General features: G+C 72.3%; 48 protein-coding genes and 4 pseudogenes (2 of these 52 only partly in view). 32 read left to right on the top strand and 20 right to left on the bottom strand.

All coding sequences use genetic code 11. The features are described from left to right. Nucleotides 1–1091, top strand: partial view of an alpha/beta hydrolase family esterase gene (locus tag ACP4J0_RS15755; RefSeq protein WP_426599287.1) — the 3' portion only. The gene continues 7 nt to the left of window position 1, outside the view; only the last 1091 of its 1098 coding nucleotides appear in the window; the start codon falls outside the window, past its left edge; it ends in the stop codon at nucleotides 1089–1091. A gap of 73 nt (nucleotides 1092–1164) precedes the next feature. On the opposite strand, the gene ACP4J0_RS15750 is transcribed toward ACP4J0_RS15755, so the two are convergent. Next, nucleotides 1165–1431, bottom strand: coding sequence for a twin-arginine translocase TatA/TatE family subunit (locus ACP4J0_RS15750; protein WP_426599286.1), 267 nt, complete (start codon nucleotides 1429–1431; stop codon nucleotides 1165–1167). A 129-nt stretch (nucleotides 1432–1560) separates the two neighbouring features. Continuing rightward, nucleotides 1561–2016 carry a tellurite resistance TerB family protein gene (locus ACP4J0_RS15745; RefSeq protein WP_426599285.1) on the bottom strand — a complete coding sequence of 152 codons (456 nt, stop codon included), beginning with the start codon at nucleotides 2014–2016 and terminating at the stop codon, nucleotides 1561–1563. A 368-nt stretch (nucleotides 2017–2384) separates the two neighbouring features. On the opposite strand from ACP4J0_RS15745, the gene ACP4J0_RS15740 reads away from it, so the two are divergent. The 4 genes from ACP4J0_RS15740 (at nucleotide 2385) to ACP4J0_RS15725 (ending at nucleotide 6098) form a co-directional block, all read left to right on the top strand. Then, a complete protein-coding gene (locus ACP4J0_RS15740; protein WP_426599284.1) occupies nucleotides 2385–3725 on the top strand; it encodes a hemolysin family protein in 1341 nt (446 codons plus the stop codon). Next, nucleotides 3722–4744 carry a hemolysin family protein gene (locus tag ACP4J0_RS15735; protein ID WP_426599283.1) on the top strand — a complete coding sequence of 341 codons (1023 nt, stop codon included), beginning with the start codon at nucleotides 3722–3724 and terminating at the stop codon, nucleotides 4742–4744. The genes ACP4J0_RS15740 and ACP4J0_RS15735 overlap by 4 nt, the downstream gene beginning before the upstream one ends. Nucleotides 4745–4780: 36 nt before the next feature. Further along, on the top strand, nucleotides 4781–5359 hold the full coding sequence (locus ACP4J0_RS15730) for a hypothetical protein (protein ID WP_426599282.1): 579 nt from the start codon (nucleotides 4781–4783) through the stop codon (nucleotides 5357–5359). Nucleotides 5360–5477: 118 nt separating this feature from the next. Next, the gene (locus ACP4J0_RS15725; protein WP_426599281.1) at nucleotides 5478–6098 is read left to right on the top strand and encodes a hypothetical protein; all 621 of its coding nucleotides are present in this window, start codon (nucleotides 5478–5480) and stop codon (nucleotides 6096–6098) included. A 51-nt stretch (nucleotides 6099–6149) separates the two neighbouring features. On the opposite strand, the gene ACP4J0_RS15720 is transcribed toward ACP4J0_RS15725, so the two are convergent. The 4 genes from ACP4J0_RS15720 to ACP4J0_RS15705 all read right to left on the bottom strand — a co-directional run bounded on the left by ACP4J0_RS15720 (nucleotide 6150) and on the right by ACP4J0_RS15705 (nucleotide 11518). Continuing rightward, the gene (locus ACP4J0_RS15720) at nucleotides 6150–7634 is read right to left on the bottom strand and encodes an alpha/beta hydrolase (protein ID WP_426599280.1); all 1485 of its coding nucleotides are present in this window, start codon (nucleotides 7632–7634) and stop codon (nucleotides 6150–6152) included. 348 nt (nucleotides 7635–7982) lie between these two features. Beyond that, a complete protein-coding gene (locus ACP4J0_RS15715; RefSeq protein WP_426599279.1) occupies nucleotides 7983–10517 on the bottom strand; it encodes an FtsX-like permease family protein in 2535 nt (844 codons plus the stop codon). Nucleotides 10518–10520: 3 nt separating this feature from the next. Beyond that, nucleotides 10521–11273 (bottom strand): ABC transporter ATP-binding protein, encoded by a 753-nt coding sequence (locus ACP4J0_RS15710; RefSeq protein ID WP_426599278.1) that lies wholly within the window; start codon nucleotides 11271–11273, stop codon nucleotides 10521–10523. Continuing rightward, nucleotides 11270–11518 (bottom strand): hypothetical protein, encoded by a 249-nt coding sequence (locus tag ACP4J0_RS15705; RefSeq protein WP_426599277.1) that lies wholly within the window; start codon nucleotides 11516–11518, stop codon nucleotides 11270–11272. The genes ACP4J0_RS15710 and ACP4J0_RS15705 overlap by 4 nt, the downstream gene beginning before the upstream one ends. A 198-nt stretch (nucleotides 11519–11716) precedes the next feature. Between ACP4J0_RS15705 and ACP4J0_RS15700 the strand changes: the two genes are divergently transcribed. The 7 genes from ACP4J0_RS15700 (at nucleotide 11717) to ACP4J0_RS15670 (ending at nucleotide 16530) form a co-directional block, all read left to right on the top strand. Continuing rightward, entirely contained in the window at nucleotides 11717–12967 is a 1251-nt protein-coding gene (locus ACP4J0_RS15700) for a sensor histidine kinase (protein ID WP_426599276.1), read from the top strand. Nucleotides 12968–13433: 466 nt separating this feature from the next. Beyond that, nucleotides 13434–13808 (top strand): MerR family transcriptional regulator, encoded by a 375-nt coding sequence (locus tag ACP4J0_RS15695; RefSeq protein ID WP_426599275.1) that lies wholly within the window; start codon nucleotides 13434–13436, stop codon nucleotides 13806–13808. Nucleotides 13809–14046: 238 nt separating this feature from the next. Next, the gene (locus ACP4J0_RS15690; protein ID WP_003975194.1) at nucleotides 14047–14250 is read left to right on the top strand and encodes a cold-shock protein; all 204 of its coding nucleotides are present in this window, start codon (nucleotides 14047–14049) and stop codon (nucleotides 14248–14250) included. A 178-nt stretch (nucleotides 14251–14428) separates the two neighbouring features. Next, entirely contained in the window at nucleotides 14429–14824 is a 396-nt protein-coding gene (locus tag ACP4J0_RS15685; protein WP_426599274.1) for a sortase-dependent protein, read from the top strand. After that, nucleotides 14821–15489: a class F sortase gene (locus tag ACP4J0_RS15680; protein WP_426599273.1), complete on the top strand. Its 669-nt coding sequence runs from the start codon at nucleotides 14821–14823 to the stop codon at nucleotides 15487–15489. The genes ACP4J0_RS15685 and ACP4J0_RS15680 overlap by 4 nt, the downstream gene beginning before the upstream one ends. A 47-nt stretch (nucleotides 15490–15536) precedes the next feature. Then, the gene (locus tag ACP4J0_RS15675) at nucleotides 15537–16028 is read left to right on the top strand and encodes an RNA polymerase sigma factor (RefSeq protein ID WP_003975205.1); all 492 of its coding nucleotides are present in this window, start codon (nucleotides 15537–15539) and stop codon (nucleotides 16026–16028) included. After that, complete coding sequence (locus tag ACP4J0_RS15670; protein ID WP_426599272.1) at nucleotides 16012–16530, top strand: hypothetical protein; 519 nt, start codon at nucleotides 16012–16014, stop codon at nucleotides 16528–16530. Before ACP4J0_RS15675 ends, ACP4J0_RS15670 begins: the two co-directional genes overlap by 17 nt. A 141-nt stretch (nucleotides 16531–16671) precedes the next feature. Here the strand turns inward: ACP4J0_RS15670 and ACP4J0_RS15665 are convergent, their stop codons facing one another. The 4 genes from ACP4J0_RS15665 to ACP4J0_RS15650 all read right to left on the bottom strand — a co-directional run bounded on the left by ACP4J0_RS15665 (nucleotide 16672) and on the right by ACP4J0_RS15650 (nucleotide 19753). Next, a complete protein-coding gene (locus ACP4J0_RS15665) occupies nucleotides 16672–16992 on the bottom strand; it encodes an SCO5918 family protein (protein ID WP_426520978.1) in 321 nt (106 codons plus the stop codon). 68 nt (nucleotides 16993–17060) lie between these two features. Beyond that, on the bottom strand, nucleotides 17061–18593 hold the full coding sequence (locus tag ACP4J0_RS15660; RefSeq protein ID WP_426599271.1) for a DEAD/DEAH box helicase: 1533 nt from the start codon (nucleotides 18591–18593) through the stop codon (nucleotides 17061–17063). Between the two features lie 256 nt (nucleotides 18594–18849). Then, on the bottom strand, nucleotides 18850–19053 hold the full coding sequence (locus tag ACP4J0_RS15655; RefSeq protein WP_055418803.1) for a cold-shock protein: 204 nt from the start codon (nucleotides 19051–19053) through the stop codon (nucleotides 18850–18852). Between the two features lie 475 nt (nucleotides 19054–19528). Further along, complete coding sequence (locus ACP4J0_RS15650; protein WP_426599270.1) at nucleotides 19529–19753, bottom strand: hypothetical protein; 225 nt, start codon at nucleotides 19751–19753, stop codon at nucleotides 19529–19531. 310 nt (nucleotides 19754–20063) lie between these two features. Here ACP4J0_RS15650 and ACP4J0_RS15645 point away from each other — a divergent pair, with 310 nt between their 5' ends. After that, the gene (locus ACP4J0_RS15645) at nucleotides 20064–21353 is read left to right on the top strand and encodes a phosphatase PAP2 family protein (RefSeq protein ID WP_426599269.1); all 1290 of its coding nucleotides are present in this window, start codon (nucleotides 20064–20066) and stop codon (nucleotides 21351–21353) included. A 103-nt stretch (nucleotides 21354–21456) separates the two neighbouring features. On the opposite strand, the gene ACP4J0_RS15640 is transcribed toward ACP4J0_RS15645, so the two are convergent. After that, nucleotides 21457–23805 (bottom strand): esterase-like activity of phytase family protein, encoded by a 2349-nt coding sequence (locus ACP4J0_RS15640; protein WP_426599268.1) that lies wholly within the window; start codon nucleotides 23803–23805, stop codon nucleotides 21457–21459. 166 nt (nucleotides 23806–23971) lie between these two features. On the opposite strand from ACP4J0_RS15640, the gene ACP4J0_RS15635 reads away from it, so the two are divergent. From ACP4J0_RS15635 to ACP4J0_RS15620, 4 genes are all read left to right on the top strand, one after another. After that, complete coding sequence (locus tag ACP4J0_RS15635; protein WP_426599267.1) at nucleotides 23972–24604, top strand: glyoxalase; 633 nt, start codon at nucleotides 23972–23974, stop codon at nucleotides 24602–24604. 474 nt (nucleotides 24605–25078) lie between these two features. Continuing rightward, nucleotides 25079–27118 carry a flavin monoamine oxidase family protein gene (locus tag ACP4J0_RS15630; RefSeq protein WP_426599266.1) on the top strand — a complete coding sequence of 680 codons (2040 nt, stop codon included), beginning with the start codon at nucleotides 25079–25081 and terminating at the stop codon, nucleotides 27116–27118. Then, nucleotides 27115–28989: an alpha-keto acid decarboxylase family protein gene (locus tag ACP4J0_RS15625; protein WP_426599265.1), complete on the top strand. Its 1875-nt coding sequence runs from the start codon at nucleotides 27115–27117 to the stop codon at nucleotides 28987–28989. The genes ACP4J0_RS15630 and ACP4J0_RS15625 overlap by 4 nt, the downstream gene beginning before the upstream one ends. Before the next feature lie 59 nt (nucleotides 28990–29048). Beyond that, nucleotides 29049–29558 (top strand): inclusion body family protein, encoded by a 510-nt coding sequence (locus tag ACP4J0_RS15620; protein WP_426599264.1) that lies wholly within the window; start codon nucleotides 29049–29051, stop codon nucleotides 29556–29558. A 58-nt stretch (nucleotides 29559–29616) separates the two neighbouring features. Here ACP4J0_RS15620 and ACP4J0_RS15615 read toward each other — a convergent pair whose 3' ends face one another. Next, nucleotides 29617–30390: a polysaccharide deacetylase family protein gene (locus ACP4J0_RS15615; protein ID WP_426599263.1), complete on the bottom strand. Its 774-nt coding sequence runs from the start codon at nucleotides 30388–30390 to the stop codon at nucleotides 29617–29619. 374 nt (nucleotides 30391–30764) lie between these two features. Between ACP4J0_RS15615 and abc-f the strand changes: the two genes are divergently transcribed. Next, complete coding sequence (gene abc-f / locus ACP4J0_RS15610) at nucleotides 30765–32396, top strand: ribosomal protection-like ABC-F family protein (protein ID WP_426599262.1); 1632 nt, start codon at nucleotides 30765–30767, stop codon at nucleotides 32394–32396. 64 nt (nucleotides 32397–32460) lie between these two features. Further along, nucleotides 32461–32598: a hypothetical protein gene (locus ACP4J0_RS15605; protein WP_426599261.1), complete on the top strand. Its 138-nt coding sequence runs from the start codon at nucleotides 32461–32463 to the stop codon at nucleotides 32596–32598. Nucleotides 32599–32733: 135 nt separating this feature from the next. Here ACP4J0_RS15605 and ACP4J0_RS15600 read toward each other — a convergent pair whose 3' ends face one another. Further along, on the bottom strand, nucleotides 32734–33147 hold the full coding sequence (locus tag ACP4J0_RS15600) for an arsenate reductase ArsC (protein WP_426599260.1): 414 nt from the start codon (nucleotides 33145–33147) through the stop codon (nucleotides 32734–32736). 92 nt (nucleotides 33148–33239) lie between these two features. Between ACP4J0_RS15600 and ACP4J0_RS15595 the strand changes: the two genes are divergently transcribed. From ACP4J0_RS15595 to ACP4J0_RS15580, 4 genes are read left to right on the top strand one after another with little or no spacing between them, the layout of a single operon-like run. Then, nucleotides 33240–33548 carry an ArsR/SmtB family transcription factor gene (locus ACP4J0_RS15595; RefSeq protein WP_426599259.1) on the top strand — a complete coding sequence of 103 codons (309 nt, stop codon included), beginning with the start codon at nucleotides 33240–33242 and terminating at the stop codon, nucleotides 33546–33548. Beyond that, on the top strand, nucleotides 33545–34654 hold the full coding sequence (gene arsB / locus ACP4J0_RS15590; RefSeq protein WP_426599258.1) for an ACR3 family arsenite efflux transporter: 1110 nt from the start codon (nucleotides 33545–33547) through the stop codon (nucleotides 34652–34654). Before ACP4J0_RS15595 ends, arsB begins: the two co-directional genes overlap by 4 nt. Beyond that, entirely contained in the window at nucleotides 34654–34845 is a 192-nt protein-coding gene (locus tag ACP4J0_RS15585) for a hypothetical protein (RefSeq protein WP_426599257.1), read from the top strand. Before arsB ends, ACP4J0_RS15585 begins: the two co-directional genes overlap by 1 nt. Continuing rightward, nucleotides 34842–35906 (top strand): ArsO family NAD(P)H-dependent flavin-containing monooxygenase, encoded by a 1065-nt coding sequence (locus ACP4J0_RS15580; RefSeq protein WP_426599256.1) that lies wholly within the window; start codon nucleotides 34842–34844, stop codon nucleotides 35904–35906. The genes ACP4J0_RS15585 and ACP4J0_RS15580 overlap by 4 nt, the downstream gene beginning before the upstream one ends. Before the next feature lie 59 nt (nucleotides 35907–35965). Here ACP4J0_RS15580 and ACP4J0_RS15575 read toward each other — a convergent pair whose 3' ends face one another. Further along, nucleotides 35966–36259, bottom strand: a complete 294-nt coding sequence (locus ACP4J0_RS15575) for an ArsR/SmtB family transcription factor (protein ID WP_426599308.1) — start codon at nucleotides 36257–36259, stop codon at nucleotides 35966–35968. A 1-nt stretch (nucleotide 36260) separates the two neighbouring features. On the opposite strand from ACP4J0_RS15575, the pseudogene ACP4J0_RS15570 reads away from it, so the two are divergent. Further along, nucleotides 36261–36371, top strand: a pseudogene (locus ACP4J0_RS15570) (glyoxalase/bleomycin resistance/dioxygenase family protein); the annotation flags it as partial. 13 nt (nucleotides 36372–36384) lie between these two features. Next, a pseudogene (locus tag ACP4J0_RS15565) lies at nucleotides 36385–36686 on the top strand (MFS transporter); the annotation flags it as partial. A gap of 99 nt (nucleotides 36687–36785) precedes the next feature. Here ACP4J0_RS15565 and ACP4J0_RS15560 read toward each other — a convergent pair. Beyond that, a complete protein-coding gene (locus ACP4J0_RS15560; protein ID WP_426599255.1) occupies nucleotides 36786–37352 on the bottom strand; it encodes a Uma2 family endonuclease in 567 nt (188 codons plus the stop codon). An 80-nt stretch (nucleotides 37353–37432) separates the two neighbouring features. On the opposite strand from ACP4J0_RS15560, the pseudogene ACP4J0_RS15555 reads away from it, so the two are divergent. Beyond that, a pseudogene (locus tag ACP4J0_RS15555) lies at nucleotides 37433–37934 on the top strand (tyrosine-type recombinase/integrase); the annotation flags it as partial. Nucleotides 37935–37947: 13 nt separating this feature from the next. Here ACP4J0_RS15555 and ACP4J0_RS15550 read toward each other — a convergent pair. Further along, entirely contained in the window at nucleotides 37948–38739 is a 792-nt protein-coding gene (locus tag ACP4J0_RS15550) for a hypothetical protein (RefSeq protein WP_426599254.1), read from the bottom strand. Nucleotides 38740–38956: 217 nt separating this feature from the next. Between ACP4J0_RS15550 and ACP4J0_RS15545 the strand changes: the two are divergent. From ACP4J0_RS15545 to ACP4J0_RS15535, 3 genes and pseudogenes are all read left to right on the top strand, one after another. After that, nucleotides 38957–39094, top strand: a pseudogene (locus tag ACP4J0_RS15545) (tyrosine-type recombinase/integrase); the annotation flags it as partial. Nucleotides 39095–39530: 436 nt separating this feature from the next. Continuing rightward, nucleotides 39531–39980 (top strand): hypothetical protein, encoded by a 450-nt coding sequence (locus ACP4J0_RS15540; RefSeq protein ID WP_426599253.1) that lies wholly within the window; start codon nucleotides 39531–39533, stop codon nucleotides 39978–39980. Beyond that, nucleotides 39977–42796 (top strand): tetratricopeptide repeat protein, encoded by a 2820-nt coding sequence (locus ACP4J0_RS15535; protein WP_426599252.1) that lies wholly within the window; start codon nucleotides 39977–39979, stop codon nucleotides 42794–42796. Before ACP4J0_RS15540 ends, ACP4J0_RS15535 begins: the two co-directional genes overlap by 4 nt. Nucleotides 42797–43349: 553 nt before the next feature. On the opposite strand, the gene ACP4J0_RS15530 is transcribed toward ACP4J0_RS15535, so the two are convergent. The 4 genes from ACP4J0_RS15530 to ACP4J0_RS15515 all read right to left on the bottom strand — a co-directional run bounded on the left by ACP4J0_RS15530 (nucleotide 43350) and on the right by ACP4J0_RS15515 (nucleotide 47576). After that, on the bottom strand, nucleotides 43350–44378 hold the full coding sequence (locus ACP4J0_RS15530) for a hemolysin family protein (RefSeq protein ID WP_426599251.1): 1029 nt from the start codon (nucleotides 44376–44378) through the stop codon (nucleotides 43350–43352). Then, nucleotides 44375–45712: a hemolysin family protein gene (locus ACP4J0_RS15525; protein ID WP_426599250.1), complete on the bottom strand. Its 1338-nt coding sequence runs from the start codon at nucleotides 45710–45712 to the stop codon at nucleotides 44375–44377. Before ACP4J0_RS15525 ends, ACP4J0_RS15530 begins: the two co-directional genes overlap by 4 nt. Before the next feature lie 446 nt (nucleotides 45713–46158). Beyond that, nucleotides 46159–46992 (bottom strand): PIG-L family deacetylase, encoded by an 834-nt coding sequence (locus tag ACP4J0_RS15520; RefSeq protein WP_426599249.1) that lies wholly within the window; start codon nucleotides 46990–46992, stop codon nucleotides 46159–46161. 308 nt (nucleotides 46993–47300) lie between these two features. Beyond that, nucleotides 47301–47576 carry a DnaB-like helicase C-terminal domain-containing protein gene (locus tag ACP4J0_RS15515; RefSeq protein ID WP_426599307.1) on the bottom strand — a complete coding sequence of 92 codons (276 nt, stop codon included), beginning with the start codon at nucleotides 47574–47576 and terminating at the stop codon, nucleotides 47301–47303. Between the two features lie 1322 nt (nucleotides 47577–48898). Here ACP4J0_RS15515 and ACP4J0_RS15510 point away from each other — a divergent pair. The 3 genes in view from ACP4J0_RS15510 to ACP4J0_RS15500 are tightly spaced (at most 8 nt apart) and all read left to right on the top strand, a layout consistent with a single transcriptional unit that may run on beyond the window. Continuing rightward, nucleotides 48899–51346: a DUF6603 domain-containing protein gene (locus ACP4J0_RS15510; RefSeq protein ID WP_426599248.1), complete on the top strand. Its 2448-nt coding sequence runs from the start codon at nucleotides 48899–48901 to the stop codon at nucleotides 51344–51346. Between the two features lie 8 nt (nucleotides 51347–51354). Then, nucleotides 51355–53535, top strand: coding sequence for a hypothetical protein (locus ACP4J0_RS15505; protein ID WP_426599247.1), 2181 nt, complete (start codon nucleotides 51355–51357; stop codon nucleotides 53533–53535). Then, nucleotides 53532–56622: the 5' portion of a hypothetical protein gene (locus tag ACP4J0_RS15500; protein ID WP_426599246.1), read on the top strand. 389 nt of this gene lie beyond the right edge of the window; only the first 3091 of its 3480 coding nucleotides appear in the window; it begins with the start codon at nucleotides 53532–53534; the stop codon falls past the right edge of the window. The genes ACP4J0_RS15505 and ACP4J0_RS15500 overlap by 4 nt, the downstream gene beginning before the upstream one ends.

Genomic DNA, 56622 nt, shown 5'->3' with positions numbered 1-56622 from the left:
CCTTCCGTGACCTCTCGCACCGCACCCGCCGGTGGCCCGGCGTGCTGGCCCTCGCCCTCGCTCTTCCGCTGGCCGGCTGCGCCACCGAGTCCGGGCGTCCGGACGCGACGCCGTCGGCGAGCGGCGGCCCGTCCCGGACCTCCGGCAGCACGGCCTCCGCGGCACCGGACGCCCGCGCACAGTTGCGCGTGGACGGCCGCACCCGCCAGTACCTCCTGCACCGGCCCGCCGGCTCCGCCGCCGACGGTCCGAGGCCCCTCGTCATCGCCTTCCACGGCCGTGGCGCCGACGCGGCCGAGATGCGCGAGAAGAGCCGGCTGGAGCGGGCCGCCGGCGAGCGCGGCATGCTGGTCGCCTACCCGGAGGGCCTCGACAACGGCTGGGGTGCGGGCACGCAGGCGACCGAGCGGCGGCCGGACCCCGACCTCGACGTCCGCTTCACCGAGGCGCTGATCAAGTACCTGGTGCGGACCGAACGGGCCGACCCCGAGCGGGTGTACGTCGCCGGTTTCTCCAACGGAGGCTCGATGGCGCTGCGCTTCGCCGCCCAGCGCCCCGGCCTGCTGGCGGGCGCCGCCTCGGTCTCCGGCCAACTGCCCGCGGGCGCCGCCGCGGTCGAGCCCACCGGGCCCGTCCCCGTCATGGTCGTCTACGGCGCCGACGACCCCGTACGCCCCCTCGAGGGCTGGCCCTCCCCGCCGCCGAACCCCGAGGAGCCGATCCTTCCGAGCCTGTCGGCCCGGGACAGCGCGGAGGCGTTCGCCGAAGCGGGCGGCGCGGGCGAGCCGGTCACGGAGGACGAGAAGGGCTACGACCGCACCGTCTGGCACCTGAAGGACGCGAAGGGCCCCAGCCCGAAGAGCCCGAAGAGCCCGAAGAGCCCGAAGAGCCCGAAGGACGCGAAGGGCGCAGCGGCGGCCGATGGAGGGGCCGCTGGAGGGGCCGCCACCGTCCAGCTCCTGGTCGTCGAGGACGCCGGTCACACCTGGCCGGGTTCGTCGGTCGCCCCGCCCGAGGGGTTCGGCCCCACCAGCAAGGCCCTGGACGCCACCGACACGATCCTCGACTTCTTCACGGGCGCCGGTCGCTGAGTGACGTGACACCTCCCGGGCGCCGGGAGGTGTCACCGGCCCCGGGAGGTGTCACCGGCCCCGGGACGTGCCGTCAGCCCTGGGAGGTGTCCCGCCCGCCGGGCGCCGTACCGGGATTCCCGCCTCCGGTGTCATCACGGCGGATCGCCTCGCCCTGGATGACCCGGGGCGCCTCCCGGTCCTCGGGCGGCGTCCGCTCCTCGTCCTTCATCGCGCGGGCCTCGGCCTTGAGGATGCGGGCCGACTTGCCCGCCGAGCGGGTCAGCTCGGGGAGCTTCTTGGCGGCGAGAACGGCTATGACGACGATGAGAATGATCGCGAGTTCGCTCAGTCCGAACACGGCGCTCCCCTGGTGAACGTACGGTGCGAGCCCGCGGCACGGGCCCGCACGGAATCTACGGCATGGCCGGTGGCGTCGAAGGGACCAGAGGCCTCAGGGACCCCAAGGACCCCAGAAGCCTCAGACATCTCAGAGGTCGAACTCGTGCGGCGGCAGGTCCAGGGCGAAGCACGCCTCGCGGACGACGGCCCGCTCGTCCTTGTCGAAGTCCCCGTCGGCCCCGCCGATCACGATGCCGATCTGCACCACGGCCCGGGCCTCGGCGGGCTTCTTCTTCGCCTTGGCGATCTCCTGGAGGACGCTGACCTTGCCGAAGGCGAAGTCGGCGGTCAGCTTGTCCAAGTTGGCCTCGAAGCGGCGGCGCAGGTCGTCGGCGGGGAAGTTCTGCAGCACCTCGTTGGTGGCGATGAGCTGTGCCACCCGCTGGCGCTCCGACGCGTCGACCGTCCCGTCGGCAGCGGCGACCAGCGCGCACATCGCCATGCTCGCGTCGCGGAAGGCGCCGCTCTTGAGGTCGTTCTTCTTCGCCACGAGCTGCGTCTGCATCTGCGACGCGGACTCCTTGAAGCGGTCCCACAGGGCCATGAGAACTCCGTACGGGTCGGGAGAGCGGGCGAGTTTCTACACCCGTGTAGAAGTTACCAGGCTTCCCCGCCGCCCTCGAAGCCGTCCCCGCCCCCGGAATCGCCGTCGGAGCCGAGGGGAACAAGCGGAGCCGTCCCGCCGTTCTCTACAGTCGAGTAGAAGCGTAGGGATCCGGGGGTATGTGGGGACTCCCCATGCTTTTGCCCGTCCTTTACCATGAGAGGGAAAACCTCGGGCGACCGGCTGGTACCGGCGCCCGCCGACCCCGTTAAGGAGTCCCGTTCCGTAATGGAGCCTCCCAGTACCGGCCGTGCCATGGCCGGCCCGCAGTCCCCCCTGTATGCGCGTGAGGGAAGCGGGGTGGCACGGTGACCGAGGTCCTGCTGCTCCTGCTGGCCCTCCTCCTCACCCTGGCCTGCGCGGTCTTCGTCGCGGCCGAGTTCTCCCTCACCACCGTCGAGCGCGGTGACCTGGAACGTGCCGCCGAGTCCGGCGAGCGCGGTGCCGACGGCGCCCTGAAGGCCGTACGGTCCCTCACCCTCCAGCTCTCCGGCGCCCAGCTCGGCATCACCGTGACCTCGCTGGTCATCGGCATGCTCGCCGAGCCGTCCCTCGCGGTGCTGCTGCGCGGCCCGCTGCGGGCGATCGGCCTCGGCGGCGCCGCCCCGACGGTGGCGACCGTGCTCGGCGTGGTCGTCTCCACCGTCGTCCTGATGGTCGTCGGCGAGCTGGTCCCCAAGAACTGGGCGATCTCCCGCCCGCTGGCCGTCGCGAAGGTCGTCGCGGGCCCGCAGCGCGGCTTCACCACCGCGTTCGGCCCCTTCATCCGGCACCTGAACGACAGCGCGAACCGTTTCGTACGCCGCTTCGGCCTGGAACCGGCCGAGGAGCTGGCGTCCGCCCGCAGCGCCGAGGAACTGGTCGCCCTGGCCCAGCACTCCGCCGCCGAGGGCGCCCTGGAGGCCGACTCGGCCGAGCTCTTCGTGCGCACCCTGCACCTGAGCGAGCTGACCGCGGAGAACGTCATGACCCCGCGCGTGGACGTCAAGGCCCTGGAGGCCCACGCCACCGCGGCCGACGCCGCGAACCTCTCGCACGCCACCGGCCTGTCCCGCTTCCCGGTCTACCAGGAGAGCCTGGACGAGGTCATCGGCACCGTGCACATCCGCGACGTCCTGGCCCTGGAGCCGGACCGGCGCAGGTCCACCCCCGTCACCGAGCTGGCCACCGCGCCGCTCCTGGTGCCGGACAGCCTGCCCGCCGACCGGCTCCTGGAGCGCATGCGCGCCACCCGCACCATGGCCGTCGTCATCGACGAGTACGGCGGTACGGCGGGCGTGGCGACCGTCGAGGACATCGTGGAGGAGGTCGTCGGCGAAGTGCGCGACGAGCACGACCCGGTCGAGATACCGGACCTGCTGCCCGCCCCCGCCGAAGCGGACGGCCGCGCGGCCTGGGAGGCCGACGGTTCGCTCCGTCTGGACCACCTGGAGCGCATCGGCCTGACCGCGCCGGACGGACCGTACGAGACACTGGCCGGCCTGGTCGCCACCCACCTGGCACGCATCCCCGCCAAGGGCGACGTCGTCGACCTGGGCGGCTGGCGCCTGGACGTCCTCGACGTCGACCACCACCGCGCCGACCGCCTGCGGGTCACCGCGCCCGCGCCGGCCCCGTCGGCCGACCGCGAGCCGGAGGTGGCCCGATGACCGCCGTACAGCTCCTCATCGGCGCCCTGACGCTGCTGACCAACGCGTTCTTCGTCGGCGCCGAGTTCGCCATGATCTCCGTGCGCCGCAGCCAGATCGAGCCGCGCGCGAAGACGGGCGACAAGCGCGCCCGGATGACCCTGTGGGGCCTGGAACACATCTCCGCGATGATGGCCACGGCCCAGCTCGGCATCACCGTCTCCTCGCTGGTGCTCGGCGCGGTCGCGGAACCGGCCATCGCGCACCTGATGGAGCCCGTGTTCGAGGCGGTCCACATGCCGCACGCGCTGGTCCACCCGGTCGCCTTCGCGATCGCCCTGGCCCTCGCCACGTATCTGCACATGCTGATCGGCGAGATGATCCCGAAGAACATCGCGCTGGCCGCCCCGGCGACCACCGCGCTGGTCCTCGGCCCGCCGCTGGTCGCCCTCACCCGGGCCCTGAAGCCGTTCGTCTTCGGCATCAACGCCTTCGCCAACACGCTGCTCAAGCTGCTGCGGGTGGAGCCGAAGGACGAGGTGGAGGCCGTCTTCACCGACGACCAGCTGGCCCGCATGGTCGTCGACGCCAGCGAGGCCGGACTGCTCACCCCGGCCGACGGCGAACGGCTGCGCGACGCGCTGGAACTGGGCACCCGCCCGGTCGGCGAGATCCTGGTCCCGGCCCAGAAGATGCGCACGGTCGGCCACACCGTCACCCCGGCGGAACTGGAGCGCATGGCCGCGGACGCGGGCTACTCCCGCTTCCCGGTCACCGGCCCCGGCGGCACCGTGCTGGGCTACCTGCACATCAAGGACACGCTGGGCCTGACCGACCGCGACCGGCCCTTCCCGCGCACGGCCCTGCACCGGGTCACCCGGGTCCGCATCGACACCCCGCTCGACGACACCCTCACCGCCCTGCGCACCGAGGACAGCCACCTGGCCGCCGTCACCGGCGAGACGGGCGCGGTCCTGGGCTTCGTGACGATGGAGGACGTCCTGACGGAACTGGTGGGCCCGACGACACCGGTGGCCTGACCCCGGGAACTCCCGCACGACCAGGGGAACTCCCGCATGACCAGGGGCGTCTCCCACAGCGAAACGGCGTCGGCACCGGCGCCGACACCGCTGTGGGAGGCGCTCATGGCCATGGTCGGCCTGTTCTGGATCACCGAGGACGCCGTGTACGTGGGCGCCGAGCCCATCGGCACGGCGTCCGGAGTGCGCCTGACCAAGGACGGGGTCGAGATCCTCGGGCTCGGCCAGGGCCGCTTCTGGGCCTGGGACGACGTCCGCGGGCTCGACGTCCAGGACGTCGCCGTGCGGTCCACCGCCCGGCGGCTGGCCTCGATGGCGTTCGACTCGGTCTACGCCATGCTGACCGGCGACGGCGAACTCCCCCCGGCCTTCACCGTACGGGTGGAGACCGAGGGCGACGGCACGGTCGAGGCGACCGCCCTGGCCGCCGTCCCCAGCGGCATCCACACCCCCGACGAGTACGGCCTCTCCCGTACCCTCCTCACCCGCCTCGCCACCGGCGCCACCCCCGTCGACGACCTGCTCACCTGGCGCCGCGACGAGCCCGAGGACGTCGCCCCGACCAGGGACCAGCAACTGGCACTGCTCCGCCAGTGGACGACGGCCTCCGCCTGACCCGGGGCGCAGCGCACGGCGCGCCCGCATGTACGATCACGCGTCATTCACGTGAGGGTGCCCTGCCTGCGGTGACGCCCGTCGGCAAGCCCTCCGGCACTCGACGGAGATGGTGTACGTGGGCAGCAGGAGGAAGAACGGGTCGACCCTCGTGTGCGGCGTCGTCATGGTGAGCGCGCTCGTCGCGATGCTGGGCGGGTGCGGTGACGACTCCCCCGACTCCCCTTCTCCGGACGCCGCTTCGACGGCCGGCCCCGGCGCGACCGCGTCCGCCCCGGCCGGCTCACCGGAACCCGCCACGCAGGAGGAGCCGGAGCGGACGGCCGGCCCCGAGCCGCGCAAGGTCACCCTGTCGCTCGCGGAGATCGCCGACACCCCCGGCACCTTCGAGCAGTTCAAGGAGTACGTCACCGAGCACGGGACCACCGAGCAGAAGAACGCCGTCCGCCACCTCAAGGGGTGGCGCGGCTACGAGCGCAAACTGGCCTACCCGGCCCTGGAGGCCGCCTCCGACCATCCGACCGTCGACTACGAGGCCATCGACAGCGGTGACGTGGCGGAGCGGAAGAAGATGACGGCTCTGGAGAAGCAGAGCCAGTACGTCGCCGAGGCGCTCGCGGGCTGGTGGGAGATCGACGAGACGGCGGTCCTCCAGGTCTACGACCGCAGCGGCGAGTACGCCGCCGGGACGTCCTGCATCCGGCCCGACACCGTGGAGAAGGAAGGGTCCTGCATCTGACGTCTCCCCGGCCGCCGACCGGGGAGACGCGGGGAGGCCGGCTGGGCCCGCTCAGGACGGCAGGGCCGGACACCTGGTGCCGCGCGGGGGCACCGTCAGGCCGGTCAGGTACGCGTCGACCGCGCGCTCCATGCAGGGGCCGCGGGTGACACTGCCGTGGCCTCGGCCCTCGTAGGTGAGGAGCGCGCCACTGCGGCCGAGCTGCCGGGCCACCGAGACCGCCCAGGGGTAGCCGGTGACGGGGTCGTGGAGGGCGTTGGACACCAGGATCGGCGGGGCGCCGCGGACCGAGAGGCGGTGCTGCGGGTTGGCGGCCGGCCCGCCCAGGCATGCCACTGTCATCTGGATCGACAACAGGTGGGGCAGGTCGGGTGCGGTCCGCTTCATCATTCTGACGAGTGACGCGTACTCCTGGTGATCGCGTACCGGAAGGTGCCAGTCCGCGCAGAAGACGGGGACCGCCGGCGGGAGCGGCGATACCGAGGTGGGTGAAGCGGACAGCGGGGCGCTTGCCGCCATATCCGCGACGGCCGTCGCCAGTTCCGCGTAGTCCGCGTTGTAGAACTTCCGCAAGGCGATCTTGTTGACCAGGTCCGCCGACGAGAGGGCGGTTCCCGGCTCGGCGGGGTCTTCCAGCTCGCCGCGTTCAGCCCGGTTCAGCACCTCCTGCCAGACCGCGCGGACGTCGTGGCCGTGCAGCGCGCAGGCCGGGTTGCCGGTGCACCACTTGCCGAACTCGTTGAAGGAGTCCTGCGCCGAAGCCGCCCCGGACCGCAGGAACCCGCGGGTGCTGGAAACGCTGTGGTCCAGCACGCTCTCCAGCACCATCGCACGGACCCTGAGCGGGTACGTCTCGGCGTACTGGGCCCCGAGCACCGTGCCGTACGAGCTGCCGTGGAAGGTGAGTTCGTCCTCACCGAGGGCGGCCCGCAGAGCGTCCAGGTCCTGGACCGTCTGGGCGGTGTCGAGGTGGTCGAAGACCGGGCCGGTGCGTGCCCGGCAGTCGGCGCGCAGCCGCTTGTTGTAGGCCAGGGTGGCGTCGAAGTCCGCCTGGCTCGCGAGTACCGGTGACGGACGCCGGGCGAGCAGGTCGCTGGAGCAGGTCACCGGGCTGCTGCCGCCCACGCCACGCGGATCGAAGCTGACGATGTCGAACCTGCGGCGGGTCTCGGGACTGAACCGGCTGATGCCGCCCACCACCCGCTCCACGCCGGAGTCGCCCGGCCCGCCGGGGCCGAACACCAGTGAGCCGACCCGGGCGTCGGGGTCGGTGGCCTGACGGCGGGCCACGGCCAGGTCGAACGTCGGCCCGTGCGGGCGGGACCAGTCGACCGGGACCTCCAACGTGGCGCACTCGGCGCCCGGGTGGTCCGGGTCGTCGCACGGAGCCCAGTGCAGGGCTCCGGCGGTCGGCGGTGCCGCGTTCACGGCGGGCGCGGCGACGAAACCGACGGTGGCGGCGACGGCGGTCCCCGCGATGACGGCTGTGCTCCGCACCATGGCGCGCCGTAACGCGGATGTGCCCCTGAAGAGCATGAATCGTCCTCCTGTCGAGACCGGGCATGGCAGGTCTGCTCAGGCAGGGAGCAGACTCGGCGGTCCTTCCGGGCACGCTAGGCGTGCCACCGTCCGTCAGGTGCCGTGTCAGGGTCGATTCCGGGGGTCGGTCAGGGACGAACCAGGGGAACCCCGAGGCGGCGCTGCCGCATGCCGTTCCGGAATCGACCCGGGTGAGCGCGCCGGCCGGCGCGCCGATGCCGCCTTCTCGGCCGGCGGGAGTCGCTCCACGAGCGAGCGGCCCGGCCCGCGGGTGAACCACAACCGCCGCACGCCCAGCCCGTCAGGGCCGGGGGTGCGGCGGCGTCACCGGCCGTTCCGCCTCCCTCAATCCGCCCGCAGCGCGTCCGCCGGAGGTGTCCGCAGGGCGTGCCGGGTGGGCAGTTCGATGGTGAGGAAGGACGTCAGCGCGACCGTGGCCGCCACCGCCGGGAGGAGCCAGGCGGGGCCCGCCGGCCAGGGACGGCCGAGGAAGCCCTGGCCCAGCAGGGCGAGCGGGAGGGCGGACAGGAGCAGGCCGCAGACGAGCGCCGCGGCGGCGATGACGGCGGCCTCGCGGCGCATCATCGCGCGGACCTGCCGGGGCGTCGTGCCGACCAGGCGCAGGGCGGCGATCTCGGCGCGGCGCTGGGCGGTGGCGGCGACCAGCTTGTTGGCGATGCTCAGCAGCAGATAGCCGAGCAGCACCACGATGGTGGCCAGGTTGACCCACACCTCGGGCGGCGTGTCCGCGCCGGCGGGGTCCGGGTCCGTGCCCGACACGGCCAGGCCGGTACGGCCGGCGGCCAGCGCGGCCAGGCCCTGCCCGGCCGCGGGGGTGCCGTCGGTGCGGACCAGGACGCTCTGGTCGAGGCCGGTCGTGGTGTGCCCGGCGGCCAGGTCACGGGAGAGGACGACCGGGCCGAAGCCCAGGCCCCGGTCGTACACGGCGACGACCTCGGCGTCGGCCCGCGTCCCGTCGCCGAGCACCAGCCGGAGCCGCTCCCCGAGTCCCGTGCCCCGGGTGCGCGCCGCCTCGCCGCTCACGGCGACCGTGGCACCGGTGAGCCGGGCCAGGCCGCCGTCCGTGACGCCGAGGTCGACGACGTCCCGGGCGTCCGGGGTGAGGACCATCGCCGGGGCGGACTCGGCCACGGGTTCGCCGAACTGCTCGTACTCCCACACCACCGTGGTCGTCCCGACGGGCGCCGCCGCCCGCACGCCCGGCACGTCCCGCACGGCGGGCAGCGTGTCCGCGGGCAGCCCGCCCAGGCCCGGCGCGCTCACCTCGTACTGGGCGAGCGTGCCGGTGCGGGTGTCGTCCGAGGTGGCGGCCAGCACCGTCGTCTGCGCGAAGGTGTACGTCAGGACGAACACGACCGCCATGGCCAGCGGGCTGACCACGCCCGACAGGCGCTGCGCGTAGGCGCGTACGTTGGCCAGCGCCAGCCAGGTCGGGGCCGTGACCCCGGGGCGCAGGCGCCGTACGGCCGCCTCGCCCGCGCGCTTCACCAGGGCCGGGCCGGACAGGGCCAGGCCGATCGCGGCGAGGATGCCCGCGATGGACGTGGCCGAGGCCCCGATGACGGTCCGGGACAGCAGCGGCGCCGCCGACATCACGCCCGCGCCGAGGATCAGCAGCAGACCGGCCTGCGTACGCGCCCGTGACGGGGTGCGCGGTTCGCTGCGCGACTCGGCGACCGCCTCGGTGGCCGGCATGCGGGAGGTGCGCCAGGCCGCGCACCGGGCCGCGAGCTGCACGGCCCCGGCCATCAGGAGCAGCGTGGCGAGCGCGGGCAACGGGCCGACCGTGAGGGGGAGTTCCTCCGGCAGCACCCCGCGGTCCGCCAGCATCCGCCGGAACCGGTGCGCCAGCAGGTAGCCGACCGCGACGCCCGGCACCAGGGCCACCGCCGCGACGACCGTCGACTGCGCGGCGGCCAGGCGGCGGATCTGCTTCGGGGTCGCCCCGACGGCCCGCATCAGCGCCAGGTCGCGGCGCTGCCCGGCGATCGTCACGCCCAGCGCGCCCGCGACGACGAACCCGGTGATCAGCAGCACGATCCCGGCGAGCGAACCGGCGAGCAGGATCAGCAGCGAGCGCGCCGAACCCACGCCGGGCGCCACGGCCTCCCCCCGGTCCGCACCGGTGACGACCTCCAGCCCCGTGCCCGCGACCTGCTCGCGGACCGCCGAGGCGACCCGCTCCGCGGCACCGTCGTCGACGCGCAGGCCGATCAGGTCGACGGTCCCGGCGCGCGGCCCGTCGCCGGCACCGTCCCGTCCCGCCAGGCGCGCGGCCGTCCCGTCCGCGAAGTAGACGCCCGCGCCCGGGGCGTCGACCACCGCGGAGACCCGGTAGGAGGCGGCGGGGCGGCCGTTCGCCACGACCCGGACCCGCTCGCCCACCGCGACGCCCGCCGCCGCGTCCACGGCGACCTCGCCCGCACCCGAGGGGGCCCGGCCCTCCACGCGGGGTTCCGCCAGCAGCTTCGCCGACGACCAGCCGTGACCCGCCGTCCCCGGGTCCTCGGCGGACGGCACGACCCGTCCGCGCGCGTCGACCAGCGCCGCCGGGAAGCCGATGTCACCGACGGCCTCGGTGACGTGGGGCAGGGCGGCCAGCCGGCCGACGAGCCGGTCCGGGACCGTGGCGCGCTCGGGCAGCGCGACCGGCAGGTCCCCGCTCGGGTGGAACTCCTGGTCGGCCGCGACCACGACGTCCGCGCCGCCGAGCCGCCCGGGCGGCAGCTGGGAGCGGAGGCCGGACTCGGCCAGTACACCGGTGGTGGTGATCAGCGCGGCGCCGCCCAGCACCGCGCACGCCACGGCGAGCAAGGCGGTGATCCGGTGGGCGGCCATCCGCCAGGCAAGGTGCAGCACGGTCTACCGCTCCCCCAACGCGACGAGGCGCTCGGCCAGCCGGGGTGCGGTCGGGTGCTCCAGCGCCTCCACCACCCGGCCGTCGGCCATCACGAGGGCCCGGTGCGCGCGGGCCGCGGCGGCCGGGTCGTGGGTGACCATCACCACCGTCTGGCCCAGGTCGTCGACGAGTGCGCGCAGCAGGTCCAGCACCTGGTGGGCGCTGCGCAGGTCCAGCGCGCCGGTCGGCTCGTCCGCGAACACGACGGCGGGCTTCGCCGCCAGCGCCCGTACGACGGCGGCCCGCTGCTGCTGCCCGCCGGACAGCTCCGCCGGCCGGTGCGACAGCCGGTCCGCGAGTCCGACCCGCTCGGTCAGCGTGCGCAGCCAGTCCCGGTCCGGGCGCCGGCCGGCCAGCCGCAGCGGCAGCGTGATGTTGTCCTCGACGCTGAGCGAGGGGATCAGGTTGTACGCCTGGAAGACGAAGCCGACGCGTTCGCGGCGCAGTTCGGTGCGGCGGGTCTCGTTCAGCCCCGAGATCTCCCGGCCGTCGATGCGGACACTGCCCGACGTGGGGGAGTCCAGGCCGGCGGCGCAGTGCATCAGGGTGCTCTTGCCGGACCCCGAGGGCCCCATCACGGCGAGGAACGTGCCGTGCTCCACGGTGAGCGACACGTCGTCGAGGGCCCGCACGCCACCCGGGTACGTCCTGGCGACGTTCGCCAGCGCGATGGCGGGCGCCCTGCGCGCGGTGACCGCCGCGACCGCGGTGCTCATCGACGCCCCCGCAGACCGCGCACGACGAGCGTTCCGGCGGCGAGGACGGTGACCACGCCGCTGGCCAGGTGAACCACGGTGGGGGCGCCGGCGAGGGAGGCGGCCATGTTGGCGACCGCGCTGACCACGACGACGGCCCACAGCAGCGTACGGAGGACGTCCCCGCGGGAGACGGCGTCCGGGCCGTCCTGCCCGGTGGTGCGGGGCGGGGGTGTGCTCAGGCGGTAGGGGTCCTGGTGCGTCATGGCGGCGTCCTCCGTGGCTTCGCTCTCGGTCCGTCACCGACGCTATGGACCCGGACCCCCTCGGGCCGATCCCGTCAGCCGCCCGGTCCGAGGTACAGCAGGCTGTACTTTCCGGCTCCGCGCCCGCCGCCGGGGCGCCGGGCGGCATAGGGTCGGGCACGCCGGAGTGCGGCGAGCGGCTCTCAGGGAGGCGGGCGGATGACGGTGCCGATCACGTCCGTGCGGCAGAGCGCCCTGCGGACCCTGAGCGCCGCCGGCGCGGCGACCGGGCAGCTCGTCGGCGGGCTCGGCACGGCCACCCTGGCGCTGGGCGTGCTCGTGCTGCTGGCCGTGGCCGCGGTGACCGCGCCGGCCGGCGTCGGGCTCCTGCTCGCCCCCGCCGTGCTGCGCGCCCTGCACGCCCTGGCCCGCAGGGAACGCGAACGCCTCTCCCACCGGGGCCCCGAGATCATCCCGCCCGATCCCCCGCCCACCCGGCTGCGGCCCGCCCTGGCCGACGCCACCACCCGGCGCGAGCTGCGCTGGCTGGCCCGGCACGCCACCCTGGGGTTCCTCCTGGGCCTGCTCGGTCTCCTGCTCCCGGTCAGCGCGGTCCGGGACACCACCTTCCCCCTGTGGTGGCGCCTCGTGCCCGAGGGCGTCACCAGTACGTCGATCGGGATCGGGACCGCCGAGACCTGGCCGGACGCCGTCGCCGTGGGCCTGCTGGGCCTCGGCTGGGTCGCGATCCTGCTCGGGCTGGGGCCGGGCATGGCGCGGCTGCAGGCCGGCCCGGCGCGGCGGTTGCTGGCGGCGGGCCCGGAGACGGACCTGTCGCTGCGGGTGGCGGAGCTGACGGCGACCCGGGCGGCGGCGCTGGACGCGCACGCGACGGAGCTGCGGCGGATCGAGCGGTCGCTGCACGACGGTGCGCAGAACCGGCTGGTGTCGGTGACGGTGCTGCTGGGAGCGGCCCGGCGGATGGCGGCGCGTGATCCCGCGGGTGCCGACGAGCTGCTGGAGCGGGCGCAGTCGGCGGCGGAGCAGGCGCTGGCGGAGCTGCGCGCGGTCGCGCGGGGGATCCTGCCGCCGGTGCTGGCGGACCGTGGGCTGGCGGGGGCGTTGTCGGGGCTGGCGGCGGACTGCGGGGTGCCGTGCCGGGTGACGGCGGACGTGCCCGAGCGGTGTGCGGCGTCGGTCGAGGCGACGGCGTACTTCGTGGTGGCGGAGGCGCTGACGAACATCGCGAAGCACAGCGGGGCGGGGCGGGCCACCGTCACCGTCCGGGCGCGTGGCGGCCGGCTGCGGCTGGTGATCGAGGACGACGGCCGGGGCGGTGCGGACGAGGGCGGCGGTTCGGGCCTGACCGGTATCCGGCGCCGGGTCGCGGCCCACGACGGCACCCTGCGCCTGGCCAGCCCGCCCGGCGGACCGACGACCCTGGAAGTGGACCTCCCCTGCGGAAGATGACCGGAGCGGACCCCGCGAGGGTGACCTGCGAGGGTGACCTGCGAGGCGGTGCCCCCCGGGGTGGCGGGGCCGGCCCGGGTGGACCGGACCGGTGCAGAGGCCGGCGCCCGACACCCGACGCCGAGGCCGACGTCCCCCGGGCGTCCCCGCCTGGCGCGTACGGCGTCCCGGTCCCCGGCCTCTGCCCCCACCCTCGCCCCGCCCCACCCTCGCCCCGCCCCACCCTCGCCCCGCCCCACCCTGGCCCCGCCCCACCCTGGCCCCGCCCCACCCTCGCCTCGCCTCACCCCGTCCCTTCCGTCCCGCCGCCTTCCGACCCGGCACGACCGGACCGGCACGCCCGCCGCGCCCTGCGGATATGTGTTCGCCGCGGGAGGTATCCGACGGGCGCGACTAGAGTTCAGGTGCAGGGAAACCGGATTCCCTGCGGCGGGCCGTGTCCCCAGCGGTCCGCGGGAAGGTATGCATGTCCCCGGAGAGCAGGCTGACCGCCGAAGACCGGCCGCAGGCCGCCGACCGGCTCGACGACGATCAGTACCCGGCCTACACCATGGGCAGGGCGGCCGAGCTGATCGGTGCCACACCCGGTTTCCTCCGTGCCCTCGGCGAGGCGGAGCTGATCAGCCCGACCCGTTCGGACGGCGGGCACCGCCGCTACTCGCGCCAGCAACTGCGCCGCGCCGCCCGCGCCCGCGAGCTGGTCGACCAGGGAACGCCCATCGAGGCCGCCTGCCGGATCGTCCGCCTGGAGGACGATCTGGACGCGGCGCTGCGCATGAACGAGGAGCTCCGGCGCGAGGCCGGGCGGCCCGGCGGGAACGGAGAGCGGCGCGGCGAGTGAAAACCTGACCTCTGCGAAACAGATATTCGGCGGACGCCGGAAAAACTATCCTCCGCTAAATCGAGAGCATCTTTCCTGGCGATTCATTTCTGTGCGGCCGATTCAATTCGTGCTAGGCTGGACATCAGTTGCAGTTGTGGTTGCCATTTGTGTTACCGGTTTTCCGGGCAGGTGATCATCGCAGCGATGTGAAGGCCCGCACGGTGCGGGCCTCCAGCACTGCCTAGGAGTAAAAGACATGGCTTCCGGTACCGTGAAGTGGTTCAACGCCGAAAAGGGCTTCGGTTTCATCGCGCAGGACGGCGGCGGCGCCGACGTCTTCGCCCACTACTCGAACATCGCCACCCAGGGCTTCCGTGAGCTCCAGGAGGGCCAGCGGGTCAACTTCGACGTCACGCAGGGCCAGAAGGGCCCGCAGGCGGAGAACATCGTTCCCGCCTAAGACGCGCGAACAGCACTGAAGGCCCGCACCGCAAGGTGCGGGCCTTCTGCATGGCCCGGGACTTTGCCATCTCTTTACAACCCGTCCCGTCGTCGCCTCGTCTCTCCGTCCGATCCGCGTTCGCGACCGCACCCCGAGCGGCACGCACCCGCGCCGACCCATGAGAGAGAGCGACCCGATGCGCCGAACCATCCTCAGCGCCGTGGCACTGGCCTGCACCGTCGTCCTGGCGGGCACCGCGCCCGCGTTCGCCGACGACCCCACCCCGGTCCCCTCCAAGCCTCCGGCCACCGACGCCCCGAGCTCCGGCACCGAACCGAGCGAGGCAGGGGTGCCGGTACCGTCCGTCAGTGCCCCGGCTCCGGTGGCCGAACCGTCCCAGGCACCCGCCCCGGCACCGGCCGAGGGCCAGGTCTCCGCCGTGCCCGAGGGCGCGCCCAACACCGGAGTGACGGCAACGGAGTCCTCCGGGACCGACGAAGGACTCATCGGCGCGGGCGCCGGCGCGGTACTCGTCGCGGGCGGCGCGGTCCTCTTCGTCGTACGTCGCCGGCGGGCGGCGACCGGGGCATGACCCCGCGCTCCGGGCGCGCCCTCGCCGCCGCCGCGCTGGCCGTACTCCTCGTGGGATGCGGCGCCGGCCGAGAGGCCGGGCGCGACACGCCCGCAGGCTCCACGCCCACCGCCACCACCGCGCCGCCCGCGCACGCCGCCGCCAAGCCGCCCCGGCCCCTGGGCCGTTCGGTCCCGGCCGGCCTGCGCATCCCGGCCATCGGGGTCGACACCCCGGTGATGCGGCTGGGACTGGCGTCGGACGGCACGGTGGAGGTCCCGCCCGCCACGGACGACGACCGCGCGGGCTGGTACCGGCACTCGCCGACGCCGGGCCAGGTGGGGCCGTCGGTCCTCCTCGGCCATGTCACGGTCGGCACCCACGGGGACGGCGTCTTCCGGCACCTGGCGCGGCTGCACCGAGGCGACCGGATCGAGGCGCAACTGGAGAACGGCACGACGGCGGAGTTCACGGTCACCTCCGTACGGACGGTGGCGCGGGCCGACTTCCCGACGGACGACGTCTACGGGGACGTGGACCGCCCGGAGTTGCGGCTCATCACCTGCGGCGGCCCGCGGATCGGCGAGGAGTACCGGGACAACGTCATCGTCTTCGCGGAACTGACCGCGACCACGACCGCGACCATGCAGGCGACCACGAACGCGACGCGTCCCGCGGCCTCCTGACCGGCCGTCCGTACCGTGCGGCCCCTACCCCACGACCATGGAGAGTGTTGAAACGGTCCCGTGACAGGGCGGCGTCCGAACTGTTCGCCGCCCTGTATCCGCGCCTCGCCGGCTGGTGCCGCCGGCTCGTCGACGACGACGAGACGGCCCACGAGATCGCCTCGGAGGCGTTCACCCGGCTCTGGGCCCGCTGGACGTCCGTGGAGGAGCCCCGCGGCTTCCTCTACGTCACCGCCGCCAACCTCGTCCGCGACCACTGGCGCAAACTGGAGCGCGAGCGCCGGGCGGTGCGCCGGGTCACCGCGGAGGTCGCCGTCCGCCCGCATCCCGAGCAGGCCGACCCCTCGGTACGGCTGCTCGTGCAGTCCCTGCCGGAGCGACTGCGCGTGCCGATCCTCCTGCACTACTACGCTGACATGCCGATCCGGGAGGTGTCCGTGCTGACCGGGCGCAAGGAAGGAACCGTCAAGGCCGACCTCCACGCGGCCCGCGAACTGCTCCGCGTCCATCTGAGGAGAAGCCTTGACCACACGCCTTGAGGACGGCCAGGACGGCCAGGACGACCCGGGGTCCGCGTGGGACGACGACGATCCGCTGCTGGTCGTGCTGCGGCCGGGCGGCGACTACCTGGGACCGCCCCCCGGCCGCTACGAGGCGGTCCGCCGGGCGGCGTCCCGGCGGCGCCTGCTGCGCGCCGCGGCCGGCGCCGCCGCGACCGCTGCCGCCGCCGCCCTGGTCGCGCTGCCGCTGCACTGGGCGGCCCCCGCGTCGCCCGCACGCCCGACGGCTCCGCTGGCCCCGGCCCCCGCCGGGCCCACGCCGACGACCGCGCCGACGACCGCACCGAGTCCCGCCCCGCCCCGCGAACCCTCGCAGAGGCCCGCTCCCGAGGAGCCCCCGCCCACCGCGTCGGCCTCCCTGCCCGGCTCCGCACCGTCGGCGGTGCCGAGCACCCCGCCCGCCGCCGAGCCGTCGGCCCGCCCGAGCACGGCGCCGACGCCGTCGGAGCCCCACGACGCGGCTGCTACGGGACCCTCCTGACGCAGAAGCACACAGAAGGGACGTAGAAGACAGGTGGGAGATAGGTAGGAGATAGGTAGGAGAACCCGGCAGGAGAGACAGAGAGAGGGCGGGACCGAGGCTTCCGCCTCCGTCCCGCCCTCTGCTCAGACGTCCCCGCGGCTACGCGTCCAGCGGTGCCGTACCGCCGAGCAGCGCCGACGCGGTCTCGACCGGCGTGGCGGCGGGCGCCGGAGCCGGTGCGGCCGCGGGGTCGGCGTGGCAGGTGAAACCGAGGCGGGTCATGGCCCGGGTGACCTCGCCGCTGGAGAAGTCGCGGCGGTCCTGCCGGGTGACGACCTCGCCGACCTGCTTGACGGGGTAGCGGCGGCGGCCGATGGTCACGGACTCACCCGTGATGGGCTCGGGAGTGACGCCCTTCATCGAATCCAGCACCCCGCCCTTGGTGAGGTCGAACGGGTACCGGGCGATGACACAGCGCATGATGCCTCCACAAGGGGGAGATGGGACGGGTGGGTTGCCGTTCGCGGTGGGTCTGGAGCAGGTCGTCCCTAGGCCGCCGAGCCACCGGCGGACTGGCGCCGCGGCCTGCGGCGCGGGGCTTCGCCGGCGGGCCGGCCCTGGGTGCCGCGGCCCTGGCCGGCGCGGTTCTGCTGGGTGGAGGTCCCCTGGCCGGCGCGGCCCTGCGCGGAGCGGCTGCGGCGGCCGCGGGACGAGGAACCCCCGCCGGACGCGGCGCGGCGCGGGCGCTCCACGACCGGTACGGCGATGACGACCGGGACACCGGACGGAGCCTGCGCCCCGGTGATGCGGGACAGCTCCGCCTCGCCCGAACGGACCGGCGTGACCTGAGGGGTGATACCGGCCGAGGCCATCAGCCGGGTCATGTCGCGCCGCTGGCTCGGGGTCACCAGGGTGACGACGCTGCCGGACTCGCCGGCGCGGGCCGTACGGCCGCCGCGGTGCAGGTAGTCCTTGTGGTCGCTGGGCGGGTCGACGTTGACGACCAGGTCGAGGTTGTCGACGTGGATGCCGCGGGCCGCGACGTTGGTCGCCACCAGCGCCGTCACGTGCCCGTCCTTGAACTGGGCGAGGGTCCGCGTGCGCTGCGGCTGGGACTTGCCACCGTGCAGGCCCGCGGCGCGGACACCGCTGCTCAGCAGGTGCTTCACCAGCCGGTCCACGGCGTGCTTGGTGTCGAGGAACATGATCACCCGGCCGTCCCGCGCCGCGATCTCGGTGGTCGTGCGGTGCTTGTCGGTGTCGTGCACGTGCAGCACGTGGTGCTCCATCGTGGTGACGGCACCGGCCGACGGGTCGACGGAGTGCACCACCGGGTCCGTCAGGTAGCGGCGGACGAGCCGGTCGACGTTGCGGTCCAGGGTGGCCGAGAACAGCATCCGCTGGCCATCGGGGCGCACCTGGTCGAGCAGGGCGGTGACCTGGGGCATGAAGCCCATGTCGGTCATCTGGTCGGCCTCGTCCAGGACGGTGATGCCGACGTCGCCGAGGTGGCAGTCGCCCCGGTCGATGAGGTCCTTGAGCCGTCCGGGCGTCGCGACGACGATCTCCGCGCCGCCCCGCAGCGCGGAGGCCTGCCGGCCGATCGACATGCCGCCGACCACGGTGGCCGACCGCAGGCCCAGCGAGCGGGCGTACGGGGCGAGCGCGTCGGTGACCTGCTGGGCCAGCTCACGGGTGGGTACGAGGACGAGGCCGAGCGGACGTCGCGGTTCGGCGCGCTGCCCGGCCGTACGGGCCAGCAGGGCGAGGCCGAAGGCGAGCGTCTTGCCCGAGCCGGTGCGGCCGCGGCCGAGTACGTCGCGGCCGGCCAGGGAGTTGGGCAGGGTCGCCGCCTGGATCGGGAACGGCGTGGTCACGCCCTCGGCCGTGAGCGCGGCCAGCAGGCGGGCCGGCATGTCGAGTTCGGCGAACGACTCGACGGCGGGCAGCGCCGGCGTGATCGTCTTCGGCAGCGCGAACTCGCCGCCCTGGGGGGCGGACGGCCGGCGGCCGGAGGTCTGCGAGCGGCGGGGGCCGCCGCCACCGGAGCGTCGGCGGTCGTTGGTGCGTACGCGGTTCATGGGGAACCTTCCTTGATATGGCACGTATCAAGGGAGACCCGCAGCAAAAGAGCGGCGCAGGGAATCGCAAGAACGAGCCGGCCCCGGTCGGTCTCGGCGTATGAAGCCGAGTGGACCGAGAGAATTGATGAAAGCGAGGGAATTGAATGCGCGGGGAGAGAAGCGGAACCCCGCAGGGCGCGCTGCGCCCGGAAACGCGGCGAGCTGGGGCCCGCACCCCTAGGCGCGGGCCCCAGCTGCGAAGTATGCGTGAGCGTCAGGCGGGAACGATGTTCTCGGCCGTCGGGCCCTTCTGGCCCTGCGCGATGTCGAAGGTCACCTTCTGGCCTTCGAGCAGCTCACGGAAGCCCTGGGCGTTGATGTTCGAGTAGTGGGCGAAGACGTCGGGGCCGCCGCCGTCCTGCTCGATGAAGCCGAAGCCCTTTTCCGCGTTGAACCACTTGACGGTGCCGGAAGCCATAATTTTCTCCTTCGGTACGGTGCTCGGAGTTCACCCTGTGTGAACTCCGGTCGCCGTGATGATCACCCCGTCGGACAAAACCTTCAGGCAACCACAACTGCAACTTCCAGCGACACTAGCACGCCGTGATCGACCGGGAGCCGGCAATAATCTTGCTCCGACTGGCCGACCGAGGAATATTCCCCGGGCGTCCTGTTGATTTCTCCTGTCATGGCAGCAGATATTGCCCTCCGGAGGTCGCAGTCTTGCCGTCCGGGCTCCCGTCGGCGGCGTGATGACCACCGGCGATGGTGTCTGCGCCGCCTTCCGCCCCGCCGGTACGGCAAAAGCGCCACAGGCGGCGAGACGGGCCCGTGGAGACAAAGGACACGTCGCACGTCGAGGGCGGCGGACGTGGCCCGGCGCCCGTGGGCGCGGGCGCGGGGCGTTGTCGTGCCGTGGGCGGCTCCCGGTGCGCGGTGTGGTCGGAGTGGTCCTAGAGCTTGCTCATCCTGGCGTAGGGCACGGTGATCCGCTCCTGCGCCGAGCCGAAGTCCACGAGCACCGCGATCCCGCCCTCGAGGGCGATCACCCGGCCGAGGCCGTAGGTGTCGTGGGTGACCCGGTCGCCCACGTCGAAGTGCTTGGGAGGCAGTGCGACCGGCTCCTTGAAGGGGCTGGTGGGCAACGCATGGCGTTTTGATCCGACTGGCTTTGTCATTGCCACCAGTATGTGCCTCCGCCGGGCCGAAGGAGCCGCGGCGGTCGCACGGAACGCCCGCCGGGCCGGCCCGCGGTACGGCGGCGGGCGGCGGCCCGCCGCTCTTTTCTCCCCCGGCCCCCGGGGCGTCGGCGTCGGTCTCGACAATTCAGGACCGGAACCCGCAATGTGATCCTCCCGTCTCCTCTGCCGACGGGCTGCTCTTCCGGAACCATGAAGATTGAGACAAATGCCATCACAGGTATTTTCGCGAATAAAGTGGAGAAATACCTTCTCCGCATGGGGTCGACCACGTACGAGACTCTGGGTCGTGGCGGGTGTGGCGGCCCTCGGATTCAGCATCGCGCTGGAGATCGCCGCGCGCCGCTACGGCCTGCCAGGGCCGTTGACCAACCAGGCGAAAGAGGTGGTGTTCGCCCCCGCGTCGGGGCCGCTGCTGTACGCGAGCATGGCGTTGATGATGGTGGTGCTCACCTGGCGGGAGCGGTTCGTCGCGGCCGGTGCCGCGATCGGCATCGACGTCGCCTTCCTGCTGGTGCGGTGGGCGTTCGACGCCCGGGTGAGTGACGGACACTCCTTCGGCAACGGCGCGTTGTGGGTGATTCTGGGCTGTGCGGTCGTCGCCGTCACCCGCCGCACCGGCCGGGAACGGGTCCTGATGCTGAAGGGGGTCGGGCTCGGCCTGCTGCTGGTGGCCGGCCGCAAGACGGGCGACACCTGGCTGCTGGTCACGTCGAAGACCCGCCCGGCGGTACTCGACCCCTACGTGGCGATCGCCGATCACGCGCTGGGCAGTCCGTCGTGGCTGGCGGGCCGGCTGGTCGCCGCCACGGGCCCGGTCGGCGAGCACGTCCTCGACTGGATCTACGCCCAACTCGCGGTGGCAGCGGTCGTCGTCGCGCTGTACCAGCTGCGCAACGTGGCGGCCGAGCGCCGTTTCCCGCGCCACCATCTGGTCCGTACGTTCCTGGTGATAGGTCTCCTCGGACCGGCCGTGTACATGATCTACCCGGTGGTCGGGCCGGTCTTCACCTACGGCACCGGCGCGTTCGGCACCGGCGGCGAGCAGTGGGCGATGGCCAACCTGTGGCCGCACACGCCCCCGCCGGTCAGCACCCCGCACCCGTGGACGTACGACGGCGTCACACCCCGCAACTGCATGCCCAGCCTGCACACGGCGTGGGCGACCGCCATCTTCATCCATTCCCGCAGGGCCCCACGCGTTCTGCGTTTTGCAGGAACGTTTTGGCTTATCGCCACTCTCGGCGCGACGCTGGGATTCGGCTATCACTACGGCATAGACATTCTGGCAGGCGTGGTGTTCGCGGTCACGATCGAGGCGGCGCTGCGCTCGTTCGACCACGGCTGGGACCGGCCGGGAATACAGCTGGTCACTTATGGAACGGTGGTCTTCGCCGCGCTCCTGGCGTCGGCCCGCTTTCTTCCGATGGAAATGGCCGCGCGTCCCTGGGCGTTCGGACCGCTTCTCGTTCTGGCGATGGTCTCGGTCGTCTACGGCTATGTGCGGACCGCCAGACTGTGGAACCCGAAGGCCGCGGCACCGGCGCGGAAGACGGAGCCGCAGCTCGAACCGGCTTGACCCGCTCAGCACCGGTTCTTCGCTCCCCGGTTCGGCGGTTCGGGGCGGGCGGTCGCCGGCCGTTCACCGGTGACCGCCCGCATGCCCGCCGTCGGCCCGGCCGTCAGCCTCGCCGGCCGAAGACGCTCCTGCTGGAGCCGAGAACGAGGAAGACGGTCTCCCCGGTGGCGTCGTCCAGACCGTCGTTGTCGGTCACGGCGTGCACCCGGCCGTCGCCGGCCACGGCCAGCCCTTCGAGCTTCTCCTGGGTCCAGCCGTTCGTGGCCCGCAGGGCGGGCAGGACGTCGTACGCGAGCCGCTTCGGCAGTACCGGCAGGGACCCCGACGGCGCCGCCGACGCCGGCATGTCGACCGTGTGGATCTGCTTGACCCTGGCGGCCGGGCCGTTCAGCTTGTCGCGTTCGACGACCGCCAGCCGGTCCCCGACCACGGTGATCTCGGAGAGGCCGATCCAGTCGCCCGGCGTGGTCGTGGAGCCGATCCGGTAGCCGTACCAGCTCCACGTACCGGCCCCGACGTCGTACCGGCCGAGCCGCACGACCCCCGCCGGGTCGCCTTCGACCTCGCGCTGGAGCGCGGCCCAGACCACCTCGCGGCCGCGCCGGTCCGTGGTGGCGGCGACCCCTTCGAGCCCCTGCTTGCCGAGGCCCGCGGCGACGTCCGCCGGCAGGGGGACGACCTGCCGGGTCACCCCGTCGCGGTCCAGCCGGACCAGCCGGTTGCCCGCACCCGTCCCGCCCTCGACGGCGAGCCAGTACCCGCCCCGCGGCCGGGCGGAGATGCCCTCGGCGTCGTAGCCGGCCGGCCGCCCCGCGGCGTCCTTGACGGTCAGCGCCCGGGTGACGACCGCCGGCCGGCCCGCGCGCGCCGTGTCGAGGGTCAGGATCCTGGTGGTGGAGTACGCCGCGTCGGTGACGGAGTACAGCTGGTGCGGTCTGCCGGGTACGGCGGACAGCGCGCCGAGCGCACCCCAGCCGATCGGCGCGCCGGTGGCGTCGGCGGCCGAGACGACGCCCGGGACGGCCGGGGTGCCGGGCGTGCTCCTGCCCAGCCGGAAGAGGCTCACGGTGGCCCGTACGCCCGCCTCGGCGTCGTCCTCCTCGCTGGAGACCGCGAGCAGGCCGCGCGAGGGGATCGGCAGCAGGCCCTCGGGGCCGTTGGTGGTGGGCAGCAGCTGGCGGAAGACCGGACGGGCCGGCCGGCTGATGTCGTAGACGGCGACGAAGTTGCCGCGCTCCGAGCCGACGAAGGCGTAGCGCACGCCGTCGTACTCGGCGATCGCCAGGCCCTCCGGCTCGCTGCCCTTGTTCTCGGACCGGCCCTCGTCGTACAGCCCGTACCGTACGGCGAGCCGCTCGAAGCCGTTGCCCGCGTCCCAGACCACCTTCCCGGTCCGGCTGTCGAAGACGGACCAGCCCCGGGTGCCGCCGCGCCAGTCGCCCTCGTTGGCGGTCGCCAGGTAGCGGTCGTCGATCCAGCCCAGCGCGTCGGGCTCCCGCGGCACGTCGGTGATCGACCCGGTCAGGTCGATGGTGCCGTCCTCGACCGTGTCGATGCCGTCCACCGTCGCCGTGCCGGCGCTGAACGCCTTGGTGATCCGGCCGGTCGGCAGGTCGACGAGGACGACGCCGTTGTTCTCCTGCAGCGTCACGGCGAGTTGGCCGCGGCCGTTGACGGAGACGTACTCAGGCTCCGGGTCGGTCGGCGCGGCGATCCCGGCGGCGGCCAGCACGGGCAGCGCCGAACCGTCGGCCCGCGTCAGGGGCACGGTCCGGGTCCGCCAGTGCGCGGGTGACGAGCCCTTCCTCAGGTCGACGATCTGCACGAAGCCGGCGGGCGCCTGGGGGAGATCGCCCTCCTCGCCGCCGGGCGGGGCCGCCTCCTCGTCGCGTTCGTTCTCGATCGCGATCGCCGCGTACCGCTGGTCCTTGCTGATCGTGATCGAGTCGGGCTGCCCGCCGAGGTCGAAGCTCGCCACCCGCTCGCGGTCGCGCAGCGAGATGACGTCGAGCCGGCCGGAGGGGGCGGTGTGGCTCGCGCTGGTGTTCACCACGACCAGGACGTACTGGCCGACCACGGACACCGAGGTCGGCTCGTCCTCGGCGTCGCCGAGCCGGGCCAGCGACAGGGTGCCGAGGCCGCGCGGGCGGTCGGGGTCGCCGATGTCGAGGAAACCGATCCGCCGGGCCGCCGCGTCGGTGTGGACGAGGGTCCGCCCGTCCTCGCTGACGGCCGAGATCTCCGCGACGGTCGCGGCGGCCGGGTCCTCGCCGGCCGGCCGGTTCCGGAAGACCGGGTAGGTGGCGGTGCGCTCGAAGGCCACGGGCCGCTGCGGGCGGTGGTGGCCGCGCTCGCGCTGATCCGCGTGGGCCGCGCCCGCGCCCGCGAGGGTGCCGGCGGTCACGGCCAGGGCCGCGAACGCGGCGCAGGCTCTCCTGCTCTTCGGGGACATCGTTCCTCCGTTACGGACCACTGCGACGCCGAATCGTTTCAGCCGTGGACGAGGGGGCGCCGGACCGCCGAATGAACAACCGGCGAAGATCACGTGCGCCGGGCCCGTGCGGCCCGGTCAGTTTTCGAGAAGCGCGGGCGAGCCGCCCGCCCATACCGTCGACGGCATGAACTCCATCGACTCCGTCACCCTGGAGGTGGCCGACATCGAGGCGGCCGCCCGCTTCTACTCCGCCGCCTTCGCCCTGGACCCGTCGCGGGTCCGCCTGCGCGCCTCCCAGGCCCCCACCACCGGCTTCCGCGGCTTCACCCTGTCGCTCGTGGTGTCCCAGCCGGGCAACGTCGACGCCCTCGTCGGCGCCGCCCTCGACGCCGGCGCCACCGCCCTCAAGCCCGCCGCGAAGTCGCTGTGGGGCTACGGCGGCGTCGTCCAGGCCCCGGACGGCACGGTCTGGCAGATCGCGACGTCGGCGAAGAAGGACACCGGCCCGGTCACCCGGGACGTCGACGAGATCGTGCTCCTGCTGGGCGTCGAGGACGTGAAGGCCAGCAAGCGGTTCTACGTCGGGCAGGGCCTCACCGTGGGCAAGAGCTTCGGCGGCAAGTACGTCGAGTTCGCCGCCGGGCCGGGCACCGTCAAGCTGTCCCTGTACAAGCGCCGCGGCCTCGCCAAGGTCGCGGGCGCCCCCGCCGACGGCACCGGTTCCCACCGGCTCGTGCTCTCCGGTGCCGACCGCCCGTTCAGCGACCCGGACGGGTTCGTCTGGGAACCCACCGCCCCGCTGGCGGTCGCCGGCTGATCGCGCGTGCAGGGCTCTCGGGGCCGACGACGCCACGGAACGGGCCCCGGGAGCCGGTGAGCCGGTTCCCGCGGTCGCCCGGGCCGGTGCCCGTGGTCACCGCGCCGGTACGGCCGGGCGCCGCCCGGGCCGGGGCGACACCGCGCAGGGCCGGGGCGACACCGCACAGGGCGGCCGCGACACCGCGCAAGGCCGCGGCGACGACTGGGCGGAAAATCACCGTTCCGGACCCCTTCCCGCCCCCGTCGGCCGGTGGGGCCGCCCACCGTGGAAGCAGCGGGAATTCCGCCTTCCGTGAGCGAATTATCGATTCGGCTGCGTTTCTCTTTCCCCATCCGCCCCTGGTGGACCACCGGTCCGTCGTGAGTAATACGGGCAAGTCGAATTCCCGTCGAGCAGTGCGATCGCCGCTTTTTGGACTTTGTCCGCGAAACGATCCGGGAAACCGTTTCTCCATCTCTACGATCGCAAGCTATGACCGACCATTCACGGGAAAACTCCGCCACCCGTGCACGCTGGCAGACCTGTCTCCGACTTGCCCGCGAACTCCTGCTCGTCGGCCCGGACGGCAGGGACCTCAAGCTCGACTACCTCCACACCCTGATCGACACGGGCCGTCTCGGCACCACCCGCCACCCGCGCAAGAAGATCCTCGTCGTCGGCGCCGGCATCACCGGCCTCGTCGCGGGCCGTCTGCTCAAGGACGCCGGCCACGACGTCACGATCCTCGAGGCCAACGCCGACCGGGTCGGCGGACGCATCAAGACCTTCCGCGCCACCAAGCACCACCAGCCCTTCGCCGACCCGGCCCAGTACGCCGAGGCCGGTGCCATGCGGCTGCCCGACTTCCACCCGCTCGTCCTCGCCCTCGTCGACAAGCTCGGCCTCGGCCGCCGCCAGTTCTACAACGTGGACGTGGACCCCTCCACCGGCAGCGGCCCCGACGTCCCCGTCCCGCCGGTGACGTACACCTCCTTCACCGGACGGACGTGGACCTACGGCGACGACAGCCCCGACTTCCGCGAACCCGACAAGCGCGGCAACTCCTGGATCCGCGCCAACCGCGTCCAGGTGCGGCGGGCCGACTACGCCGCCGGTCCCGAACGGATCAACGAGGGCTTCCACCTCACCGACGACGAGGTCCGCGCCCCCGTCGTGAAGATGGTCGACGACGCGCTGGAGAGCGTGCGCGACTACTACTCCGACGTCGTCGACGGAAAGCGCGTCAACAAACCGTTCGACGAATGGGTCGAGGGCTGGGCCCGGGTGATCCGCGACTTCGACGGCTACTCGATGGGCGGATTCCTGCGCGACCACGCCGGGCTCAGCGACGAGGCGATCGAGGCCGTCGGAACGCTGGAGAACATGTCCTCACGGCTGCACCTCTCCTTCTTCCACAGCTTCCTGAGCCGCAGCGACATCAACCCCACCGTCCGCTACTGGGAGATACCGGGAGGCAGTTGGCGCCTGCCGCACGCCCTCCACCAGGGCCTGCGCGACGAGGTGCGGCTCGGCCACCGCATGATCCGCCTCGAGTACCACGACCCCAGCCGCGACACCGACCCCGAGGGCACCGGAGCCGTCGGCCCCGACGGCTGGGGCGTGGCCGTGCAGACCGTCGCCGAGAACGACCCCCAGGCCCCGCCGCGCCTGTGGACCGCGGACCTGGCGATCGTCACCGTCCCGTTCTCCGCCCTGCGCTTCGTGGAGATCGTCCCCTCGATGTCGTACAAGAAGCGCCGCGCGGTCATCGAGACCCACTACGACCAGGCCACCAAGGTGCTGCTGGAGTTCAGCCACCGGTGGTGGGAGTTCACCGAGGACGACTGGCGCGACGAGCTGGAGGGCATCGCGCCGGGCCTGTACGAGTACTACCGGCTCGGCGCCGACCAGGGCGCCCGGACCCGCGTCACCCTCCCCGACCCGGAGGCCGGCCTGCTCGGTGCCGCGGTCAAGGACAGCGGCGTCACCGAGGAGATGCGGCGGATCGACGGCACCATGCCGCTGCGCGGCCCGGCCGTCCGCCCCGCCACCCACAGCTTCGGCGGGGGCTCCGCCACCGACAACCCCAACCGGTTCATGTACTACCCCTCGCACCGGGTCGAGGGCAGCACCGGCGGCGTCGTGCTCGCCTCGTACTGCTGGTCCGACGACGCCGCCCGCTGGGACTCCATGCGCCCCGCCGAGCGCTACGTCTACGCCCTGCGCAACCTCCAGGCCCTGCACGGCCGCCGCATCGAGGTGTTCTTCAGCGGCCGGGGCGCCACCAAGAGCTGGGCCCGCGACCCGTACGCCTTCGGTGAGGCCGCCATCTACACCGCGCACCAGATGACCAGCTTCCACCTGGACGTCTCCCGGCCCGAGGGCCCCGTGCACTTCGCCGGGGAGCACACCTCCCTCAAACACGCCTGGATCGAGGGCGCCCTGGAGAGCGCCGTCCGGGCCGCCGTCGCCGTCCACCACGCCCCGCCGGTCACCGTCCCGGGACCGGACAGGGAGGAGAACTCGTCGTGATCGCGATCAACCCCGGGTGCACGGTCGCCCGCTACCTCGCCCGGCGCCTGGCCGAGCTGGGCATCACCCACCTGTTCGGCGTCCCCGGCAACCACCTCGGCCCGTTCCTGACCGCGCTGCACGCCGAGGGCGACATCGAGTGGGTCGGCACCCCCACCGAGGGCGGCGCGGGCCAGGCCGCCGACGCCTACGCCCGCATCCACGGCGTCGGCGCGGCCGCGGTCACCTACAGCGTGGGCGCGTTCAACCTCCTCAACGCCTGCGGCGGCGCCTACGTCGAACGGGTCCCGCTCGTCGCCGTCAACGCCTCCCCGCCCTACGAGCAGTGGCAGAACCAGCGCGCCCTCGGCCTGCTCACCTCCCACATGAGCCCCCGCACGGAGAGCAACCTGGAGGTCTACCGGCAGGTCACCGTGGACGCGCAGGTCATCTCCAACCCGGGCCTCGCCCCCGGCCAGATCGACGCCGCGCTCACCGCCTGCCTGACCGAGCGCCGACCGGTCTACCTGGAGGTCATGGAGGACCTGTGGGACGAGCCCTGCGCCGAGCCCCAGGAGCCGATCAGCCGCCGCGAGCGGCCGCTCGGCGCACGCGGCCAGACCATGCTCGACAGCGCCGTCGCCGCGATCCTCACCCTGATCGAGGAGCATCCCGGTCCGGACGGCAGGCCCCGCCCGGTCGTGTGGGCCGGCGAGGAGATCGACCGGTTCCGCCTGGGCGCGCGGCTCACCGACCTGGTCGAGGCCACCGGGGTGCCGTTCTGCACCACCGTCGGCGCCAAGGCCGTCGTCGACGAGGACCTGCCGCAGTTCCACGGCGTGTACAACGGCCACGCCAGCCATCCGGACGTGCACTGGGTCTTCAAGGACTGGGCCACCTGCCGCATCGGGCTCGGCGCCTGGTCCACCTCGAAGAACCTCGGCGGCGAGCAGTGCGTCGGCGACGACTGGGTGATGGCCGCGAACGGCGGCGTCAGCGTCGGCACCTCCTACTTCCCCGACGTCCAGCTCGAACAGCTGCTGCCCGCCCTCCAGGACGCCCTGGTGAAGGCGTACGGCTCCGACGGCCTTGCCGCCGACTACTACGCCGAGGCCCACGCCCACCACGGAGCGCCCGAGGACCGCCCCGCCGCCCTGGAACACCACCGGGCCTCCCTCCACCTCAGCGGCTCGCGCTCCCGGCGCCGGGGACACCCCGGGCACCTCACCTACGACGGCGTGTTCGACCGGATCAACCACTTCCTGGCCCGCGAGACCCGGGACGACTGGACGGTCGTCTCCGACGCCGCCTTCTCCCTCATCGGCTCGATGAACCTGTCGCTGCCCGCGGGCGGGTTCCTGTCCCAGGTCAGCTGGCTGTCCATCGGCTGGTCGGTCGGCGCGGCCACCGGCGCCGCGCTGGCCCCCGAGCGCACGCCCGCCCGCCCGATGGTGTTCGTCGGCGACGGCGCCTTCCAGGAGACCTGCCAGGAGATCTCCACCCACACCCGGCTCGGGCTGCGCTCGGTGGTGTTCGTCATGGACAACGGGCACTTCTACGGCATCGAGCAGATGCTGGTCCACCCGTCCTACTACGCCGGGAACGACCAAGCCGACCGGTCCGGCCAGGCCGACCGGCCCGACCCGGACTTCTACAACGTGCTCCACCCCTGGCACTACGACCGCCTCGCCGCCGTGTTCGCCGGCCGGGACACCCCGGCGAACGGGGTCGCCGTCGCGGACACCGCGGAGCTGGACGACCTGCTGGCCCGCCTCACCGACCCCGCCGACCCGGTCAACGCCGGACCGCTGCTGGTCCGCGTCCGCCTGCGCCGGCACGACTACCCGCGGGCGATGGCGTACAAGGTGCCGAAGCCCGGCACGACCGTCTGACGGGCCGCCCGGACCGTCAGGGAGCAGAGAGCACGACCCGTATCCGAAGGGGGCAGGACATGGCCGAAATCAACGTGATGATCGCGTTCGACGCGGCGACGATCGTCGAACGGAACCCCAACGCGTCGAAGAACCCCGACGCGCCGACCTACGCCGACGAGAGCCTGATCTACATGACCACGCGTCAGGATCACATCATCGGCACGTCGGGCGCCGAGCTGAACCTCCGGGCCGAGCCCGGGGACAGCGTCAAGTGGCGGGAGACGACGCTGTCGCTCGGCAGTGACTACAAGGCACTCCTGTACCGGTACGTGAGCAACGACAACCAGCACGTGCTCATCAGGACGCCGGAGATCGAGGTGGTCCAGGGCGTCTACCCGATGCCGCAGGAGGGGACCGAGGGCACGCCGGCGTTCACGGTCCAGGAGTACGAGGACCACTACTGGCGGACGACGGTCAAGAGGACCGGCAAGGTCGTGTACCACTTCTACTTCCAGATCCTGGACCGTCACCGCAATCTGATGGGCTACTTCCAGTGGGACCCCTTCATCACCATCGAGCGGCCCTGACGGCCCCCGATGAACGCCGGTCCCTCCGCGACGTGGCGCTCGCGGAGGGACCGCGGCCTCAGCGCACCGGGAAGCCGAAGGAGTAGCCCTGCTCCTTGAGCCAGGGCAGGACGCGGCGCAGGGCTTCGACGGTCTGGGAGCGGTCGCCTCCGGCGTCGTGGAAGAGGAGCGTCGGCCCGTTGGGGAGCTCCCGCTCGACGGTGGCGACGATGGCGTCCGCGCCCGGCCGCTCGAAGTCCTTGGTGTCCACGTTCCAGCCCAGCGGGCGCATGCCCCGGGAGGCGGCGAGCTCGCGGCTGTAGGGGGTGAAGGCGCCGCCGGGTGCCCGGTAGTACACGGGCCGTACGCCTCCCGACGCCTCGGTGATCATGCGCTCGGCGTCGAGGATCTCCTTCGACTGGTAGGCCTCGGACTTCTTGTCCATGGCGGTGTCGTGCGACACCGCGTGGTCGCACAGCCGGTGTCCGGCCGCGACCAGTTCCTTCACGAGGTCCGGGTGGGCCTGCGCCTGCGTCCCCGTCACGCAGAACGTGGCCTTCACTCCGAACTCGCGCAGCACGTCGAGCACCTGAGGGGTCCACACGGGGTCGGGGCCGTCGTCGATGGTGATGTTGACGCCGCGCGGCCCCTTGTCCGAGGCGTGCACGATGGTGACGTCGACCGGCTCTACGCCACTGCCCGGCGTGGCCGACGCGGTCGCCGCCGGCGACGGGCCGCCCACGGAGCCGGCCTGCGCGGTCCACACCGAGGCGCCGACGGCGAGCACCGTCACGCCGAGCGCCGCCCCGACCACCTTGCCGTACCAGCCACGCCCGCCACCGTGCCGTGCCATGTCCGCCCCGCTTTCCCGCCGTTGCCCGTCGAACCCTCGGTCGCTTCTAGACCACCTGACAGGACGGAGAACGGCGGCCGGGGGATGCGTCTGTTACCGATCACGGACGATCCCGGCGGAGTTCGCGGACAACTCGGCGTCTGACAACTCGGCGTGCGGACGACGCGACGCGGCGGCCGGTGCGGGCCGGTGGCCCGGTCCCGCCCGCTTCGCCCGCCGTCCTGCCGCCGACGCCGACGCCGTCAGCTGGCGAGACGTAGCGTCTTGCGTGACCGTGCCGCGTGGGCTATCTTCCAGGGAAGCGAGACGCGACGTCTCGTATCGCTTCGCTCCCGTTTCTCGTATCTCCGTTCCCGGACGAAAGAAGACCCCACTTGATCCGTACGCCCGCAGCACCGTCCGCCGCACGCACCACCGTCTCCCAGCTCACCGTCACCGACGTCAGCAAGCGCTACGGCCACCACCTCGTCCTGGACCGCGTGTCCTTCACGGTCCGGCCCGGGGAGAAGGCGGGCGTCATCGGCGACAACGGCTCCGGCAAGTCCACACTGCTACGGCTCCTCGCCGGCACGGTGCGGCCCGACAACGGCGAGGTCCGCGTCGTGGCACCGGGCGGCACAGGGCACCTGGCGCAGACACTCGACCTGCCGGAGACGGCGCGCGTCGGCGACGCCATCGACCTGGCCCTGGCCGAACTGCGCACCCTGGAACGGCGGATACGGGCGACCGGCGCCGCGCTCCAAGGCGCCGACCCGGCCGTGCACGACCGGTACGCCGTGCTCGAGGCGGAGTTCGAGGCGCGCGGCGGATACGACGCGGACCGCCGGGTCGACGTCGCTCTGCGCCACCTCGGAGAACCGGCCGGTCTGGACCGCTCGCGGCGGATCGGCACCCTCTCCGGCGGTCAGCGCTCCCGCCTCGCCCTGGCCGCGACGCTCGCCTCGGCGCCCGAGCTGCTGCTGCTGGACGAGCCCACGAACGACCTGGACGACGAGGCCGTGGCCTGGCTGGAGGACCGGCTGCGTGCTCACCGGGGCACCCTCGTCGCCGTCACCCACGACCGGACGTTCCTCGACCGGGTCACCGACACCGTTCTGGAGGTCGACCCGTGCACCCGGGCGGTTCGCCGCTACGGCGACGGCTACCCGGGATACCTCGTCGCCAAGTCCGCCGAACGCGCCGCGCAGGAGCGGGAGTACGAGCAGTGGCGCACCGAGGTGGCCCGCCAGTCCCGGCTCGCCGACTCGCACATCGGCCGCCTCGAAGCGATCCCGCGCAAAGGGCCCTGGGCCTTCAGTGGCGCGGGCGCGTTCAGGGCCCGCTCACGCGCCCACGGTGCCATGAGCCGCATCCGCAACGCACGCGAGCGGCTGCAGCGGCTCACCGACAACCCGGTGCCCGCACCCCCCGAGCCGTTGCGGTTCTCCGCGGACATCGGGGGATCGGCGGACCGTGCGGTGGAGGTGGGAAACCTGCGCGTGCCGGGGCGCCTGGTACTGGACTCGCTCCATGTTCCCGCGAGCGGCCGGCTCCTGGTGACCGGTCCCAACGGTGCGGGCAAGACCACGCTCCTGCGCGTCCTGGCGGGCGAACTGGCACCGGAGCCGGGTGCCACGGTGCGACGGCCCGCGCGGGTCGGAATCCTGCGCCAGGTGGCGGCCCCGGCCCCTCCCGGAGAGGAGAGCCGCTCCCTGCTCGCGGCCTTCGGCGAGGACCGCGCCGACGAACTGCTGGCCCTGGGCCTGTTCCGTGCGGCCGACCTGCCCCGGCCCGTACGGGACCTGTCCACCGGCCAGCGCCGCCGCCTCGAACTCGCCCGCCTGGTCACGGGCTCGCACGACCTGCTCCTGCTGGACGAACCGACCAACCATCTCTCGCCCTCCCTGGTGGAGGACCTCCAGACCGCCCTCACCTCCTACGAAGGCACGCTCATCGTCGTCACCCACGACCGCCGGCTGCGGTCCGCCCTGCCGGGACCCGCTCTGGAGATCGCACCGGCCGGCTGACCGGCCGATGCGGGCGGCCGCGAAGCGCCGGGGCGGGAGGTGACGCCCTGTCCGCTCCTCCGGAATGTCCCGGCGCTCGGGGCCGGCAGGTCTGCTTCTGACGTTCGACGCCGACCTCACGGACATCGAACCGGCCGAGCTCAGACAGGCGCTGCGCTCCCTGCGCACCCGCATCGACGACGGACTCGGGCGTGACGCGTGAGTCCCGGGGGGACGGGGGCCACGCCTCCGGGATCTGCCCGCCCGAGGGAGCCTCGGCGCGGGCGGTGCGGAGCGCGGCGGTGCGGCCCGCGGGGCCGCCCGATGACGATGACCTCGCGGATGCGCGTGGCCGTGCTCATGACCGCGGTTCGGGCACGATCTCCTTGATCAGGCCCTCGACCAGCACCTTGATCTCGTCGCGGATCGGGCGGACGGCCTCGACGCCCTGGCCGGCCGGGTCCTCCAGCCGCCAGTCCAGGTACCGCTTGCCGGGGAAGACGGGGCAGGTGTCGCCGCAGCCCATGGTGATGCAGACGTCGGACTCCTTGACCGCGTCCACGGTCAGCATCTTCGGCACCTCGGCGGAGATGTCGATGCCCACCTCGCGCATCGCCTCGACGGCGGCGGGGTTGACGTTCTCGCCCGGGTTCGAGCCGGCGGAACGGACCTCGACGCGGTCCCCGGCCAGGTGGGTCAGCCACGCGGCGGCCATCTGCGAGCGGCCGGCGTTGTGGACACAGACGAACAGCACGGAGGGCTTGTCGGACATCAGGAGGTCTCTCTTGTCTCGCGACGGCATCAGGCGCCCATGACTTCAGCACCCAGTGGTGTCAGTCATCACTGATGTGACAGTATCAGCACATGATGACGTCAGTCGACACTGACCTGATCCGGGTTCTGGCGGACCCGCTCAGGCTGCGAATCGTGACCCTGCTCGCCGAAGAGACGCTGTGCACCACCCACCTCGTGGAGGAGACGGGCGCCCGGCAGACCAACCTCTCCAACCATCTGAGGGTGCTGCGCGAGGCCGGGGTCGTCGAGACGGAGCCGTGCGGCCGCTACACGTACTACAAGATCCGTCCGGACGTCATCGCCTCGCTCGCCGGCCAGTTCGCCGACCTGGCCGAGTCCGCCCGCACCGCCGCCGAGAACAAGAGGGCCTGTCCGTGACCCGCACCGACACACCCGCGACGACCGCCGAGGAGTCCTCCGTCGTCGCGAAGCTGTCGACGCTCGACCGCTTCCTCGCCGTATGGATCCTCATCGCCATGGCCGTGGGCCTCGGCCTGGGCCGAGCCGTCCCGGGCCTGAACGACGCCCTCGCCGAGGTCGAGATCGGCGGCATCTCCCTGCCGATCGCTCTCGGCCTGCTGATCATGATGTATCCGGTCCTGGCCAAGGTCCGCTACGACAAGCTCGACGCCGTCACCGGCGACCGCGGGCTCATGGCCTCGTCCCTGGTGATCAACTGGATCGTCGGCCCGGCGGTGATGTTCGCGCTCGCGTGGATCTTCCTGCCCGACCTGCCGGAGTACCGCACCGGCCTGATCATCGTCGGCCTGGCCCGCTGCATCGCCATGGTCATCATCTGGAACGACCTGGCCTGCGGCGACCGCGAGGCCGCAGCCGTCCTGGTCGCACTCAACAGCGTCTTCCAGGTGCTGGCATTCGGCCTGCTCGGCTGGTTCTACCTCGACCTGCTGCCCGGCTGGCTCGGCCTGGGCGACGGCGAGCACCTGGACATCTCCATGTGGAAGATCGCCCTGAACGTGGTCATCTTCCTCGGCGTCCCGCTGCTGGCCGGCTTCCTCACCCGCCGTATCGGCGAGAAGAAGCTCGGCCGCGAGAAGTACGAGTCCAAGTTCCTGCCGAAGATCGGCCCCTGGGCGCTCTACGGCCTCCTCTTCACGATCGTCATCCTCTTCGCCCTGCAGGGCAGGACCATCACCTCCCAGCCCCTCGACGTCGCCCGCATCGCGCTGCCGCTGCTGGTGTACTTCGCCGTGATGTGGGCCGGGACCTTCCTGCTGGGCAAGGCGATCGGCCTCGCCTACGACCGCACGGCCACCCTCGCCTTCACCGCCGCCGGCAACAACTTCGAGCTAGCCATCGCCGTCGCCATCGCCACCTTCGGCGTGACCTCCGGCCAGGCCCTCTCCGGCGTCGTGGGACCGCTCATCGAGGTGCCCGTCCTGATCGGCCTCGTCTACGTGTCCCTGGCCTGGCGCAAGAGGTTCACCCCGTCCGCCCTGACCACCGAGGGAAGGGACTACTGATGCACTGCCGCGCACAGGGAACGACCGGCACGGCCGTCGGCGTCTGCCACGACTGCGGAGCCGCCGTCCGCCCCGAGCACACGCTCGTCGCCCACCGCGTCGTGCGCGGGCGACCCCTCCTCGGACGACCCGGCCGGATCACGGCCCGCACCGTCCGGTGCACCACGCGCGCGGCGGCACAGGCGGCATGACACAGCACACCGACGTGGTGGTGATCGGCGGCGGCCAGGCAGGGCTCGCCGCCGGCTACCACCTGCGCCGCCGGGGCCTGGGCTTCGTCGTCCTCGACGCCCAGGCCACCCCCGGCGGAGCCTGGCAGCACACCTGGGACTCCCTGCACCTGTTCTCCCCCGCTGCCTTCTCCTCCCTCCCAGGTCGCCTCATGCCGCCGCAACAGGGCGAGGAGTACCCCGAGGCCGGGCACGTGGTGGCCTACCTGAGCGACTACGAGAAGCGGTACGACCTCCCCGTGCGGCGGCCGGTCCGGGTCATCGGCGTGCACGACGACGGACGGCTGCTGAGAGTCGAGACCGACTCCGGCACCTGGCACGCACGCGCGGTGATCAGCGCGACCGGCACCTGGTGGCGCCCCTTCCTCCCCGCCGTCCCGGGCCGCGGGGACTTCGAGGGCCGTCAACTGCACACCGTCTCCTACCGCAGACCGCAGGACTTCGCGGGCCGACGGGTGATCGTCGTCGGAGGCGGCAACTCCGGCGCACAGATCGCCGCCGACCTCGCCCACCACACCGAACTGACCTGGGTGACCCAGCGCCCGCCCCGCTACCTCGCCGACGACATCGACGGCCGCGCCCTCTTCGACGCGGCCACCGCCCGCCGCCGGGCTCTCGACGCCGGCCGCACCGACACGGGAGGCGTCGCCTCGCTCGGCGACATCGTCGCCGTACCGCCGGTCCGTGAGGCTCGCGACGCCGGGCGGCTCAAGGCGTCACCCATGTTCGAACGCCTCGACCGCGACGGCGCCGTCTGGGCCGACGGCACGCGGGCGCCCGCCGACGCGGTCATCTGGTGCACTGGCTTCCGCCCGGCCCTCTCGCACCTGGCGCCCCTTGGTCTGCGCGGCCGGCGCGGGCACATCGCCACGGTGGGCACACGGGTCGCGGACGAGCCACGCCTGCACCTCCTCGGCTACGGCGACTGGACCGGTCCCGCCTCCGCCACCCTCATCGGCGTCGGACGACCGGCTCGCGACGCCGCCCGCGCTGTCGCCGAACTCCTCGACGCCGCAGGATGATCCGCGTGCGATCAGCCGCAAGGGCGCGGACACGGCGATGACGGGCGTGGCCGAGCGGGCTACCGGACGGCCAGCAGTTGCCCCATCGCGGCCAGCACCGACGGCTCGACGCGGTAGTAGACCCAGGTGCCGCGGCGCTCGGAGGTCAGCAGGCCGGCCTCCTTGAGCTTCTTGAGGTGGTGGGAGACGGTCGGCTGGGAGACGCCGACGTCGGAGATGTCGCACACGTAGGCCTCGCCGCCTTCGTGGGAGGCGACGGCCGAGAAGAGGCGTAGCCGTACCGGGTCTCCGAGGGCCTTGAACATGCGGGCTGTCCGCTCGGCCTCCTCGGCGGTGAAGGGGCGCTCGCTCAGCGGCGATGAGCCCTGGGAGGTCTACGTGGTCAAGGCCGACGCCGACACCCTGCCCAAGCAGAGCGCCGACGCCGACGCCACTGCCGAGGAACCGGCCGACACCGCCGGATGATGCTGACCCGCCGATGGCCGACCTCCGCACCAGCGAGGCCGTGACCGGAACAGGGGACCGGTCACGGCCTCGCGCCGCCCTGCCCGCCCTGTGCGTCACCCAGATCACCAGCTGGGGATTCGTCTGCTACGCATTCCCCGTCCTGAACCCCGGATCACCGCCGACACCGCCCGGTCGACGACCGCCACCACCGGCGCCTTCTCCGCCGCCCTGATCGTGTCGGCGCTCGCCGGCATCCCCGTCGGCCGCATCCTCGACCGCCGTGGTCCGCGTCCGGTCATGACCGTGGACTCGGTCCTCGGCGTCACTCTGCTCGCCCGAGGGAGCCTCGGTTGCCTACGCACATGATCCGCAGGAGCCTGTCGGGCGCACCACCGCAACCTGAGCAGCCCCTCTGCCTGCCCTGCGATCGGTTCAGATCTGGCCGAGGTCGATCTCCGCTGCGAAGGGGGCGGTGATCTTCAGGGCGCCGGCGAACACGTCCCCTTCGCGGTACGTCCTCGTCGCGGGATCGAGCAGGTACGTATACACCAGGGGTGTGCCCGTCGCGGCCTGCTCGATACGCCAGTAGAAACCGATCCCGGCTTTGGCGTACTGGTCCACCTTCACGATCCGGTCGGTGGTCTCCGAGCCCGGCGACACCACCTCGGCCACGAGCAGTACGTGGTCGGGCCGGGTGGGCGTGATGTCGATCGTGTCCGCACGGTAGACGATGACGTCGGGGCGGCGGTTGGTCAGCGGGACGTCCTGAAGCCGGACGTCGAAATCCGTGTCGGCGTTCCAGTCGGGACCGGCTGCGGCGTCCAGGGCGTTCGCCAGGAGCCGGGCCAGCCGATTGTGCCGCTTGGAGGCGCTGGGGCTCACGACGACCATTCCGTCCACGATCTCGATGCCGGCGCACTGTTCCTCGGACCACGACTCGTACTCCTCGGCCGTGATCTGCTGGTGCATCCACGCCGGGGCCACCATCTCGGCAGTCATGACACGCCTCCCGGACACTGTGCGGCGGGCCCGATCCCGCGCGACCCAGCGTACTGTTCTCGCTCGTCCGGCGTCCTGCGAAAGGGGCGGGCAAGGAGTCATCGGCGGAGCGGCGTATCGCCACCGTCGGTCAGATCGACGCGCTCGCAGACGTCGTCGGCATCCGCGGCCGGCTCATCGCCTACCTCGACGCCTACGGTCCCATGCGGCCGGAGGAACTGGCCGGCCTCGCCGTCGTGACGTGGGCGTCGACGCGTGCGGGTCGCCGAGCCGGAACGGACCAACGGCAGGCGGGCCCCCGGTCCGACCAAGTCGGATGCGGGTGCTCGCGTCGTCGTCCTCCCGGACTCCCTCCGGAAGGAGCTGAGGCGACACCTCGACTGGTTCGCCGAGAAGGGCCCGGACGGGTTGGGCTTCGTGGCGGAGAAGGGCGCGGCCTTCCGGCGCACGACGTTCGGGCGGAAGCGGCGACGTGCCCGCACGGTCGCCGGTCTGCCGGAGGGCTTGCGCTTCTACGACCTCAGCCACACCGGCCACACGCTCTCGACCCGTTCGGGGGCCACCCTCAAGGAACGGATGGTCCTCGGGTCCGCGATCAGTTGTGCTCCTCGTCGATGGTGACGGCGACCCCGTCCTCGACCTGGACGGCGACAGCGACGCTGCCCTTCTTGGCCGCGGCTTCGAGGTCTTCCTCGGTGCAGGGCGTGACGGTCTCCGCGTCACCGCAGATCCAGCCGGCGCCGTTGATGACGGTGTCGGTGCCGGTGAAGAACGCACGCTCGTCACCGTCACGGCTGAGGGAGTACTTGCCCGGGGCCATGTACCCGAGCGTGCCCGAGAAGAGCCCCGACCTCTCGCCCTCTCCCATACCGTCGCCGCCGCCGTTGCCGCTGTCGGTGTGGTCCTCGATGATGCTGACAGCGACTCCGTCCTTGACGTCGACCGTCGCTCCGAACCCCTTCTTGGCCGCGGCTTCGAGCTCCTCCTCGGTGCACGGCGTGGCGGCCTGGCCGTTCGCGTCACCGCAGATCTTGCCCGCGCCCTCGATGTCGGTGTCCTCGGAGGTGAAGAACGCCTGCTCCGCGTTGTTCGCGTCCGTGACGGTGTACTTGCCGGGGGCGAGGTAGGAGACCGTGCCGACCCACTTGCCCGACACCATGCCGCTCTTCGAGCCCTTCTCGCCCGACTGGGACTCGCTGCCGGTACCGGTGCCGGTGCCACTCCCACCGGCGTCGGACTTCCCCTTGGCGGCCGAGTCCGAGGCCGTGGCCCCGGTCGACTTGCTGCCGTCCTCCGTGTCCTCTCCCTGACAGGCGGTCAGCAGCATCGTCGTGGCCACCAGGGCCGCGGCGGCGAGGACGGACTTGCGGCGGTGCGTGCGAAGCATGATGGGACTCCCCCTGCTGATGGTGATGTGGCCGGGCCGGACTGGTCGTTCCGGCTGGTCTCTGCCTTGTCGATCACCATCCTGAACGGTGTGGCGGCCCCCTGGAAAGCGCGGTTACGGTGTCATGACACTCCTGTCGTGAGCACGGGACGTCGCTCCAATGTCCACGAGCCCATGCGGCACGGCCGCCTCTTCCTCGCCGGTCGGGCGGAAGTGACGGACGTGGCGGAAGGCACGTGAGACCGTCGGCATGTCAGAGGGCTTCCGCTTCTACGATCTCCGCCACACGGGGCGCCCCCTGTCCACGCGCTCCGGGGCCACGCTCAAGGACACCGCGGTCCGTGCCGGACAGTCCGTCGCTCAGGGGCCGGTGCCTGTTGACGGAGGCGGATGGGCTCCTTGCAACTGCGTACGATGCGGTCCCCGGTCAGGGCGGTCCCTGGTCAGGGGCCCCACAGCGCCGTTTCCGGCGCGTGAGTGGTCGAGCAGGGCGGACCGACCGGTCGCCGGATGCAGAAGGCACCCCGAGCACGCGGTGGGATTCCAGTAGTGGGTGAGGGGTCGGAGCAGGTGCACGAGCCGACTCCTGGTCGAGACCATCCGGTCAGGAACTGCCGATGGCTCCAACCGGTGAGCACGACAGGCTGGTGCCGGCTTGGACGTGGTCTCGAAGGCCGGACACCTCCCGGGGCGCGTGCGGATCGATTCGTGATCAGTCTGCGGGCCGTGAATGCGTGCACTGGTGACGTCGTTTGTACGCGGACGGGGCGGGGAGGAGGGAGGTGCCGTTCGTGTCCAGGGGAGAGGGTGCGGGGATGCTGACCGAGTCGCTGATGGCACTGGCCGCGGCGGGCGGTACTGCCGTCGTGCAGGCCGCCGGGACGGAGGCGTGGGGGAGCGTTCGTGGCGGTGTGGTCCGGATGTTCCGGCGCCGTCCGGACCAGGAGGACGCTGTGGACCGCGATCTGCATCGGACGGCGTTGCTCCACGCGTCTGACGACGCGGAGGCGACCAGCCGTCAGGTGAGTCTGTGGGAGGAGCACTTCTCCGCTCTGCTCGGTGACGAGGACGACCGGGTCCGGCAGCCGGCCGAGGCGGAGCTGAGGCGGCTGGTCTCCCTGGTTCCGGGGGTGGCGGACCGGTATCCGGAGCTGAACATCCACGGCAACACCTACAACAAGTCCCCCACGCAGCACGGGAACTACAACCACCAGGAGATCAACTACGGCTCCGACGAGTGAGCCGCGAGCCGGGCATCCCCGGCCCTCCGGGCAGGGGGCGTCAGGACGTCACGCGCCTGACGGGGAACACGTACCACAACAGCCCGCAGCAGACCGGGGACCACAACCAGCAGCACATCCACCTGGCCCGGCCGGTCTGGGTCCAGGCGGTGGGCTGGATGCCCGACGTCGGCCCGTGGATCGACCGGGAACGCGAGACCCGGCAGGTGCTGGCCGGACTCGACCCCGGCCGCGGTGCTGCGGGCCCGGTGGTCGTTCACGGCCCCGCGGGTGTGGGCAAGACTCTCCTGATCCGGGCGGTGGCGCAGGAGGCGAGGCGTGCCGAGCGCCGCTGGTTCAGCGGCGAGCTGCTCATCGAGGCGAACAACCGGCCCGGCGACGGGATGAGCCAAGCACTGCGCCTGCTGGCCGTGGCGCTGGGACGATCTGTGCCCCGGTCGGAAACCCCCGACGAGCAGCGGGCGCTCTACGGCCGTTTCCTGCTCGACCAGGCCCAGAAGCACGGCAAGCCGATGCTGATCGTCGTGGACGGCGCCACCGCCGCCGAACAGGTCACCCCGTTCGTGCCGCCCGGCGGCACCGGTCGGATGCTGGTCACCAGCCGTCGGCAGCTGACCGAACTGGTGGACGAACACGCGGCGTTCCACCCGCTCGACCGGCTCGCGCTCTGCGACGCCGTGGCCCTCCTGGGCGCCGTCGTCGAGCACGCGCTCGTCGGGGACCGGCGGGTCAGCGACGATCCAGAGGGCGCGCGGGCGGTGGCCCAGTTGTGCGACCGGCTGCCGTTCGCCCTCATGCGTGCCGCACACCTTCTCGTCGCGTGCCCGGGCATGTCCGTCGGCAGGCTGCACGACCGGCTCGCCGACTCCTCGAGCCGACTGGCCGAACTGGACACCGGAGACCGGAGCGTGCGCTCCACCCTCGACGAGTCGTACCGGCTGCTCTCGCCCCAGGCCCGGCGACTGCTCCAGCTTCTGCCCCTCCACCCCGGGCCCGACATCGGGGTCCACGCCGTCGCCGCACTCGCCGCGGTCTCGCCGCTCACGGCCGCCAAGCGGCTGAGTGAGCTGCACGGCCTGCGCTTCGTCGAACGAAGCATCGGCTACGACGGGTACCGCTTCGAGTCCCTGGTGCTGCTCTACGCCCGGGAGCACGGCCGGCAGGTCGCCGCCGACGAGCGGGAGGCCGCGTTCTCCCGGCTCATGGACCACTACGAGGTGACCGCCGCGACCGCCGTTCGGAAGCTGCCCGGCGCGCCCCGCCGCCCCCGCCCCGCCGCCTGCGAGGAGCTGTCGCGGAGCCGGGCGCCGTACTCCGCCGCCCGCGCGCGAGAGGCCCTGCGCACGGTCGGCTCCGCGCTCGCCTGGCTGGACGCGGAGCGGCCGAATCTGGTGGCCGCGGTGGTCCGTGCCCAGGACCACCACGAGGAGGCGCGGGAGCGCGCCGTGTCCCTGGCGTCGGGTCTGACCCCGTTCTTCGACCTGCGCAAGCACTGGGACGACTGGCTGCTCGCCCACGGGGTGGCGGCCGGCCTCGCGTCGCGTCTCGGCCTCCGGTCACACCGAAGCCACTTGCTGTGCGAGATCGGCAGGGCGTGTCACCAACGGGGTTTGCTGCGCGAGGCATTGGCCTCCTACCGGCAGGCGGTGGACGCATGGGACCCCCGGGACGGCCGCCCCCACATGGCGGTCTCGCTGATGTACCGGGCGCTGAGCGAGCTGGGCGAGCCCCTGCGGCCCGGTGGCGAGGGCGTCGCCGCGCTCGAGAGCGTGCTGGAGGCGTGCGAGCGGCCCCCCGGGACGACGGACGCCTGCAAGACCGGGCGCGGAATCGCGGCGATCCTCAACAGCCTCGGCGTCGTGGAGGCACGTCACGGAGATGTCCCGCGCGCCCTCGCACTTCACGAGCGGTCGGTGGAACACAGCAGACGCGCCCGCGACAGCCACGGCGAGGGCCAGTCGCTCCTGCATCTGGGGAACGCACAGCTGCACAGCGGCGACCTGCCGTCCGCCCGGGACTCCTACCTGCAGGCCTTCCGTGCCTTCCCGGCCGAGGACGGGTTCAGCCGCGGGCAGGCCGCGTACAACCTGGGGCTCGCCTGGGCCGCGACGGGTCAGGTGCGCGAGACCCGTGACTGGCTGGACACCGCGATCCGGGCCTTCTCCGAGGTCAACCCGGAGGCACAGGGGCACGAAGCGCGGAAGCTGGAGCAGCAGGCACGGCAGGCGCAGCGGGGCATCCGCCGTCTCGTCCGCCGTCGTTCCTCGCTGCGGCGCATCCCCTCGAAGCCGTTCAGCCCTCTCGTCGCCCTGCCGCCGGCCGGCGCCCTCCTCCTGGACAAGATCCCCCCGGACACCGCCGACGGTGTCGGCCCCGGCCTGGCGCTCCGGTTCCCGGACGGCTACGCCGCCTCACACGGCTTGGTCGAGCCGTCCTTCCCGGACGATGCCGTACTCACTGGTCTCCCTGTGGGTACGGTGACCGACGCGACCCCGCCCACCACCACCCCCCTGCCCCTGGACGCGGCGGAGGACCTGCCCGTCCCCCGGTGGACAGGCAGCGACGACCTCGGTGGCCCACGCACCCGCCGCCCGAGCGGTGGCACCCCCCGCTCGTCCGCCGCCACCGACGACGACAGCTCCTCCGACAGCGGGTCCAGCACCTACGACGCCTCTTCCTGGTCCGCGTCCTCATCCTGGTCCTCGTCCTCGTCCTCGTCCTCGTCCGGCGAGAGTTACGGGTCTTCTTCCGGTGACGACTCCGCGTCCGACAACAGCGAGAGCGGCGCGCCCGATTACGGTGACGAGTCCTACTAGCGAGGTGCGGCGGCCCGCCGGCTGTGAACGATCAGGACAACGGACGTAGATGCGCTGCTGCGGCCCGCCACGGCGGTTCGCCGTCTCATGCGCGACCTGCTCGTCATGGTGTGCCGGGGCGTCGGTGCGGACCCGTTCCTCATCCCGGGCGCGGACTGCCGGGCCGGGATCCCGGTCCGTTCTGCCTCGACAGGGCGCCCGGCCACCAGAACCGGCGGCCGAGGTCGTGGGCCGGTACAGGACCGTACGCGCGAGGAAGGTGTCGAGCAGGACGCCGATGCCGACAGGCACGCTCCTCATCTGGACCAGAGCCAGGGGTGACCGCACTTACCGGCCGGGCGGGCCGGGAAGGCGGGCTTGCCGGAAGCTGCCGGAAGCTGCCGGAGCTGACGCGCTCGGCGGGGAAGGCGGCGCGGATCTTCGAGAGTGAGGCGAAGGCGCTGAAGGAGCAAGGACAAGGACTCGGGGCCGTCGACGGGTGCCGGAGGCCGTGTCGTCTCCGGCACCGTCGTCGACGGCGATGTGCGGTCCTCGCGGTCCTGAAAGGGGCTTGCTACGCGGTCTGCGGCTGCAGGAAGCGCGCCAGCAGATCGTCCAGGCTGACCATGCCGGTAAGCCGGCCCGAGCCGTCGCGGACCACGGCGAGCGAGGCCCTGCGTCTGCGCAGCAGCTCGATCGCGTCGGCGACCGTGTCGTCCTCGGTCAGCTCCGGTACCGGTCGGGCCAGTTCGCGGGCGCTCGTGGCACGGCCCCGGGTGCGGGCGACCAATGCGTCGCGGGCGTGGACCGAGCCGAGTACGGCGCCGTCCTCGCCCTCTTCACGGACCAGCAGGCGCGTACGATCGCCGTCGGCCGCGAGACGCAGGATGTCGTCGAGCCCCGCATCACCGTGGACCGACGCGATCTCGTGGGTCGGCACCTGAAGCCCACCCACGGGCAGCTGGGGCTCGGTCAGCGACCGGGTGATCAGCTCCGAGTCGGTCTCGCTGATCAGGCCGAGCCGCTGCGACTCCTCGACGAGGTGCGTGAGCTGTTCCCGGTTGTGGACGGAGGCGAGCTCGTCGCGCGGGGTGACGCGGCACAGGCGTACCAGCGCGTTGCTCATCTTGTTCAGAACGGCGATGAGTGGTCGTACGACCTTCACCACCCCGCGGAAGGCCGGCGAGAGCAGCATCGCCGAGCGCTCGGGGTGGGCGATGGCCCAGGACTTGGGGGCCATCTCGCCGACCACCATGTGCAGGAACACCACGACGATCATCGCGACGGCGAACGCGATGCCGTAGCTGAGACCGCTCGGCAGGCCCAGCCTGTGCAGCAGCGGATCGAGTTCGTGCGAGATCGCGGGCTTGGAGACCGACCCCAGCCCCAGCGTGCACACGGTGATGCCGAGCTGGGCCCCGGCGAGCATCAGTGACAGCTCGCGCATGCCGGTCAGCGCGGCCTTGGCGCCGCGCTGACCCTCGGCCACGGCCTTCTCCATCCGGTGCCGCTTGGCGGCGACCAGGGCGAACTCGGCGGCCACGAAGAACCCGCTGCCGATCAGCAGCAACACGGTGACGAAGAGCGCCATCGGGAAACTCATGCCTGCTCCACCGTCTTCTCCGTCATGCGTTGCAATCGCACCCGCTTGGGCACATGGCGGTCGAGGACGCGGACGTCCATGACCGCCCGGTCGCCGTCGGGCAGTTCTACGGTGATCCGGTCGCCGATCGTCGGGAAGCGGCCGAGCCGGTCCACGATGAGGCCGGCCACGGTGTCGTAGTCGTCCTCCTCGGGAAGCTCGATGCCGGTGGCCTCGGCCACCTCGTCGAGGCGGCGCCCGGCGTCCACCAGCCAGCCTTCCCGGTCGGCCACCGCGATCTCGGTGACGGTGTCGGTCTCGTCGGCGATGTCGCCGACCAGTTCCTCGGCGACGTCCTCGTACGTCACGATGCCCGCGACGCCGCCGTGCTCGTCGAGGACGACGGCGAACTCGTCGTCCTGCTCGCGCATCTGCGTCACGGCATCGGGCAGCGGCAGTGTGTCGGGCAGCAGCAGGGGGCGCCGGGCGACGGCACCGGCGGTCGTCATGGCGAGTCGCTCGGCGGGCAGGCCCATCAGCTCGCGTACGCCCAGCACTCCGGTGATGTCATCAGGGTGGTCTGCGAAGACGGGGTAGTTCGAGTGGCCGTGCTCGGCGATCAGCTCGACGGCCTCGGCGGCGCTCGCGTCCTTGCGCACGAAAACGGCATCCGCGCGCGGCACCATCACCTCGTCGAGGGTGCGCTCGGAGAACTCCAGGGCGTGATCGAGGAGGGCGGCGGTGTCCTTGGGCAGCTCACCCTGTTCGTGGGACTCGCCGATCAGCTGGCTGAGCTCCTCCAGGGTCGCGCCGTGGTGCAGCTCCTCGACCGGCTCGATGCCGATCCTGCGCAGCAGCCGGTTCGCGGCGCCGTCGAAGACCCGCACGACCGGGCCGACGACCTTGAGGTACGCCAGTGTGGACGAGGAGAGGGACTTCGCCAGGCGCTCCGGCACGGCGATCGCGAGGTTCTTCGGGGCCAGCTCGCCCAGCACCATCTGCACGACCGTGGCACCCACGAAGGCGAGTACGACGGAGATGCCGCTGACGGCGCCGTCAGGGATGCCGGTGCCGGACAGCGCCGGCCTGAGCAGCGCGGACACGGACGGCTCGGCGATGAAACCGACGACCAGGCCCGTGACCGTGATGCCCAGCTGCGCGCCGGACAGCATGAACGACAGCCGCTCCAGCACCTTCAGGGCGCGAGCGGCCTTCTTGTCCCCGGCCTCGGCCTCCCGTGCGAGAGCGAGCCGGTCGGCGGAGACGTATGCGAATTCCTGGGCGACGAAATAGCCGGTGCCCGCGGTCAACACCAAGACCGCCAGCAGGCCCAGTACGGCATTCGCGGCACTCATCGAACACCACCCCGCCGCGTGCCGGGCTCAGTGAAAACCTGGCGGGATGGTCGGGGACTGTGCCCCGGGGGGTCCGTCGGTCTGGCGGACAAAGCGTGACTCCTTGATTCCTTGATTCTTTGATTCCTTGTTTCCGTCTGTGAGCGGTGCAACGACTAGGGCTGTATGCACGTTCCCGATCACTGTCCGCCACGGGTCGGTGCGGTGCCAGGCGGGTTGCGGCGGTCAGGCGAACGGACGGGCGGGTCTGCCCGTGCTGCGGACCATCCGTCGCACGGTTCGCGCGCGAAGGGCACGCCGCCCCGGGGTTGGACTGGACAACAAGAAACCCCCGGGTCGATGACCTGGGGGTTCTGCGTGGAGCGGGTGACGAGAATCGGACTCGCGCGACCCGCTCGATCGCGCCGTGCGGCCGATGCGCTTTCCCGGCCGGCCCTACGGGCGGATCACCGCAGTCCGGCGAAGAGATCGTTCTCGGGCAGGGACGCGCCGGTGGCGTCCTGGACACGTACGAACGTCTCCACGCCCATCAACTCGCCGAACCTCTCCTTTCCCATCTTGAGGAAGAAGATGTTGTCGCCCTGACTGGCGTGCGCGGCCAACGCGTCGAACTTCTGACCACTGAACGCGGTGGTGTCCACCCACGTGGTGATCTCATCGTCGGGCAGGCCGATCTCGGCCATCGCGGCGGCCTCGGCAGGGTCCGGCTCCGGCATGTCCGGATGAAACTCACGCATGACCTCACCGAACCGCTGCATCCCCGAGCGGGGCATCGTGGTCCAGTACACCTTCGGTGTCAGCGCGGTCATCTCCAGCGCCGCCATCGTGATGCGGTGGGCTTGGATGTGGTCGGGGTGGCCGTAGAAGCCGTTCTCGTCGTAGGTGACGACCACGTCAGGCCGGTAGTGCCGCATGAGTTCCGCGAGTCGGGCCGCGCCTTCGTCCACGGGGGTCCGCCAGAAGGATCCGGGGGCGTCGTTGCCCGGCCAGCCCATCATCCCGGAGTCGGCATAGTCCAGCATCTCCAGATCGCTGATCTTCAGGACGTCGCAGCTCGCTTCGAGTTCTTGACGCCGCATCACGGCGACGGCCGCCGGATCGTGCCCGGGCTCGCCCGGCTTGACACCCCCCGGCCCGTCACCGCAACCGCCGTCGGTACACGTCACGAGAACCGTGCGGATGCCTTCCGCCGCGTACCGCGCGAGGACACCTCCGGTTCCGGTTGCCTCGTCGTCGGGGTGGGCGTGTACTGCCATGAGCGTCAAGGGTTGGTCAGTCATGAAACAGTCCTCCTGCGGATATGAGTCCCGGCCCGAGTGCGCGGCGGGCGTGCCGCGATCCTGGAGCCCGGATCCTGGTGGGGGGCGGACGACCTCGCGGTCTCAGTGCTCCCGCCGTGCGGCGCCGGTCCCTCGGTCGGTGCAACCGCGCCGGACGCACCGGCTGTTCCCGGCGCGGCCACTCGGCCTTCCGGGCGTCGGCGTTCAACGAGACCGGGGGACAGGCGCGACCTGCATGTCTCAGCACCACGTCGGATTCGGCTTCCGTCCGGCACCAGCTGTGAGATGCCGATACGGAATGAGAAGGTCTACTGAAGCCGGCACTCACACCTGAGCGGAGTCGATGAACGACGACCAGGTCGGTGTTGTCCTCCAAACTCTCCGGAGTCGCGTAGACCGCCGGCCGTGGGGTGTTTGTCGGTGCGCTGCTCAGGCCCGCAGTTGAGTCGAGGAACGGCGACGACGGGGACGTCCAGCTTCTTGGCCGGGGGCTTCAGGCAACGGGCGGCCTCGTAGGCCCACGCCACCTCAAGGACACGACGATCCGCGCCGGCCAGTCTTCCGAGCAGACCGCGCCGATTCATCAGCACTCCGACGACGAGCGACAGGAAGAGGTCGCCGCCGACCTCGACGCCACCGTCCGGAAGGAGAACCCGCTCTCAAGGGCATGCTGTGGGCACGGTGCCTGGTGATGGAGTGCTGAGGCGTCCCCATGAGGATTCGGCTGCGATCAGCGGTTCGTTCGTCTCTCTGGGCTGAAGGCGCCATTGCAGCCGCACACCTCCGGTTTCACTCCGGACGTGAGGCTCTAGCGGTGTACCCGAAGGGTGTAGGTGGTTCCTGCGGCGTTGCTGTGGGAGCCCGATCCATCGGTCACCGCCGGGCAATACCTCCGCGAGCCCGTCGCCCTCGTACCGGTGCAGCCGATCGTTCCGGTCGGCAGGGGCTGAGACAGCCGGTGGTTCTGACGCTCCGGCTTTCACGCGGGGCCGGTGGGAATGCTGAGTTGAGTTTCTCCTCGTACGGTTCGGGGGGATCTCAAGCGGGCTGCGACGGTTTCGGAACGGCCGGACGGATTCAATGTGAAAGGCGGAACCAGCCGGACGGTCGATGGTCATCGGCCACTGGTCGCAGCGGTGTCAAACGCCTTCATCACCCCAAGGGTGGGCGCGTTGAGGGGGCATTTCACCGGCGCGCGGAGGGCGCATGATTTTCGGCCTTTTTATAGATCGTCGTGGAGTGGTCTCCAGGACTTGTGTGGATGGCATCGCGGGGGAGGTGGAGGAGGTCGGCCGTGTCGCACGGAGCTGCCGTAGGGGGGAAGGCGACGAGAGTGGTCAGGGACAGTGCAGGTCACAGTGCTACTTCGGCGGTCCTGCGGGTGGCACGGCGCGAGGCATGCGCTGCGCCCGCTTGAATGGCGATCGCCGTGAACGGGAGTAAGTTCGATCATAGAACTCGATCGTTCAGCCCCTGAGTGTGTGGCTCACCTATTCCAGTGAATGCTAGGTCGAGGTCCGTTCAAAAAACGTTCCGGCATGTGCTCGGTGTGACTAGGGTCGGATCCTGTGAGGTGCCCCGTGCCATTTCGTATCGCGATGAGAAGCGGATGCTTAGTGAATTTGAGCGCCTCGCTGACGAAATGATTTCGACGCGGTCCAGGGTGGTGCGAAGACAGAGGTGCCACCACTGCAATTGCCGATTCCGAAACCGCGGTGACCATGGAGAGCGAGCCGCGAGGTTCAACGTAATCCTTCGACTCCTCCCACCTCCTCTCCGCTCTGGAAGGCGTCTCTTGTTCGCCCTGCTCGTCGACACACGGCTCAGCGCCAGACTGTCCGACCTCCCCCTTGTCCGTGATCACATTCGCCCCGACCACGACCTCGGAATCACCAACGTGAGGGCCGTGATCGCTTCCCCCGCTCTCACCGCCGAGCTGGTCCAGTCGCTGAACGATCGGGTGTCACACCTGGATGACGGCCGGCCCGTGTTTCCCGAGGAGGCCCGCGGGCACGCCCTGGTGGCGCTGGATTACGCGTGGGGGGACGAGCAGCGCGCCCCCCTGGTGTTCCGTTTGGTCCGCGGCAAGTCCGCCGAGGAGTCGAAGGAGCCGGCGGTCGGTGACGGTGCCTCACCCGTTTTCGCCGCGTTCGCATCGGACGGGACGGACGCGGCGGCGGTACCGGCCGTCGCCTGGGCGGGCCTCGACCGCTCGGTCGGATCGCTGCACCTGCGTCGGCTCGGCGCGACCTACCGCGACGGGAAGATCTGGGTCCTGTGCGACGCCGGCCTGCACGCCGGCCCCCTGGACATCGAGGTGGACGGACTGGGGCTGGGCATGCCGCTGGACGGCGGCAGCGCACCCGTCGGCCGGTTGGACGGGTTGAGCCTCACCTTCGACAAGCCTCCGCTGGCGATGTCCGGCGCGTTCGTGAACAGGCCGGTCACCGACACCTCGCCCTACCGGATCCTGATCGAGGGCAGTGCCCTGGTCAGAACTCCGGCCGCCGGCTTCACGGCGATCGGTGCGTACCAGGTCCTGCGCGACGGCACCCAGTCGCTCTTTCTCTACGCCGAGCTGGGAGCGAAGTTCGGCGGCCCCCCGGCCTTCCGGATCACCGGCCTCAAGGCCGGGTTCGGGTACAACAGCAGTCTGCGCGTGCCCACCATCGACCAGGTCGCCGACTTCCCTCTGCTGCGCGGGATCGGTGACGCGGGCGACGGCGCGCCGCTGCGGCCGCTGGAGATGCTCGCGAAACTGACCGAAGGGTCCGACACCGCCCCCGCCTGGGTCACTCCGCGGGACGGTTCCACCTGGCTGGCCTTCGGTCTCAACGCGGAGGTTTTCGGGACCGTCCACTGCAAGGCGCTGGCCTTCGCCGAGTTCGGTGCGGACGACCTGGTGGTGGGACTGCTGGGCTCGGCGAAGGCCCGGTTCCCCGACCCGAAGAAGAAGTCGGCCAAGCCGTACGCGGACGTCGATCTGGCCATCTCCGCCGTCTACCGGAGATCCGCCGACATGCTCGCCGTCGACGCCCGCCTCTCCCCGGACAGCTTCCTGCTCGACCCGTCCGTCCACCTGACCGGGGGAGCGGCGCTGCGCCTGTGGTTCGGTGGCAGCGATCACCCCGGCGACTTCGTCTTCACCGTCGGCGGCTACCACCCGCGCTACACCCCGCCCGCGCACTACCCGCGGGTCGACCCGGTCGGCGTCGACTGGGCCCCGGATTCCTCCGTCACCCTCAAGGGCACCAGCTACTTCGCGCTGACGCCCTCGGCCGTCATGGCCGGCGGCCGCCTGGACCTGCGCTACGACGGCTCGTGGGCCAAGGCCCGGGTCGACGTCGGCTTCGACGCCCTGGTCGAATGGGCACCGTTCCACTACGAAATCGACGTGTGGGCGGACATCACCGCTCAGGTGTGGCTGGCGTTCGGCTGGAGCGGCGAGAAGTCGCTGGGCGCCCGGTTGTCGGTGTGGGGGCCGCCGTTCGGCGGCACCGCGCACGTGAAGGTGCTGGGCATCGACATCCCCATCGACTTCGGCGAGTCCAGGGCCCGGCCCGCCCCCATCGGCTGGGAGCAGTTCCGCACACTGCTGCCGCAGCAGCCGCTGACGCTCGCCCCGGTTGACGGGCTGCACCCCGACCACGCCGCCGCGGCACGGCAGAGCGAGCCGGCCGGCAGCGACTCCGACGCGTCCAGGACGTGGCACACCACCTGCGACGGCTTCGCCTTCACCGTCAGCAGCGCCGTCCCCGCCTCTGTACTGAAGGTCAAGGTCAACGGTGAGGACAGGACCGAGGGCGGCGGAACGAGGGTCAACATCCGGCCCATGCGCAAGACCGGCCTCGAAGTCCCGCTCCTGGTCACCGTCGAGAAGGAGAGGCCCGGCGGCGGAGAGAACCCCCCGACCGCCGAAGTCCAGCCGGACTGGGGCGTCACCGTCCACCGCACGCCGCAGCCGGCCGCGCTGTGGGGGACGGGAAGCGCGGATGGCGCACTCACCACCGAGGACCCTTTCGTCCGCGGCCTGGTCAGCGGAGCACGTATCAGCGTCCCGGCCCCCCGCCTGCCCGAGGACCCCGAGTCCAGCGCCCGGGGGCGCCTCGGTCACAGCCCGCCGCGCGAGGGCACCCTGCCACTCGATCCGGCCGCGGCTGCCACCGGGGCGCGTGGGGAGGCATCCGACAGCAAGGCACTGAAGGACGACATGGCTGACCCCGCCAAGCGCCAGGACGCAATCGCCGCCCTGGCCGCCGCCGGCTACCTCCTCGAAGGCGCCGGCCCGGAGCTCAACCGCTACGCCGACGAAGCGGCCTTCTCCTCCCTGCCCCTGCGCCTCACCCGCCCGTAAGGACCGCAATGACCACGCATCCGGCCGGGCCGACCGCACCGGCGGGCGCCAGCCCCATCACCTTCCACGACCACCTGCTGCCCGGCATCACAGCGGGCCGCTACCGGATCACCGTCGACCAGCGGCTACCCGCCGAGGACCTGCCGGGAGCCCGGTTCGAGCCGGTGCAGCAGACCGTGAACGTGCAGGCAGCGCAGTTCCGCCTCGACCCCTCGTGGGTGCACGCCGTCTACCCGGCCGCCCACAGCCAGGGCTCCTTCCACCGGCTGCTCCCGCACATCACCCTCGACGCGGCCACCCTGCCGTGGCAGCGGGAGCCCTTCACCGCCGACACGCGAAGCCCTGTCCGGACACCCTGGCTGGCGCTGCTGCTGTTCGGCGAGGGAGAACTGCCCGGTGACCCCGACGCCCTGGGCACCACCACCTCGGTGACGGTGGGTCGGCTCCTCACCGGCGACCCCGCGGTCTCCGGTCCCCGACTGGACCCGAACGCCGTCGACCCCGTCCTGCTCGACACCCCCTGCCACGTCGTCGACGTACCGCAGGACCTGCTGGCACAGCTCCTGCCGGACCCGTCCGACCTCAAGTACCTCGCCCACGTCCGCGTCGGCGGCGAGGACGCCGCGCCCGCCGAGGGACAGGACGGCCCGCCGGCCCCTGACGCGTATGCGGTCGTCACCACGGCCCGCTTCCCCCGCGAGGACCAGGGCCGGTACGTGGCCCACCTGGTATCCCTGGAAGGACACGCACCGCCGCTCACTTCCGACGGCAAGCCCGAGCCCGACGGCAAGCACGTGCGCCTGGTGTCCCTGCACCACTGGACGTTCACCTCCTGCCCCACGGCCCGGGACGGCTTCGGCCGGCTGGCCGAACGCTTCACCCCGGACAACGACGAGCACAGCGCCGCACCGCTGCGCCCGGCCCCTGACCCGGGCACCGGACTGCGGGAGGACCTGAGCTACCTGCTGGAGCAGGGCCTGGTCCCGATGACCCACGTCACCGACTCCGGCGAGCGCACCCTCGCGTGGTACAGCGGCCCGTTCCTCCCCCGGGTCGCACCCGAGCTGCCCCGCCCCGCAGACGGCCACTTCCCCGACGCCGACGGCCTCCTGCTCCACGAACCCGTTACGGGCACCTTCGCCGTCGGCTACGCCTGCGCCTGGAACACGGGCCGCGCCCTGGCCCTCGCCGATCCCGGATTCGCCACGACCCTGGTCCGCCTGCGTCACCAGGGCAGGCTGCGCCGGGCGACCGACCGTCAGTACGCGACGTACCAGCGGCAGCTCTACGGCGCCCTGCCCACCGGAGCGGTGGCCGGAGAGTCGCCGCGCGAGGTGTTCGAGGAACTGCTGCGCGGCGACGCCGCCGACGTGCTGGCCACGGCCCTCGGTGTCCCCGAGGACGAGCCGCGCCCTCGGGCCGCACCCACAGCCCCCGTCCCGCCGCGCCGCGACGTCCCACGCCACGCCTCCACTCCGCGGACGCCGTCGCCGGACGCCGCGGAGGCGGCGAAGTGGCTGGCGGGACTGCGCACGCTGAGAGGAGTGCCGTTCGACTGTCTCGTCCCGGACCAGCGGATGCTGCCGCCCGAGAGCCTGCGCCTGTTCCATGTCGACCGCGGCTGGCTCGACGCCCTCCTCGACGGCGCGCGCAGCCTGGACCGCAACCCCGACGCCGACACCGCGACCGACACCGAACTGGACGAGCTGCTGGCCGGCCACGGGCCCGTTCCGGCCGCAGGACTCCTGCTGCGCTCGGCGCTCGTCCCGGGCTGGCCGGCCCTTCGCGTCGAGGCCCACTCCGCCGGGACCGAACCGGTCCGGGTGATCCACAACGAAGCCCTGGGGGCCGACGTCCTGCTGGTGCTCTTCGACCGGGTGCCGCACAGCCTGACGATCAGCGAACCGCCTCAGGGCCTGTACTTCGGCACCGACGAGGAAGGGGAGGTGGTACTGCGCCGCCAAGGACGCGGAGATGCCGCCCCGCCGCCGAAACGCTCGGTTCCGGCACCGATGGCCCGCCCCGCCGGGCCGCGGGTGCTGGACGTCGGCAAGCTCGCGGCCGTTCTGGCCCGGGAGCTGGCCGCGGAGATCGCGCCCCGGACGACCATCTCCCCGGCCGAGTTCGCCATGCAACTGGTGCGCGCCCCCGAGCAGCTCACCCTCACGTTCGGAGGAACCCGCCGATGACCACCGAACTCCTCGTTCCCGTCAGGCTCCGGGCTCTGGTCGTCAACGAACAAATGGGCGACCAGGACTTCCAGCGCTGGGTGCCCAACTACCACCTGCTCGGCGTCCACCGCTCCCCGGAGCCGCCGCCCTTCGCAAGCACCGACACGAACTTCGCCCGAGACCCCGCACACCGGGGCGTGTACCTGCACTGGGAACTCCCGGCGGCGCTACGACGGGCGACCACCCCCGGCGGCGAGGTCACGCTCCCGCCCGCCCCCAACCGCTGGCTGGTCGTCCGGCACGCCTACACGGCCACCGGCGAGTACACCACCGCCGCATGGGTCGTCGAGAGCGACTTCCTCGACAAGCGCACCGGCACCGTGCCCTATCTGCGGCCCGGCCGGGGCCACGTCACACCGACCCGGATCGGCCGCCACACCGAGGCCGCGCGCTGGACGGAGCCCGCGGCGGGGCAGCCCACCTTCCTCACCGCGACCGGCCCCGGGGCCCTGTCGTTCGCCGCGTTCCAGCCGCACTGCCAGGACGTGTTCTCCTTCCACGACTCACTGGCGCAACTCCCCGACCGTTTCGACCGCCTGGGCTACCAGGTCATCGGCTGGCACACGGCGCACTCCGACGACCCGCTCGCCGCGCACTCGGACGACCCGCTCGCCGACCCAGAGGCATGCCGGAAGCGAACAGCCTCCCTGGGCTGGCAGACCGACAGCACCCCGCCCTCCGACACACGCAGCGTCTACACCGGCCGAGTCCACAGCGTCCTGCGCCGCTTCGACCCCTCCCGCGAGCGGCGGCCGGACCCGACCGTGGCGGTCGCCGACAGCGCCCGCTCGGCGCTCACCGCCCTGGCCGCCGACACGGCCGCGACCGTTCCCCGGACGACCGCGACCCTCGTCCCCGCGCTGCTCGACCAGCTCCAGTCCGGCACCCTCGCCCGGGCGAACGAACCGGACAACACGTTCCACCTCACGGACGCCCTGCTCACCGCCGGCTTCGCCGAGGGCACCACCTCGTACGCCTGGCACGCCCTGCCGCCCAGCAACTCGGAAGGCCCGACCTCCCCCCAGGACGAGCAGCACGGCCGGACCGTCGAGGCCCGCCTGAACGCCGCCCAGCACGCCTACGACCGGGCGAACCGCGAGCTGGCCGGGCTGCGCCGCAGGCTGTACGGCATGTGGCGACTCCAGGGCCTGCCCGTGCAGCCGCCCGACTACCACCGTCGGCTGACGGAGGAACTCGACCCCCGGCGCGAGGGCAGCCTCGCCGCCCGCGTGCGCACCGGCCGGCAGGAACTCGACCGGCTCCGCGCCGGCCTCCCGGACGGCGATACCCCTGAACAACTGGCGGAATCGGTCCGGCGGTACGCCGGCGTTCACGGCCTGCCCACCGGCTGGGACCTCAAGCGCGTGGCACTCGACCCCTTCCACCGCGCCCTGGACCCTTCCGTCGTCCTCCAGGGCGCCGGCTCCATGCCCACCCCCGACGACGCCCAACTGCCCTGCCGGTCCGGCGACCGGACGGTGACCGCGGTCGCACACCCCGGCACGCCCGGCGGGCTGACCGCCGAGCATCCCGACCTCGCGTGCAACACCCTCGACCTCGGCCCGCACGAGCGCTCCGCCATGCCGGCCGTCACCCGCGCCCTGGTGCGCGAGGCGTTCCTGCTCGACCCGGACTGCCCGGTCGTGCAACTGCGCCCGAAGGGCGGCCGGGGGGACACGGGAGCGGCGCCCGCCCCGCACGTCGGCACCGCCCCGGCCTTCGGCAACGAGCCCTGGACACAGCCCTGGCAGCCGATCCACCTGCTCTGGCACATCGAATACCACCCCCTGCCGTACGACCAGTGGCAGTTCGACGGCACCGACTACGTCTGCCCCCGGCCGAGGCCCGAGCCCGCGCGCGACTACGCAGGCCGGACGCTGCTCAGCGACCACCTGCCCCGCACCCTGGCCGACCGGGTCCGCCAGTACGCGCTCCACTGCCCCGACCCGTCCCCCCACTACGACGCCCTCGCCGACCGCATGGAACGCGGCGACGTCCTGGCCGGAACCCTGGCAGGGCTGCGTGAACTGCTCATCGGCCAGGACCCCGGCCAGGGCTTCCCACCCCTGGGCGCACCGCCCGAACTGGCGGAACTGATCGGGGACGCCTACCGCACCAGCCCCGACCCCGGCCCGCTCCCCAAGTCCTTCGGCGGCTGGCCGGACTCCGGGTTCCAGCAACTGCGCGCGGGGCAGTTCCGCTTCCGCAGGCTCACCGTTGTGGACTCCTTCGGACGTGCCCTGAACGTCATCACCCCGGAGGGAACCGGCCGGGCGAGTGCCTTCCGGCGCCCTGTGGTCGCCGGCCACCACCGCCCGCAGGCCGTTCCCGAGGTCCTGGGCACCGCTTCGGACCATGTCGTCCAGCTGCCGCCGCGCCTGCCCCAGGCCGCACGTCTGCGGCTGGAACTGGTGGACACCACCCGCGAGACGTACCAGGCCACGCACCTGGAAGACGGCAATCCGATCGTCGGCTGGATCGTCCCCAGCCCGGTGGACAACTCCCTCACGGTGTACACCCCGGACGGCACCGCCGTGGGCCTGCTCCGCCAGGCGTACCGAATCGGCCGGCCCGACCCGGAAGCGGCGTGGTCACCGCTGCCCGGCGCCACCGCCGACCTGTACGCCGCTCTCCCGTACTTGGAGGAGCTGATCACCTGGTTCCGGGGTGCCGGCGGCGACAGCCCGCTGCCCGCCGCCCTGGACGTCCTGAAGACCTCGCTGCTGGACGTCACGCCCACCACCGGTGCCGTCCCGGCCGCGCTCGCCGGGCATCCGCTCGCCGTCGTCCGCTGCCGCCTCCGCCTGGATCTGGACGGGCCGCCGCCCACCGACCCCGGCTGGAAGCACGTCTTCGACCACGAGCCGCCGAGTCCCGACTTCACCGGCTACCCCTGGCCGGTGCGCCTGGGCGAACGACAGCGCGTCGGCGACGGACTGGTGGGCTACTTCACCGACGACGAACCCGGCGTGCTGCGTACCGTCGTCGCACCGGACGGCACGCATCCGCACCTCGCCGCCGTCGGGGAGGGCATCCATCTACGCG

It is taken from the genome of Streptomyces sp. WG7 (assembly GCF_049975785.1).
GTDB lineage: Bacteria > Actinomycetota > Actinomycetes > Streptomycetales > Streptomycetaceae > Streptomyces.
The sequence above is the reverse complement of the archived record's forward strand: the minus strand, read 5'-3'. Positions and strand labels throughout refer to the sequence as shown.

Coding starts and splice junctions, on each gene's coding strand:
- ACP4J0_RS15745 (WP_426599285.1), bottom strand. CDS start 2,016: ATGGCCCTGTGGGACCGCTTCAAGGAGTCCGCGTCGCAGATGCAGACG.
- ACP4J0_RS15735 (WP_426599283.1), top strand. CDS start 3,722: ATGACCGCCGTACAGCTCCTCATCGGCGCCCTGACGCTGCTGACCAAC.
- ACP4J0_RS15730 (WP_426599282.1), top strand. CDS start 4,781: ATGACCAGGGGCGTCTCCCACAGCGAAACGGCGTCGGCACCGGCGCCG.
- ACP4J0_RS15720 (WP_426599280.1), bottom strand. CDS start 7,634: ATGCTCTTCAGGGGCACATCCGCGTTACGGCGCGCCATGGTGCGGAGC.
- ACP4J0_RS15710 (WP_426599278.1), bottom strand. CDS start 11,273: ATGAGCACCGCGGTCGCGGCGGTCACCGCGCGCAGGGCGCCCGCCATC.
- ACP4J0_RS15705 (WP_426599277.1), bottom strand. CDS start 11,518: ATGACGCACCAGGACCCCTACCGCCTGAGCACACCCCCGCCCCGCACC.
- ACP4J0_RS15700 (WP_426599276.1), top strand. CDS start 11,717: ATGACGGTGCCGATCACGTCCGTGCGGCAGAGCGCCCTGCGGACCCTG.
- ACP4J0_RS15695 (WP_426599275.1), top strand. CDS start 13,434: ATGTCCCCGGAGAGCAGGCTGACCGCCGAAGACCGGCCGCAGGCCGCC.
- ACP4J0_RS15690 (WP_003975194.1), top strand. CDS start 14,047: ATGGCTTCCGGTACCGTGAAGTGGTTCAACGCCGAAAAGGGCTTCGGT.
- ACP4J0_RS15685 (WP_426599274.1), top strand. CDS start 14,429: ATGCGCCGAACCATCCTCAGCGCCGTGGCACTGGCCTGCACCGTCGTC.
- ACP4J0_RS15680 (WP_426599273.1), top strand. CDS start 14,821: ATGACCCCGCGCTCCGGGCGCGCCCTCGCCGCCGCCGCGCTGGCCGTA.
- ACP4J0_RS15665 (WP_426520978.1), bottom strand. CDS start 16,992: ATGCGCTGTGTCATCGCCCGGTACCCGTTCGACCTCACCAAGGGCGGG.
- ACP4J0_RS15660 (WP_426599271.1), bottom strand. CDS start 18,593: ATGAACCGCGTACGCACCAACGACCGCCGACGCTCCGGTGGCGGCGGC.
- ACP4J0_RS15655 (WP_055418803.1), bottom strand. CDS start 19,053: ATGGCTTCCGGCACCGTCAAGTGGTTCAACGCGGAAAAGGGCTTCGGC.
- ACP4J0_RS15650 (WP_426599270.1), bottom strand. CDS start 19,753: ATGACAAAGCCAGTCGGATCAAAACGCCATGCGTTGCCCACCAGCCCC.
- ACP4J0_RS15640 (WP_426599268.1), bottom strand. CDS start 23,805: ATGTCCCCGAAGAGCAGGAGAGCCTGCGCCGCGTTCGCGGCCCTGGCC.
- ACP4J0_RS15635 (WP_426599267.1), top strand. CDS start 23,972: ATGAACTCCATCGACTCCGTCACCCTGGAGGTGGCCGACATCGAGGCG.
- ACP4J0_RS15630 (WP_426599266.1), top strand. CDS start 25,079: ATGACCGACCATTCACGGGAAAACTCCGCCACCCGTGCACGCTGGCAG.
- ACP4J0_RS15620 (WP_426599264.1), top strand. CDS start 29,049: ATGGCCGAAATCAACGTGATGATCGCGTTCGACGCGGCGACGATCGTC.
- ACP4J0_RS15615 (WP_426599263.1), bottom strand. CDS start 30,390: ATGGCACGGCACGGTGGCGGGCGTGGCTGGTACGGCAAGGTGGTCGGG.
- ACP4J0_RS15605 (WP_426599261.1), top strand. CDS start 32,461: ATGTCCCGGCGCTCGGGGCCGGCAGGTCTGCTTCTGACGTTCGACGCC.
- ACP4J0_RS15600 (WP_426599260.1), bottom strand. CDS start 33,147: ATGTCCGACAAGCCCTCCGTGCTGTTCGTCTGTGTCCACAACGCCGGC.
- ACP4J0_RS15595 (WP_426599259.1), top strand. CDS start 33,240: ATGATGACGTCAGTCGACACTGACCTGATCCGGGTTCTGGCGGACCCG.
- ACP4J0_RS15585 (WP_426599257.1), top strand. CDS start 34,654: ATGCACTGCCGCGCACAGGGAACGACCGGCACGGCCGTCGGCGTCTGC.
- ACP4J0_RS15580 (WP_426599256.1), top strand. CDS start 34,842: ATGACACAGCACACCGACGTGGTGGTGATCGGCGGCGGCCAGGCAGGG.
- ACP4J0_RS15560 (WP_426599255.1), bottom strand. CDS start 37,352: ATGACTGCCGAGATGGTGGCCCCGGCGTGGATGCACCAGCAGATCACG.
- ACP4J0_RS15550 (WP_426599254.1), bottom strand. CDS start 38,739: ATGCTTCGCACGCACCGCCGCAAGTCCGTCCTCGCCGCCGCGGCCCTG.
- ACP4J0_RS15530 (WP_426599251.1), bottom strand. CDS start 44,378: ATGAGTTTCCCGATGGCGCTCTTCGTCACCGTGTTGCTGCTGATCGGC.
- ACP4J0_RS15525 (WP_426599250.1), bottom strand. CDS start 45,712: ATGAGTGCCGCGAATGCCGTACTGGGCCTGCTGGCGGTCTTGGTGTTG.
- ACP4J0_RS15520 (WP_426599249.1), bottom strand. CDS start 46,992: ATGACTGACCAACCCTTGACGCTCATGGCAGTACACGCCCACCCCGAC.
- ACP4J0_RS15515 (WP_426599307.1), bottom strand. CDS start 47,576: ATGAATCGGCGCGGTCTGCTCGGAAGACTGGCCGGCGCGGATCGTCGT.
- ACP4J0_RS15505 (WP_426599247.1), top strand. CDS start 51,355: ATGACCACGCATCCGGCCGGGCCGACCGCACCGGCGGGCGCCAGCCCC.